The organism is Mesorhizobium sp. M0136 (assembly GCF_040322515.1).
Classification (GTDB): Bacteria; Pseudomonadota; Alphaproteobacteria; order Rhizobiales; family Rhizobiaceae; genus Mesorhizobium.
In genome coordinates this window covers 1-54773 of the sequence record NZ_JAMYTP010000030.1, presented here as the reverse complement: position 1 = coordinate 54773, position 54773 = coordinate 1, and the positions used below count along the sequence as shown (strand labels likewise).

At 62.5% G+C, this 54773-nt stretch carries 46 protein-coding genes; 15 read left to right on the top strand and 31 right to left on the bottom strand.

All coding sequences use genetic code 11. The features are described 5' to 3' along the window. Nucleotides 1-44 precede the first annotated feature (44 nt). The 4 genes from NKJ35_RS27170 to NKJ35_RS27155 form a co-directional block, all read right to left on the bottom strand. Nucleotides 45-1850, bottom strand: a complete 1806-nt coding sequence (locus NKJ35_RS27170) for an ABC transporter ATP-binding protein (RefSeq protein ID WP_352650511.1) — start codon at nt 1848-1850, stop codon at nt 45-47. A gap of 382 nt (nt 1851-2232) precedes the next feature. After that, on the bottom strand, nt 2233-2646 hold the full coding sequence (locus NKJ35_RS27165) for a GNAT family N-acetyltransferase (RefSeq protein WP_352650509.1): 414 nt from the start codon (nt 2644-2646) through the stop codon (nt 2233-2235). A 26-nt stretch (nt 2647-2672) separates the two neighbouring features. Continuing rightward, nucleotides 2673-4355 (bottom strand): NAD+ synthase, encoded by a 1683-nt coding sequence (locus NKJ35_RS27160; RefSeq protein ID WP_352650507.1) that lies wholly within the window; start codon nt 4353-4355, stop codon nt 2673-2675. Nucleotides 4356-4420: 65 nt separating this feature from the next. After that, nucleotides 4421-5134 (bottom strand): DNA-3-methyladenine glycosylase I, encoded by a 714-nt coding sequence (locus NKJ35_RS27155; RefSeq protein WP_352650505.1) that lies wholly within the window; start codon nt 5132-5134, stop codon nt 4421-4423. A gap of 83 nt (nt 5135-5217) precedes the next feature. On the opposite strand from NKJ35_RS27155, the gene NKJ35_RS27150 reads away from it, so the two are divergent. Both NKJ35_RS27150 and NKJ35_RS27145 read left to right on the top strand, forming a co-directional pair. Then, nucleotides 5218-5781, top strand: coding sequence for a DUF1003 domain-containing protein (locus tag NKJ35_RS27150; RefSeq protein ID WP_254820163.1), 564 nt, complete (start codon nt 5218-5220; stop codon nt 5779-5781). Beyond that, a complete protein-coding gene (locus tag NKJ35_RS27145; RefSeq protein WP_352636793.1) occupies nt 5778-6365 on the top strand; it encodes a DedA family protein in 588 nt (195 codons plus the stop codon). The genes NKJ35_RS27150 and NKJ35_RS27145 overlap by 4 nt, the downstream gene beginning before the upstream one ends. A 3-nt stretch (nt 6366-6368) precedes the next feature. Here NKJ35_RS27145 and NKJ35_RS27140 read toward each other — a convergent pair whose 3' ends face one another. The 6 genes from NKJ35_RS27140 to NKJ35_RS27115 form a co-directional block, all read right to left on the bottom strand. Continuing rightward, a complete protein-coding gene (locus NKJ35_RS27140; protein ID WP_352650503.1) occupies nt 6369-6956 on the bottom strand; it encodes a hemerythrin domain-containing protein in 588 nt (195 codons plus the stop codon). 102 nt (nt 6957-7058) lie between these two features. After that, nucleotides 7059-7418: a diacylglycerol kinase gene (locus NKJ35_RS27135; RefSeq protein WP_254820160.1), complete on the bottom strand. Its 360-nt coding sequence runs from the start codon at nt 7416-7418 to the stop codon at nt 7059-7061. A gap of 77 nt (nt 7419-7495) precedes the next feature. Further along, nucleotides 7496-7915 (bottom strand): GFA family protein, encoded by a 420-nt coding sequence (locus NKJ35_RS27130; protein WP_352479013.1) that lies wholly within the window; start codon nt 7913-7915, stop codon nt 7496-7498. Between the two features lie 125 nt (nt 7916-8040). Then, nucleotides 8041-9414, bottom strand: a complete 1374-nt coding sequence (locus NKJ35_RS27125) for a class II 3-deoxy-7-phosphoheptulonate synthase (protein WP_352508814.1) — start codon at nt 9412-9414, stop codon at nt 8041-8043. 179 nt (nt 9415-9593) lie between these two features. Next, nucleotides 9594-13094 carry a transcription-repair coupling factor gene (mfd, locus tag NKJ35_RS27120; protein ID WP_352650501.1) on the bottom strand — a complete coding sequence of 1167 codons (3501 nt, stop codon included), beginning with the start codon at nt 13092-13094 and terminating at the stop codon, nt 9594-9596. 13 nt (nt 13095-13107) lie between these two features. Continuing rightward, nucleotides 13108-13395 (bottom strand): FAD assembly factor SdhE, encoded by a 288-nt coding sequence (locus tag NKJ35_RS27115; RefSeq protein WP_352650500.1) that lies wholly within the window; start codon nt 13393-13395, stop codon nt 13108-13110. Between the two features lie 91 nt (nt 13396-13486). On the opposite strand from NKJ35_RS27115, the gene recG reads away from it, so the two are divergent. Further along, nucleotides 13487-15595, top strand: a complete 2109-nt coding sequence (gene recG / locus NKJ35_RS27110; RefSeq protein WP_352650498.1) for an ATP-dependent DNA helicase RecG — start codon at nt 13487-13489, stop codon at nt 15593-15595. Here the strand turns inward: recG and NKJ35_RS27105 are convergent. The 5 genes from NKJ35_RS27105 to NKJ35_RS27085 all read right to left on the bottom strand — a co-directional run bounded on the left by NKJ35_RS27105 (nt 15547) and on the right by NKJ35_RS27085 (nt 21079). Beyond that, nucleotides 15547-16296, bottom strand: a complete 750-nt coding sequence (locus tag NKJ35_RS27105; protein ID WP_352650496.1) for a DUF502 domain-containing protein — start codon at nt 16294-16296, stop codon at nt 15547-15549. The two genes, recG and NKJ35_RS27105, sit on opposite strands and share 49 nt — an antisense overlap. A gap of 80 nt (nt 16297-16376) precedes the next feature. Continuing rightward, nucleotides 16377-18200, bottom strand: coding sequence for a glutamine--fructose-6-phosphate transaminase (isomerizing) (glmS, locus tag NKJ35_RS27100; RefSeq protein ID WP_352650494.1), 1824 nt, complete (start codon nt 18198-18200; stop codon nt 16377-16379). Between the two features lie 235 nt (nt 18201-18435). Further along, nucleotides 18436-19797: a bifunctional UDP-N-acetylglucosamine diphosphorylase/glucosamine-1-phosphate N-acetyltransferase GlmU gene (glmU, locus tag NKJ35_RS27095; RefSeq protein ID WP_352650493.1), complete on the bottom strand. Its 1362-nt coding sequence runs from the start codon at nt 19795-19797 to the stop codon at nt 18436-18438. A gap of 130 nt (nt 19798-19927) precedes the next feature. Next, nucleotides 19928-20875, bottom strand: a complete 948-nt coding sequence (locus NKJ35_RS27090) for an AraC family transcriptional regulator (protein ID WP_352650491.1) — start codon at nt 20873-20875, stop codon at nt 19928-19930. A 69-nt stretch (nt 20876-20944) separates the two neighbouring features. Then, nucleotides 20945-21079: a hypothetical protein gene (locus NKJ35_RS27085; protein ID WP_352650519.1), complete on the bottom strand. Its 135-nt coding sequence runs from the start codon at nt 21077-21079 to the stop codon at nt 20945-20947. Here NKJ35_RS27085 and NKJ35_RS27080 point away from each other — a divergent pair. Next, nucleotides 21065-21898: an SDR family oxidoreductase gene (locus NKJ35_RS27080; RefSeq protein WP_352650517.1), complete on the top strand. Its 834-nt coding sequence runs from the start codon at nt 21065-21067 to the stop codon at nt 21896-21898. The genes NKJ35_RS27085 and NKJ35_RS27080 overlap by 15 nt on opposite strands. 23 nt (nt 21899-21921) lie before the next feature. Here the strand turns inward: NKJ35_RS27080 and NKJ35_RS27075 are convergent, their stop codons facing one another. Further along, nucleotides 21922-22668: a cytochrome c biogenesis CcdA family protein gene (locus NKJ35_RS27075; protein WP_352479022.1), complete on the bottom strand. Its 747-nt coding sequence runs from the start codon at nt 22666-22668 to the stop codon at nt 21922-21924. A gap of 207 nt (nt 22669-22875) precedes the next feature. Here NKJ35_RS27075 and NKJ35_RS27070 point away from each other — a divergent pair, with 207 nt between their 5' ends. The 8 genes from NKJ35_RS27070 to rpmG all read left to right on the top strand — a co-directional run bounded on the left by NKJ35_RS27070 (nt 22876) and on the right by rpmG (nt 31932). After that, the gene (locus NKJ35_RS27070) at nt 22876-23253 is read left to right on the top strand and encodes a COG4315 family predicted lipoprotein (RefSeq protein WP_352650489.1); all 378 of its coding nucleotides are present in this window, start codon (nt 22876-22878) and stop codon (nt 23251-23253) included. 446 nt (nt 23254-23699) lie between these two features. Continuing rightward, complete coding sequence (gene topA / locus NKJ35_RS27065; protein ID WP_352479024.1) at nt 23700-26315, top strand: type I DNA topoisomerase; 2616 nt, start codon at nt 23700-23702, stop codon at nt 26313-26315. A gap of 6 nt (nt 26316-26321) precedes the next feature. Beyond that, nucleotides 26322-28628, top strand: a complete 2307-nt coding sequence (rnr, locus tag NKJ35_RS27060; RefSeq protein ID WP_502904676.1) for a ribonuclease R — start codon at nt 26322-26324, stop codon at nt 28626-28628. Further along, nucleotides 28628-29080, top strand: coding sequence for a DUF983 domain-containing protein (locus NKJ35_RS27055; protein WP_352650487.1), 453 nt, complete (start codon nt 28628-28630; stop codon nt 29078-29080). Before rnr ends, NKJ35_RS27055 begins: the two co-directional genes overlap by 1 nt. A 72-nt stretch (nt 29081-29152) precedes the next feature. Beyond that, entirely contained in the window at nt 29153-29887 is a 735-nt protein-coding gene (locus tag NKJ35_RS27050) for an NUDIX hydrolase (protein WP_352650486.1), read from the top strand. 16 nt (nt 29888-29903) lie between these two features. Further along, a complete protein-coding gene (locus tag NKJ35_RS27045) occupies nt 29904-31079 on the top strand; it encodes an MFS transporter (RefSeq protein ID WP_352508826.1) in 1176 nt (391 codons plus the stop codon). A gap of 110 nt (nt 31080-31189) precedes the next feature. Next, nucleotides 31190-31645 (top strand): YqfO family protein, encoded by a 456-nt coding sequence (locus NKJ35_RS27040; protein WP_352650484.1) that lies wholly within the window; start codon nt 31190-31192, stop codon nt 31643-31645. A gap of 119 nt (nt 31646-31764) precedes the next feature. After that, nucleotides 31765-31932 carry a 50S ribosomal protein L33 gene (gene rpmG / locus NKJ35_RS27035; protein WP_006201775.1) on the top strand — a complete coding sequence of 56 codons (168 nt, stop codon included), beginning with the start codon at nt 31765-31767 and terminating at the stop codon, nt 31930-31932. Between the two features lie 169 nt (nt 31933-32101). On the opposite strand, the gene NKJ35_RS27030 is transcribed toward rpmG, so the two are convergent. From NKJ35_RS27030 to NKJ35_RS26995, 8 genes are all read right to left on the bottom strand, one after another. Beyond that, the gene (locus NKJ35_RS27030; RefSeq protein ID WP_352650482.1) at nt 32102-33169 is read right to left on the bottom strand and encodes an ABC transporter ATP-binding protein; all 1068 of its coding nucleotides are present in this window, start codon (nt 33167-33169) and stop codon (nt 32102-32104) included. Nucleotides 33170-33173: 4 nt separating this feature from the next. Beyond that, complete coding sequence (locus NKJ35_RS27025; RefSeq protein ID WP_352650479.1) at nt 33174-34022, bottom strand: carbohydrate ABC transporter permease; 849 nt, start codon at nt 34020-34022, stop codon at nt 33174-33176. Beyond that, a complete protein-coding gene (locus tag NKJ35_RS27020; RefSeq protein ID WP_254820141.1) occupies nt 34022-34945 on the bottom strand; it encodes a carbohydrate ABC transporter permease in 924 nt (307 codons plus the stop codon). The genes NKJ35_RS27025 and NKJ35_RS27020 overlap by 1 nt, the downstream gene beginning before the upstream one ends. Nucleotides 34946-35160: 215 nt before the next feature. Then, nucleotides 35161-36438, bottom strand: coding sequence for an ABC transporter substrate-binding protein (locus NKJ35_RS27015; RefSeq protein WP_254820140.1), 1278 nt, complete (start codon nt 36436-36438; stop codon nt 35161-35163). Between the two features lie 30 nt (nt 36439-36468). Continuing rightward, complete coding sequence (locus tag NKJ35_RS27010) at nt 36469-37656, bottom strand: PLP-dependent transferase (RefSeq protein ID WP_254820139.1); 1188 nt, start codon at nt 37654-37656, stop codon at nt 36469-36471. Further along, nucleotides 37653-38387: a FadR/GntR family transcriptional regulator gene (locus NKJ35_RS27005; protein ID WP_254820138.1), complete on the bottom strand. Its 735-nt coding sequence runs from the start codon at nt 38385-38387 to the stop codon at nt 37653-37655. The genes NKJ35_RS27010 and NKJ35_RS27005 overlap by 4 nt, the downstream gene beginning before the upstream one ends. A gap of 462 nt (nt 38388-38849) precedes the next feature. After that, nucleotides 38850-40223: a PleD family two-component system response regulator gene (locus NKJ35_RS27000; RefSeq protein WP_352650476.1), complete on the bottom strand. Its 1374-nt coding sequence runs from the start codon at nt 40221-40223 to the stop codon at nt 38850-38852. Nucleotides 40224-40256: 33 nt separating this feature from the next. Beyond that, entirely contained in the window at nt 40257-40673 is a 417-nt protein-coding gene (locus NKJ35_RS26995) for a response regulator (protein ID WP_348625950.1), read from the bottom strand. A gap of 173 nt (nt 40674-40846) precedes the next feature. On the opposite strand from NKJ35_RS26995, the gene NKJ35_RS26990 reads away from it, so the two are divergent. Continuing rightward, nucleotides 40847-41146 carry a DUF3572 domain-containing protein gene (locus NKJ35_RS26990; RefSeq protein WP_254820136.1) on the top strand — a complete coding sequence of 100 codons (300 nt, stop codon included), beginning with the start codon at nt 40847-40849 and terminating at the stop codon, nt 41144-41146. 183 nt (nt 41147-41329) lie between these two features. On the opposite strand, the gene NKJ35_RS26985 is transcribed toward NKJ35_RS26990, so the two are convergent. Both NKJ35_RS26985 and NKJ35_RS26980 read right to left on the bottom strand, forming a co-directional pair. Continuing rightward, complete coding sequence (locus NKJ35_RS26985) at nt 41330-42883, bottom strand: hypothetical protein (RefSeq protein WP_352650474.1); 1554 nt, start codon at nt 42881-42883, stop codon at nt 41330-41332. 101 nt (nt 42884-42984) lie between these two features. Further along, nucleotides 42985-43560 (bottom strand): GNAT family N-acetyltransferase, encoded by a 576-nt coding sequence (locus NKJ35_RS26980; RefSeq protein ID WP_352650472.1) that lies wholly within the window; start codon nt 43558-43560, stop codon nt 42985-42987. A gap of 68 nt (nt 43561-43628) precedes the next feature. Here NKJ35_RS26980 and NKJ35_RS26975 point away from each other — a divergent pair, with 68 nt between their 5' ends. Next, nucleotides 43629-44957: a DNA polymerase IV gene (locus NKJ35_RS26975; RefSeq protein ID WP_352650470.1), complete on the top strand. Its 1329-nt coding sequence runs from the start codon at nt 43629-43631 to the stop codon at nt 44955-44957. Between the two features lie 3 nt (nt 44958-44960). Here the strand turns inward: NKJ35_RS26975 and NKJ35_RS26970 are convergent, their stop codons facing one another. Beyond that, complete coding sequence (locus NKJ35_RS26970; protein ID WP_352650468.1) at nt 44961-45467, bottom strand: hypothetical protein; 507 nt, start codon at nt 45465-45467, stop codon at nt 44961-44963. Nucleotides 45468-45641: 174 nt separating this feature from the next. On the opposite strand from NKJ35_RS26970, the gene NKJ35_RS26965 reads away from it, so the two are divergent. Further along, entirely contained in the window at nt 45642-46523 is an 882-nt protein-coding gene (locus NKJ35_RS26965; RefSeq protein WP_352650466.1) for a DMT family transporter, read from the top strand. A gap of 9 nt (nt 46524-46532) precedes the next feature. On the opposite strand, the gene NKJ35_RS26960 is transcribed toward NKJ35_RS26965, so the two are convergent. From NKJ35_RS26960 to NKJ35_RS26945, 4 genes are all read right to left on the bottom strand, one after another. Then, nucleotides 46533-47336, bottom strand: a complete 804-nt coding sequence (locus NKJ35_RS26960) for an ion channel (protein ID WP_352650513.1) — start codon at nt 47334-47336, stop codon at nt 46533-46535. Between the two features lie 108 nt (nt 47337-47444). Then, the gene (locus NKJ35_RS26955) at nt 47445-48455 is read right to left on the bottom strand and encodes a methyltransferase (protein ID WP_352650464.1); all 1011 of its coding nucleotides are present in this window, start codon (nt 48453-48455) and stop codon (nt 47445-47447) included. A gap of 39 nt (nt 48456-48494) precedes the next feature. Beyond that, nucleotides 48495-52022, bottom strand: coding sequence for a DNA polymerase III subunit alpha (gene dnaE / locus NKJ35_RS26950; protein ID WP_352650462.1), 3528 nt, complete (start codon nt 52020-52022; stop codon nt 48495-48497). Nucleotides 52023-52444: 422 nt separating this feature from the next. Then, nucleotides 52445-54457, bottom strand: coding sequence for an acetyl-CoA carboxylase biotin carboxylase subunit (locus NKJ35_RS26945; RefSeq protein WP_352650461.1), 2013 nt, complete (start codon nt 54455-54457; stop codon nt 52445-52447). Nucleotides 54458-54773: the final 316 nt, after the last annotated feature.

The window sequence follows — 54773 nt, the reverse complement described above, 5'->3', positions numbered from 1 at the left end:
ACTGCAGCGCCTCACGTCTATCAAGACGTGCGGCGCCGTAACCGTCAGATCACCAGGCCTTTGGTCAGTTCAAGCGCCTGGCGTTCGAACAGCCGGCGGTAAATGCCGCCTTGCAGCCGGATCAGTTGGTCATGCGAGCCCTCTTCGACGATGCGGCCGCGATCGAACACCAAAAGCCTGTCCAGCGCCCGCACCGTCGACAGCCGGTGGGCAATTACCAGCGTCGTGCGGCCGACCATCAAGCGCTCCATCGCCTGCTGGATCAGCACCTCCGATTCCGAATCGAGGCTCGACGTTGCCTCATCCAGGATGAGAATGCGCGCATCGGCAAGGAAGGCGCGTGCGATTGCAACACGCTGACGCTCGCCGCCCGACAGCTTTACGCCGCGCTCGCCGACCAGCGTGCCATAGCCTTTCGGCAAATTGGCGATGAAGTCATGCGCGCTGGCCAACCGCGCCGCCTGCTCGATCTCGGCCTGCGTGGCGGCCGGCCGGGCATAGGCGATGTTTTCGGCCAGCGACCGGTGAAACAGGATCGGCTCCTGCTGGACGATTGCGATCTGTGCGCGCAGCGACGCCTGCGCCACATTGGCAATATCCTGGCCGTCGATCAGGATATTGCCCGCAGTCACGTCGTAGAGGCGCTGGATCAGCTTGACGAATGTCGTCTTGCCGGAGCCCGAATGGCCAACCAGCCCAACCCGTTCGCCCGGCGCGATATCCACCGAAAAGTCGCGATAGAGCGGCAGGCGGTGGCTGCCATAATGGAACGTTACATTGTCGAAGGTGATACGGCCATCGGTGATCCGGATCGGTTTGGCTCCGAGCCGATCCTCGATGCCGAGTGGTTCGGACTGGAAGTCGACCAGTTCCTCCATGTCGTTGATCGAGCGCTGCAGATTGCGGATATGCGTGCCGATGTCGCGCAGATAGCCTTGCAGCACGAAGAATGAGGTCAGCACGAAGGCGACATCGCCGGCGCTCGCCTGCCCCCACGACCACAAAAGCAGCGAGAAGCCGATGACCGCTGCCCTCAAAAGCAGCAGCATCGTCCCTTGCGTGGTGCCGTTGACGGTGCCGCGCATCCAGGTGCGGCGCGTGCGACCGCGCCATTTGGCGACGACCTCGGCAAGCCGCGTCTCCTCGCGTTCCTCGGCGCCAAAACCCTTGACCACGGCGTTGCAGCTCACCGCATCGGCCAGCGAGCCGCCAAGCCGTGTATCCCACGCATTTGCAAGCCTTGCCCCGGGCGCGACATAGCCAAGCGACAGCATCGTCGTCACCGCGATGAACAGAACCGAACCGATGGCGACGACAGCACCCATCAGCGGCCAGAACCAGCCAAGCAGCAGCGTCGAGCCGACGAGCATGACGACCGACGGCAGCAGCGCGATCAGGATCGTGTCGTTGAGCAGGTCGAGCGCCCACATGCCGCGCGTTATCTTGCGCACCGTCGATCCGGCGAAGCTGTTGGCGTGCCAGTCGGTGGAGAAGCGCTGGACGCGGTGGAAGGCGTCGGCGGCGATATCCGCCATCATCTTTAACGTCAGCTCGACAATGGCCATGAAGGCGAGATTGCGCAGCACGACACCGGTGAGCGCCAGGGCAACCAGCATCGAAAAGGCCGCCATCGCCGCGTTCCACGCAACATCGTCGGCCGCAGCACTGCTGGCGACGGCATCCACCAGCCGGCCGGAATAGAGCGGCGTCAGCACGTCGGCCAAGGTCGACAGCAGGAACGTGCCCATAATGCCGGCAAGCCGCCACGGCTGACGCCGCCAATGGCTGAGCGTGAAGCCAAGAACGCTGCGAAAGGCGCCCGCGCGCAAATCTATTCGAAAACGAGCCATAATGTCATTCGGGCACAAACGAGCCCGATCCCACGAAAGTAGAAATTGAAAAACCGCGTTGGCGCCGTTTGGCGCCCGGAGATGCGGAGGTTTGGCGTATTTGGCGGCCCTGTAGAGGGCGGCGACCGGCAGCGGCAAAATACCTGCCTTGGGTTCAGCCTTGCCGCGAGGCTATGTCGCGGCGCACTGACCAAGACCTAGGCTTCGCGGCCTCGCATAACGATCTCAAATCCTGGCATTCGGTTCCTCCTGAAGGGGAATCGCGGAGAGGCGTTTATAGAGACGCCTCAACGCCGCGCCAAGTCAGTAGATAGCCCAAAGCGCATCTGGTCCAAGCAGTGAGACGATTTTGCAACAACGGCCGGTTGTACGCCGCGTCTGTTCAAATTGCCGGCATACGGTCGAGGCGCATATAGCGGCCGTCGGTGGAAGGCCTGAAGCCGAGCTTCTCGTAAACCGCATGGGCGTCGTTGGTCGACAGGCTCCAATGCGTGACAGTCTTGCAATCCGGATGATCGATAAGCGCCTGGACAAGCCGGCTTCCGATGCCTTGCCCGCGATACCCGGGCCAGACAATGATGTCGGCGAGATAGGCAAATACCGTACGGTCGGTGATCGCCCGACCAAAGCCGACCTGATTGCCGCCGACATAGGCGCCGACGCACAGTGAATTGGCAAAGGCGCGGCGGTGCAGTTCATCGCTGCGGCCGCTGCCCCAATAACTCTCCTTCAAGATGTCGGACGTCGCCCGGAAGTCGATCTGCGACATGTCAAAGCTGATCTCAAAGTTGGCCATGGCTAAACCGTTATGCAGCCAATCGCCTACCCGCCATCCCTGAACCGGTTGGTAATGGGATAGCGGCGGTCGCGGCCAAAATTCTTCCTCGTGATCTTCACGCCGGGCGCCGCCTGCCGGCGCTTGTATTCGGCGACATAAAGCAGGTGCTCGACGCGCGTCACCGTCGCCCGGTCATGGCCGCGTGCAACGATCTCGTCGACGCCCATCTCGTTCTCGACCAGGCACTCCAATATGTCATCGAGCACCGGATAGGGCGGCAGCGAATCCTGGTCGGTCTGGTTCTCTCGCAGTTCCGCCGAGGGCGCCTTGTCGATGATATTATTCGGGATCACCTCGCCGGACGGGCCTAGCGCGCCCGGCGGCACATGCGCGTTGCGCCAGCGCGATAACGCATAGACCTGCATCTTGTAGAGGTCCTTTATCGGGTTGAAGCCGCCATTCATGTCGCCATAGAGCGTGGCGTAGCCGACCGACATCTCGCTCTTGTTGCCGGTAGTGACCACCATCGAGCCGAACTTGTTGGAAATCGCCATCAGGATGGTGCCACGGGCCCGGCTCTGCAGGTTTTCCTCGGTGATGCCTTCCTTGGTGCCCTCGAAAAGCTGCGTCAGTGTGTGCAGGAAGCCCTCGACCGGCTCGAAGATCGGCACGATATCGTAGCGGCAGCCGAGCGCGCGGGCGCAGTCCTCGGCGTCCTTGAGCGAGTCCTTCGAAGTGTAGCGGTAAGGCATCATCACGGCGCGCAGCCGCTCCTCGCCCAGCGCATCGACGGCAAGTGCCGCGCAGATCGCCGAATCGATGCCGCCGGAAAGGCCAAGCACGACATTCTTGAAGCCGTTCTTGTTGACGTAGTCGCGCAAGCCCAACATGCAGGCGCGATAGTCGGCCTCCTCCTTTTCAGGGATTTTCGACATCGGTCCGTCAGAGCAGACCCAGATGTCATTCTTTCGCTTCCAGGTGGTGACGTTGACCGTCTCCTCGAACTGGCTCATCTGGAAGGCCAGCGTCTTGTCAGAACCGATGGCAAACGATGCGCCGTCGAAGACCAGTTCGTCCTGGCCGCCAAGCTGGTTGGCATAGATGATCGGCAGTCCGCATTCGATGACCTGGCGGATGACGATCTGGTGGCGGACATCGACCTTGCCGCGATAGTAGGGCGAGCCGTTCGGCACCAGCAGGATTTCGGCGCCGCTTTCGGCCAGCGTCTCGCAGACGGCAACTTCGCCCCAGATGTCTTCGCAGATCGGCACTCCCACGCGCACGCCGCGGAAATTGACCGGCCCCTGGATCTCGGGGCCGGCCTGGAAGACGCGCTTCTCGTCGAACTCACCATAATTCGGCAGATCGAGCTTGTAGCGTTCGGCAAGGATTTTGCCGCCATCAGCAAAGATGATCGAATTGTGCGTGCCGGTCTTGCGCTTCAACGGCGTGCCGATGATGAAGCCCGGGCCGCCGTCGGCGGTATCGCCGGCGAAATCCTCCGCCGCCCGCTCGCACGCCTTCAGGAATGCCGGCTTCAGCACCAGATCCTCAGGCGGATAGCCGGCAAGGAAAAGCTCGCTGAACAGCACGAGGTCGGCGCCTTGGCGGGCGGCATCCGCCCTCGCCTCGCGCGCCTTGGAGAGATTGCCGGCGACGTCGCCGACCGTCGGATTGAGCTGGGCGACGGCGATGCGCAATATGTCTGGAGCGGTCCTGTCTGTCATGCCCGTGGGTTTAGCGCGGCAAAATTCGTCGGGCAATGGCGTTCGTTTGGACCAAACAATCGATCCTATTCGCCCATATATTCGCGCAAGGCTTCCGGCGGATGGTTCTCGCCGATCGACATTGCCAGAATGCGTGAAATGTGTCGGCGCGGCAGCCCGGTTTCCGCCGCCCAGGCGTTGATCTGCGCCTGGATCCTGCCCAAATCCCTCTTCGACGTCGGGCTCTCCGCAATCTCGAGTCCGGCATCGCGCAGTGCGGCCGCCATATCGGCCGAGACAACAAAAGCGTCCCACTCCAGCCAGCGCAGAAAATACTGACCGGTATTGCCGCCGAGCCGGCTGCCGTGCTTGCCGAGATAGGCCATCAACCCGACCTGGTCATCCGCCGGCCAATCGGCCAGGAACTTGCCGAAGCTGCCGTGCTCCTTCGACACGCGCTCGACGAAGGCCGCGTTGTCGCGTACGGATTTGATCTTCTGCGGATTGCGCACGATGCGCTTGTCGGCAGTGAGATCGTGCCAGAAATCGTCAGGCTGGAACAGCAGCCGCTTCGGTTCGAAGCCAAGAAATGCTTCCTCGAAACCCGGCCATTTCTGCTCGATGACGCGCCAGACGAAGCCGGCGGCAAAGACCCGCTCGGCCATGGTCGACAGGATCCGGTCATCCGCAATCTTTGCCACCGCGGCATTGTCAGGCATTGGACCCAGTAGCGACGTGAGGGCTGCCTCACCGCCTTTGCGTTTCGCTGCACGGGCGCGAATTTTCTGAAAATCCACCATTGTTTCCTGACCCCATCGCGTCAATCTACCACTTCCCGTATGAACCGGCAGCTTCTACCTCATCGCTGACGACGGAGGCGACGATGAACAAGACGATCGAGGACCTGGCAAGCCGCTGGCTGAAGCGAAAGCCGGACGGCCTCAGCGCGCTCGAAAGCCGGGTACTGCAATCTACGCTCGAGCGCACCACGATCTCCAAGGACACCAACAAGGCCGTCGCCTTTCACCAGACGTTTGGAGATCGCCTGGCCGACACCATCGCCCGGATCGGCGGCTCGTGGTCCTTCATCCTGGCATTCATTGGCTTCCTGATCCTGTGGACGGCAGGCAATGTCTGGCTCTTGTCGAGCGCCGCCTTCGATCCCTATCCATTCATCTTCCTCAATCTCGTGCTTTCCATGGTTGCCGCCCTGCAGGCGCCAGTGATCATGATGGCGCAGAACCGCCAGACGGAGCGCGATCGAATCGACGCCGCCCACGACTATGAGGTAAATCTCAAGGCCGAGATCGAGATCATGGCGTTACACGAAAAGCTCGACGAACTGCGCCACAGCCAGATCATCGGCATGCGAGACGAGATCGCCCGGCTGGCCGAGCAGGTGAAGCGCATCGACGACATTCTGTCGAAGCAGCGAACGTCTTCATGACGGAAGCCATCCATCGTCTCATTGAGCAATATGGGTTGGTCGCGGTTTTCCTGGGCTGCGTGGCCGAGGGCGAAAGCGCCGCCATCCTTGGCGGTTTCTTCGCGCATCAGCATGTCTTCGTCCTGTGGCAGGCTTTCCTCGCGGCAGCGCTCGGCGCCTTCGGTGGCGACACGTTCTTCTTCATCTTGGGGCGGAGCTTCGCCGACCATAAATTCGTGATCAGGCTCCGTGCCCGGCCGGGCTTCAGCCACGCCTATCGTCTCGTCACCTCTCATCCCAACATCTTCGTGCTGTCGAACCGCTACATCTATGGCCTGCGCCTGGTCGGTGGTATCGCGGCGGGGCTGTCCGGCATCGCCGCGGCGCGTTTCGCCATCCTCAACGCCATCTCATCGGTGGTCTGGGCGGCGCTGTTCTGCACGGTCGGTTATGTGTTCGGGCTGGGTGCCGAGCGCATCGTCGGCCAGGCGCTAGCCCGCCACGAGCGGCTGCTGATCGCTCTGGCAATCGGCCTCGTTGTGGCTATCCTCGGCTGGCTGGCGTCGCACTTCCTCGCCAAGAAGGAGCTTCGCAAGGGAAGCTGATCGTCAATCTATGCCGAGCGCACGGTCGCCCTTTTCCAGGATCAGCGGGATGATCAGGTCTTCCTCGTCGGCAAGATGCCTGGTCAGCATGGCGATCAGCCGGCTGTTCTCGTCGGCATAGGTGTCGGCGGCGAAGCGCTGCTTGACCTCGCTCTCCTGAAGCGTGCGGATGAAGGCATTTGCCGCCTCGGCATTGCGCTCCAGTCCCTTATGGATTGTGTGGTGATCGGCATCGAGAATCTCGAAGCCGCGCTTCAGACGGGTCTCGGCCCTGGCGAAGACCGGGAAATAATGATGGTCCTCGACATTGTGATGGCCGTCGAGATTGCCGAGGAAATGGTTGAGGCGCGGCGCGAACCAACGGGCGAATTCCGGCGCGTTCAGCCTACCTTCTCGATAATCGCCGATACCATTGGTGAGCATGCCGCCAAGCTCGCGGAACATATCGTGCCGCTGCAGCCACATATTGGCCACGCCGTGGATGTTGGCATGCGCCTGCCAGATCTCGCGCGGATATTTTTCGGCCAGCCAGCGCAGATCGTCCGGCAGGCCCTCACGTTCGAGCAGCAGAAATCCGGCGGTATCGGTCATGTCGGTTCCCTCAGACCATGATCCCGAAAAGTGGTACCGGTTTTTCGGAAGAGATCGTGGTCAAAACGAGAAATGCAGTGACGGCATGTAGTGTCTGAAACGTCAGATCGGCACCCCGAGGATCCGCTCGACGATGGCGACGCCCCAGACGCCTGCAGCGATTACCACCGAAATAAGCACGGCCAGCGAACCGCAATCCTTGGCCAGTTGGATATCGATGTTGAATTCACGGCTGAACGCGTCGCATGCCGCCTCGATGCCGGTATTCAGCACCTCGATCATGATCATGAGCAGCACCGCGCCGATCAGCAGCGCATAGCCGCGCCACGATTCCGAAAGGAACCAGCCGAGCGGCAAGGCAAGCACAAGCAGCGTCAGCTCCAGCTGGAAGGCCTCCTCGCTGGCGGCCAGTTTGCGAAACGCCCGCACCGAGTTGTAAAAAGCGTCGATCAGCCGCTGCATGCCAAAACCCTTCGGAATCACCGGCAGGGGATTAGCGCAATGGCTGGACCAAGGGAATAAGGCGACCTCTTCAAAAATCAGTCTCCTGCCACCTTGATCGACGGCGTTGACTTCTCGAACTGCGGCAGCCCGTCGTCGACCGCGTAATAGTCGCCCTTGTCGCCGACGAAGATGTGACATTCCCCTTGAAGTCCGGTTGGCGCGTCGAACAGCCCGGCCAAGACTGAAACATAGCCATCATCCGTCGGCTTCCAGAACAGCAGCGAGCCGCATGTCTTGCAGAAACCGCGTCTGGCAAACGAAGATGCCTCGTACCAGGTGATGCTGTCCGCGCCCGTGATTGTGATGTCGGGGTCGGCAACATTGGTTGCAGCATAAAAATGCCCGCTCTGCTTCCGGCACTGCGAGCAATGGCAGTAGATAACACCGCGCAGCGGTCCTCGTGTCTGGAACCGCACTGCCCCGCACAAGCATGATCCGGTGTGACTGTCAGCCATATCGGCCTCCCGATGCAATTGCCGTCGCTTCGCAGGATTCCAGTTTTGCGTGCGTCAGGCACGAGCAAATGCGACACCGGCCGGACGCGTTTCGCTGACCACCTCGATGATCGAATACGTTCTAATCAGCCGTTGACGGCCTGCTTGTGCTGGACCGGATGGCTCTTCTTTAGCAGATCGGACACCAGGAACGCCAACTCGATCGCCTGGTCGGCGTTGAGCCGCGGATCGCAATGGGTGTGGTAGCGATCCTGCAATTCTTCGGCGGTGATGGCGCGGGCACCACCGGTGCATTCGGTGACGTTCTTGCCTGTCATCTCGATGTGTATGCCGCCGGGATGCGTGCCTTCGGCGCGGTGCACCTCGAAGAACGTCTGCACCTCCTTCAGGATGCGGTCGAACGGCCGTGTCTTGTAGCCGGCGGCCTCGATCGTATTGCCATGCATCGGATCGGAAGACCACACCACACTGCGGCCTTCCTTCTGCACCGCTCGCACCAGCCTCGGCAGATGGTCGGCAACCTTATCGGAGCCGAAACGAGCGATCAGCGTCAGCCGGCCGGGCTCGTTCTCCGGATTGAGCAGATCGATGAGCTGCAACAGGCCGTCCGGCGTCAGCGACGGCCCGCATTTCAGCCCCAGCGGGTTCTTGATGCCGCGGCAATATTCGACATGCGCATGGTCGGGTTGGCGCGTGCGATCGCCGATCCAGATCATGTGGCCAGAGGTGGCGTACCAGTCGCCCGAGGTCGAATCGACGCGGGTCAGCGCCTCTTCGTAACCGAGCAACAGCGCCTCATGGCTGGTATAGAAATCGGTCTCGCGCAGCGCATAATTGGTCTCCGAGGTGATGCCGACGGCCTTCATGAAGTCCATCGTCTCGGTGATGCGGTTGGCGAGCGACTCGTATTTCTCGCCCTGCGGGCTGTCGGAGACGAACCCGAGCATCCATTGATGCACGTTCTCCAGGCTGGCGTAGCCGCCCTGGGCGAAGGCGCGCAAAAGGTTGAGCGTCGCCGCCGATTGGCGGTACGCCATCTCCTGTCTTGCAGGATCGGGAATGCGCGACTTGGCATCGAACTCGATGCCGTTGATGATGTCGCCGCGATAGCTGGGCAGCGTCACACCGCCCTTGGTCTCATTGTCGGACGAGCGCGGCTTGGCGAACTGGCCGGCGACACGGCCGACCTTCACCACCGGTTGAGCGCCAGCGAAGGTCAGTACCACCGACATCTGCAGGAAGACGCGGAAGAAGTCGCGGATATTGTCCGCGCCATGTTCGGCGAAGCTCTCGGCGCAATCGCCACCTTGCAAAAGGAATGCGTCACCGGCAGCGACGGCTGCAAGCTGCTTCTTCAGCTTGCGTGCCTCACCTGCAAAAACCAGCGGCGGAAAGGTGGCGAGCTGGGCTTCCGTGTTCCTCAGCGCGGCAAGGTCCGGATAGGCAGGAACCTGCTGGATCGGCTTAGCTCTCCACGAATTCGGCGACCATTTCGTCATCGAAGCACCTAACGCTCTTTTCACGCGGACGCCATCGCCCGCCAATCCGCCCCATATGGGGTCGCGGCTGCATACACGAAGCCGATTTCCTATTCTAGACCGGAATCTCAGCGCTGGCGAATGGCACGGCAGGGCGAAAGTACCAGCGCCGTCATGGTCCAGAGCACCAGCGATACCTGCTACGCCGCCGCCTTCTCCACCAGCCGTGCCAGCTGCGTCATGACAACCGCTGAGCCTGCCAGCCGCTTTTCGGGCGTCGGCCAGTCGCGGCTGAAGACGACGCTCTGGTCCGGCCGGATCTTGGCCAGCGAACCCTGTTCGCCGATGAGCTTGACCAGCCCGACCGGATTGGGGAATTCGCGCTTGCGGAAATGGATGACGACGCCTTTCGGTCCGGCATCGAGTTTTTCGACATTGGCCTTGCGGCAAAGTGCCTTGATGAAGACGATCTTCAATAAATGCTTCACCTCTTCCGGCAGCGGCCCGAAACGGTCGATAAGCTCGGCGCCAAAAGCGTCGATCTCTTCAGTGTTTTCGAGATCGCCAAGGCGGCGATAGAGCGCCAACCTGAGCTGCAGATCCGGGACATAGCTTTCCGGGATCATCACCGCTGTGCCGACGGCGATCTGCGGCGACCAGCCGCCGTCCTGCACCTCGCCGGAATCCTTCACTTCGGCCACTGCCTCCTCCAGCATCTGCTGGTAGAGCTCGAAGCCGACCTCCTTGATGTGGCCCGACTGCTCTTCGCCAAGCAGATTGCCGGCGCCGCGAATGTCGAGGTCGTGGCTGGCCAGCTGGAAACCGGCGCCTAGCGTATCGAGCGACTGCAGCACTTTTAGCCGGCGCTCGGCTGTATCCGTGAGCTTGCGGTTGGCGGGCAGCGTGAACAGCGCGTAGGCGCGCACCTTAGAACGGCCGACGCGCCCGCGCAGCTGATAGAGCTGAGACAGGCCGAACATATCGGCGCGGTGTACGATCAGCGTATTGGCGGTCGGTATATCGAGGCCGGATTCGACGATTGTGGTCGACAAAAGCACATCGTACTGGCCGTCATAGAAGGCGTTCATGATGTCGTCGAGTTCGCCGGGCGGCATCTGGCCATGGGCCACGGCCACTTTCAGCTCAGGCACGGATTCGCGCAGGAAATCATGGATTTCCGCGAGATCGCTGATGCGCGGTACGACATAGAAAGAATGGCCGCCACGGTAGCGCTCGCGCAGCAGCGTCTCGCGGATGACCAGCGGATCGAAGGGGGAGATGAAGGTACGCACGGCCATGCGATCGACCGGCGGCGTGGCGATCAGCGACAGCTCACGCACCCCGGTCAAGGCAAGCTGCAGCGTTCGCGGGATCGGCGTCGCCGACAGCGTCAGAACGTGGACGTCGGTCTTGAGATCCTTCAGCCGCTCCTTGTGCTTGACGCCGAAATGCTGCTCCTCGTCGATGATCAGCAGGCCGAGATTCTTGAACGAGATCGAGGACCCGAGCAGTGCGTGCGTGCCGATGACAATGTCGACTTGGCCTTCGGCGACGCCCTTCTTGGTCTCGGCCAGTTCCTTGGCACCGACCAGCCGCGAGGCCTGGGCGACGCGGATCGGCAGGCCGGAGAAGCGCTGCGAGAAGGTCTTGAAATGCTGACGCGACAACAATGTCGTCGGCACCACCACCGCGACCTGAAAGCCTTCCATCGCCGCGATGAAGGCAGCACGAAGCGCGACTTCGGTCTTGCCGAAGCCGACATCGCCGCAGATCAGCCGGTCCATCGGCTTTCCTGCGCCCAGATCATCCCTGACCGAATCGATCGCCGTTTGCTGGTCGTCGGTTTCCTCATAGGGGAAACGCGCTGCAAACTCGCCATAGAGGCCTTCCGCCGGCAGCAGCGCCGGTGCGGCCCGCATTTGTCGCTCGGCGGCGATGCGGATCAGCTGCCCGGCCATGTCGAGCAGGCGTTTCTTCAGCCGTGCCTTGCGCGATTGCCAAGCGCCGCCGCCAAGCTTGTCGAGTGTCGCCTCGGCCGAATCCGAGCCATAGCGCGACAGCAACTCGATGTTTTCCACCGGCAAGAACAGCCGATCGTCGCCGGCATAGTGGATTTCGAGGCAATCGTGCGGCGCACCGAGCGCCTCGATGGTGCGCAGCCCGATGAAGCGGCCAATGCCATGGTCGGCATGGACGACGATATCGCCTGAGGACAATGCCGAAGCCTCGGCGATGAAGTCGGACGCGCGCTTCTTGCGCTTCGAGCGCCGGATCAGTCGGTCGCCGAGAATGTCCTGCTCGGCGACGACGACCAGTTTCTCCGTCTCGAAGCCGGATTCAAGCGGCAGGACGGCCAGTCCCGCTTGCCCTGGCTCAAGCTTTTCGGCTTCGGCAAGCGTCGCCACCGGTTTCAGATTGCCAAGATGATGCTCGGCCAGGATTTGGCCGAGCCGGTCGAGCGAACCTTCAGTCCAGCCGGCGACGATGACACGGCGGCCTACAGCGCGCTCGTCGGAAATGTGTTTTACGACGACGTCGAAGACGTTGGCGTTAGGGTCGGCGCGCTCCTCGACGAAGCTGCGACCATGGCGCGAGCCGGCATGGAACACCTTTTTCGCACCGGCATCGGGCGCATCGAAGGACGTGAAGTCGATCGCTTCGCGCGGGCCAAGCGAGGCAATCAGGTTCTCGGGCGACAGATAAAGCAAATCCGGCGACACCGGCTTGTAGGGCACGGCATCCTTCAAGGCGCCGTCGGCCTGTTTTTTGCGCGCCTCATAATGATCGAGGATCAGCGCATGGCGCTCGGCCAGTGCCTCATGCGCCAGATGATCAAACACCACCGGCGCATCCGGCAAGTAATCGAACACGGTTTCCAGCCGCTCATAGAAGAACGGCAGCCAGTGCTCCATGCCGGCAAACCGCCTGCCCTCGCTGACCGCCGCATAGAGCCCATCGTCGCGCGAGGGCGCCCCAAAGGCTTCGATGTAGGCGCGGCGGAAGCGGCTGATCGTCTCTGGCGTCAGCGCCACCTCGCTCATCGCCTGTAGCGCCATCGACTTGCGCTGGCCGGTGGTGCGCTGTGTTGCGGTATCGAAGACGCGGATCGATTCCAGCGTATCGCCGAAGAAATCGAGGCGCAGCGCCTCAGTCCAGCCGGGCGCGAAGAGATCGAGAATGCCGCCGCGCACCGCGAATTCGCCGATACCGCGCACCGTCGGCACTCGCTCGAAGCCGGAATTCTCCAGCCGGGAGCCCAGCACGTTCATGTCTATCTGGTTGCCCGGTTTGGCGTGGAAGGTCTGCGCCTCGACGAGTTCAGCCGGCGGAATGCGTTGCAACAGCGCATTCGCGGTGGTGAGGACGACGGCGCGGTGCGGCTTCTTCGCCAGCGCAATCATTGCAGCCAGTGCATCGAGCCGCCTTGCGGCGGCATCGGCGCCGGGCGAGACACGGTCGTAAGGCAGGCAATCCCAAGCCGGCAGTTCCAGCACCGGCAGGCCCGGCGCGGCAAAGGCAAGCGCCTCGACGATCGCCGGCAGGCGCTGGCCGTCGCGGGCCACGAACAGCACCGGCTTGTCCGGTGCGATCTCGCGCGCAGCCTGCACCAGCGCAAAGGCTTCGTAGCCGTCGGCGACGCCATCGACAATGAACTGGCCAGCGCGGCCTTTCGGCAGACCGATCGTAGGAATAAGGCTCATGGCTACACGTTGTTCAGAAGGTCAGGGGCCGGCGCGAGGCCAGGATTTTTTGCAGGACGGCACAATCGATAGTCGCCGGGACCGGGCGCTCGCCGGTGACGATGGGCAGGAATTCGGTGTCGGGAATGTCGAGGAGCCTCTCATATTGGTCGATTTCGTCGCCGGTCAAGGCGCCGATCTCGGCATCCGCGAAGCTGCCAAGTATAAGGTCCATCTCGCGCATGCCGCGGTGCCACGAACGAAACAGAAGCTTGCGGCGGCGGGCATCGAGGCCCTCGCTGGATCGTTTCGTTCCGGTCATCGTGCAACATCCTTGCCCAGGCGGCGCATATAGCGTGGATAGAAGTCGGTGTCAGCCTTGCGCTACGGCCGGCGCAACATAAGCTGACATCATGCGTCCCTCCCTCCTCGACCCTTTGTTTGTCCCGATCACATCGCTTGCCGGCGTCGGGCCGAAGGTTGGTGCGCTGATCGAGAAAGTCGTGACGGCCGACCTCGGCGACCGGACCGCGCGCGCCGGGGACCTCTTGTTCGTGCTGCCGCATACTGTCATCGACCGCCGCAACCGGCCGGGCATCGCTGGTTCGGCCGAGGGCGCCATTGTCACACTCGACGTACGCATCGACCGCCACCAGCCACCCCCACGCGGCAACAGGTCGGTCCCGTATCGGGTCTACGCCCATGACGACACTGGCGAGATCGCGCTGACCTTCTTCCATGCCCATGCCGCCTATCTCGAAAAAGCAATGCCCGTAGGCGAGCATGTCGTCGTCTCAGGCCGCATGGAATGGTTCAACGGCCGCCCGACCATGGTTCACCCCGACCATATCGCACTTGCCGGCGACGCGGAAAACCTCCCGTTGGTCGAGCCGGTCTATCCGCTGACCGCCGGGCTCTCGGCCAAGGTGCTGCGCCGGGCCATCGGCCAGGCGCTGGCCCGCCTGCCGTTGCTGCCCGAGTGGCAGGACGGCGAGTTCTGGCGCCGCCACGCTTTTCCCGCTTTCGGCGATGCGCTCAACCGCATCCACCATCCTGCCGACCCGATCGACGTCTCTGCCGACGGCGCAGCATGGCGGCGCCTTGCCTATGACGAGTTCCTGGCCAGCCAGGTATCGCTGGCGCTGGTGCGGGCCAAGGTCCGCCGATTATCGGGCCGGCCGCTCGTCGGCGACGGCCGCATAGTCGAACAACTGCGCGTGGCACTCCCCTATTCGCTGACCATGTCGCAGGAAATGGCGCTTGCCGAAATCAACGCCGATCTCGGTGACCCCGAACGCATGCTGCGCCTTTTGCAGGGCGATGTCGGCTCCGGCAAGACGGTGGTCGCGCTGCTTGCCATGGCGCGTGCCGTCGAGGCAGGCGGCCAGGCGGCATTGATGGCGCCGACCGAAATCTTGGCGCGCCAGCATCTGGCAACTATTGCGCCGTTGGCGGAACGGGCCGGCCTGCGTGTGGCCGTCCTCACCGGCCGCGAAAAGGGCCGCGAGCGTGCCGACACGCTGACCAGGCTGGCCAATGGTGACATCGACATCGTCGTCGGCACCCATGCGCTGTTCCAGGAGACAGTGACGTTCCGTGACCTCGTTTTCGCCGTCGTCGACGAGCAGCACCGTTTCGGCGTCCACCAGCGCCTTGCCATTACCGCCAAGGGCGATGCGCCCGACATGCTGGTAATGACAGCAACGCCGATACCGCGGACGCTGGTGCTGACTGCATTCGGCGACATGGATGTGTCGAAGCTGACGGAAAAGCCGGCCGGCCGCCAGCCGATCCGCACCGTCACCTTGCCGCTTGAACGGCTCGACGAACTGATCGGACGCATGCTCGACGCCGTCGCCGATGACCAAAAAATCTACTGGATCTGTCCGCTGGTCGAGGAATCCGAGGAGATCAAACTGATGTCGGCCGAGGACCGTTTTGCCTCGCTGAAGCCGCTGTTCGGCGACCGCATCGGCCTGGTGCACGGCCGCATGAAAGCCACCGACAAAGACGAGGCGATGCGCGCCTTTAAACAGGGCGACACCCGTATCCTGATCGCCACCACCGTCATCGAGGTCGGCGTCGATGTGCCTGATGCGACGATCATGGTCATCGAGCATGCCGAGCGCTTTGGCCTCGCCCAGTTGCACCAATTGCGCGGCCGGGTCGGGCGTGGCGACAAGCCTTCATCCTGCGTGCTGCTCTACAAGGACCCGCTTGGCGAGACGGCAAAACGCCGTTTGTCGGTGATGCGGGAGACCGAGGACGGTTTCCGTATCGCCGAAGAGGATCTGAAGCTGCGCGGCGAAGGCGAGTTGCTCGGCACCCGCCAGTCCGGCACGCCGGGCTTCCAGGTGGCGCGCATCGAGGTGCATGCCGACCTGCTCGAGGCCGCTCGCGACGATGCGCGGCTGATCCTGTCGCGCGATCCGGAACTGCAGTCCGAACGCGGCACGGCGCTGCGCCTGTTGCTCTATCTGTTCGGCCGCGACGAGGCCGTGCGGCTCCTGCGTGCCGGCTGAGGCATCGTGTCGAGCGGAGGATTGGCAAGCGCGTGGATCTGCTCGCCGTTCACCGTCATCATTTTGACAGCTGGCGCCACCAGGCCGGCCGACACGATCAGCTTGGCTCCGTCCTCGATCGTCATGTCGAGCGATACGATGTCGGATTTCGGCACATACATCAGAAAGCCTGTCGTCGGGTTGGGCGTACACGGCATGAACACGGCAATCAGCGGATCGCCTTCCCGGTCGAGCTTCTGGTTGATCTCGGTTTCCTTCTCGCTGGCGACGAAGACAAGCGACCAGACCCCTTTGCGCGGATATTCTACCAACCCGACCTGGCGGAACATGTCGCCCTTGTTCGACAGCACCGTCTCGAAAATCTGCTTCAGCGAACGGTAGATGCCGCGCACCAGCGGCATGCGACCAAGCAGGCGCTCGCCGAAGTTGACGATGGCGCGGCCAACGATATTGGCGGTCATAAAGCCGATGAAAGTGATGAGGATCAGGGCAACGATCAGCCCAAAACCCGGCACTGGAAACGGCAGGTAGGTGTCCGGATTGTAGCGTACCGGAATGTAGGGTTTGACCCAGGAATCGACCCAGCCGATAAGCGACCAGGCAATGTAGGCGGTAATCGCGAGCGGCGCGCAAACGACGAAGCCGGTCAGGAAATAGTTTCTCAGCCGGGTCATGCCTGAGGTCTTGAGAGCGTCCGACATGGTTCACCGCAGCGTGTGTTTGCAGCGCGACACTACTGAACCGGAAGGCGCTTTGGAATGGCGAAGTTTTTAAACGAGACCTATTCCACCGTTACCGATTTCGCCAGGTTGCGAGGCTGGTCGACGTCCGTACCCATGAACACGGCGGTGAAGTAGGCGAGCATCTGGATCGGCAGCGCGTAGATGATCGGCGAGATGATTTCCGGCACGTCCGGCAAAACGATCGTCTCCATCGTCTTCACCGTAGCGTGCGCCGCGCCCTTGCCGTCAGTGATCAGGATGATCTTGCCGCCGCGCGCCGCCACCTCCTGCATGTTCGACACTGTCTTTTCGAAGATGCGGTCATGCGGGGCGATGACGATGACGGGCATGTTCTCGTCGATCAGCGCGATCGGGCCGTGTTTCAGCTCGCCGGCAGCATAGCCTTCGGCATGGATATAGGAGATCTCCTTGAGCTTCAGCGCACCTTCCATGGCCAGCGGAAAATTGGTGTCCCGGCCGAGATAAAGCACATTCTTGTAGTGCGAGAGGTCGCGCGCGATCTTTTCGATCTGCCCGTCGAGCTTTAGCACCTGGTTGGCATAACGCGGCGCTTCCGACAGTTCGCGTATCAGCGTTTTCTCGTGCTCATGCGAAATCGTTCCGCGCGCCACGCCGGCCCGCACCGCCAGCGAGGCCAGCACGGAAAGTTGGCAGGTGAACGCCTTGGTCGAGGCGACGCCGATCTCCGGGCCGGCCAATGTCGGCAGGATGACGTCGGATTCGCGCGCCATGGTCGATTCACGCACATTGACGACCGCGCCGATCTTCATGCCAGCCTTGCGGCAGTAGCGCAGCGATGCCAGCGTGTCGGCGGTCTCACCCGATTGCGAGATGAAGAAAGCGGCATCGTTCTTCGACAGCGGCATCTCGCGGTAGCGGAACTCCGAAGCGACATCGATGTCGACCGGCAGCCGCGCATAGCGCTCGAACCAGTATTTGCTGATCAGCCCGGCGAGATAGGCGGTGCCGCAGGCCGAAATCGCCAGCCGGTCGATCTTGGCGAAATCGAACGGCAGAGCGAGCGGCTTCGAGATGCCCCCGACGAAATCGACATAATGCGCCAGCGTGTGCGAGATCACTTCCGGCTGCTCATGGATTTCCTTTTCCATGAAATGGCGGCGGTTGCCTTTGTCGACCATGAAGCTCGTGCTGAGGGACTGTTGGCGTTTGCGGTCGACCTTGTTGCCGCCCATGTCGAAAATATCGACCTCGTTGCGGCGCACTACCGCCCAGTCGCCGTCTTCCAGATAGGTGATCGAATTGGTGAACGGGGCAAGCGCGATGGCGTCGGAGCCAAGGAACATCTGGCCGTCGCCGTGACCGACGGCGAGCGGCGGGCCATTGCGCGCGCCGACGATCAAATCCTCGTCGCCCTTGAACATGATGGCGAGCGCAAAGGCGCCTTCCAGCCGCTTCAGCGCCTTATGCGCCGCCTCGACCGGCTTCAGCCCCCTGGCCAGTTCGCGCGCCACCAGGTGCGCGACGACTTCGGTATCGGTCTGTGAGGCGAAGCTGTAGCCGTCGCGCATCAGCTCGTCGCGCAATTCGGCGAAATTCTCGATGATGCCGTTATGGACGATGGCGACGCCGTCGGAAAAATGCGGATGGGCATTGCTCTCGTTCGGAACGCCATGCGTGGCCCAGCGCGTGTGGCCGATGCCGATCATGCCGTCGAGCGGTTCGTCCTTCAGCCGGCGCTCGAGATTGACCAGCTTGCCCTCGGCGCGGCGGCGGTCAAGCCTGCCGTGCTCGATCGTGGCGACGCCGGCCGAGTCATAGCCGCGATATTCGAGCCTTTTCAACGCATCGACGATAAGCGGCGCGACCGGCGAGTTACCGACAATTCCAACGATACCGCACATCGCGCTTGCCCCCGATTCCGACCTCAAACCCGGCGCTATTTAGAGACTGCCGGGCTGTCGCGAAAAATCACATTCCATTTTGTCCGGTATCAGCCGGACTGTCCTGCACAGATGCACCATGACAGGGCGCACTTGCAATCCGGTTACTGCAATTGCTCAGTTTCTCCGCTTCTGTATCCTATTTCGGCCCAACGGCTCCAGAAATCAGTCAAAGACATGATCCCGCTCGTCGCGCCTACACTTTTTTCCGGGCCGCCGCGGCCGAAGCAAACCGTTCGCGCAACTCCTTGCCCTTGCCGGGTAGAGTCCGCTGACGGGCGCGGCCGAAGGCCAGCGCATCGTCGGGTACGCTTTCGGTAATGATGCTGCCCGAGGCGATGTAGCCGCCCTTGCCGATCGACACCGGTGCCACCAGCGAGGAGTTCGAGCCGATGAAGGCACCCTCGCCGATATCGGTGAAGAATTTCGAATAACCGTCATAATTGCACGTGATGGTGCCGGCGCCGATATTGGCGCCGGCACCGATGCGAGCATCGCCGATATAGGTCAGGTGGTTGACCTTGGCGCCCTCCTCGACGATCGCCTGCTTCACTTCGCAGAAATTGCCGACCTTGGCCTTGTTTCTCAGATCGGCCCCGGGCCGCAGCCGCGCGAACGGCCCAACATCGCAATTCGACGCGATGGTGGCGCCTTCGATATGGCTGAAGGCATGGATCTTGGCGCCGGTCGCGATTTTCACGCCTGGGCCGAACCAAACATTGGGCTCGACAATCGTGTCGGCGCCGATCTCGGTGTCGTGCGAGAAGAACACGGTTTCGGGCGCAACCAGTGTCACCCCGGAAAGCATCGCTTCCTGCCGTCGACGCGCCTGCCAGATACCTTCCGCCTGGGCAAGCTCGGCACGGTTGTTGATGCCGAGCGCATTCTCGAAACTGGCTTCGGTGGCTACGACATCAAGTCCCTGCGCAGCGGCGATCTCGACGATGTCGGTGAGATAATACTCACCCTTAGCGTTCTTGCTGCCGACTTGATCGAGCAACTTCAGCGCGTGCCTGCCGGCGACCGCCATCAGCCCGCCATTGCAGAAGGTGATTTTCTTCTCCTCGTCCGAGCAGTCCTTCTCCTCGCGGATGGCCACGAGCTTGCCGGCCTTTTCGATAAGCCGGCCATAGCCCGAAGGATTTTCCGTACGGAAGCCGACCACGACGACGGCCGCACCTTCGGCCAGCTTCAGCCGCGCCGCCGCGAGCGCTTCCGGATCGATCAACGGCGTGTCGCCAAACATCACCAGGATGTCGTCATAACCTTTTGATATTGCTGCGCGTGCGGCAAGCACGGCGTGCGCGGTGCCGAGACGTTTCTCCTGGACGAAAGCTTCGGCCTTGGGCGCAAACTTGAGTGCGGCCTTGCGCATGTCATCGGCGCCATGGCCGATCACCAGCGCCAGATCGCCGCTGCCGGCGGCTTCGGCGGCCTTGACGACATGGGCAACCATTGGCAGGCCGGCGATTGTGTGCAGCACTTTCGGCACCGCACTCTTCATGCGCGTGCCTTCGCCGGCGGCGAGGATGATGGACAGGCAAGATCTCTGGCTCATGGGGACAGCAACCGTTGAAAGGGGTCTGGAATCGCAGCGTTAGTAGCACCGGCGCCATGCTGCACCAATGCGGTTAAATTCCGGTGAGACGGTGGAACCTCCAACCCGCGGCACGCTCAGGCCGATCGGCTCAGGCGGCTTCCGCCTCGTTGCGTGATGCGAAGCTGGGGGCTCGGCCACGGCCGTATTGCCGTGGCGAACAGTTCATGACCCGCTTGAAGGCTGTGCTGAAGGCGCTTTCGGATTCGTAGCCGAGCGACAGCGCGATGACGGCGACAGGATCGCTGGAATTCGTCAGCCGATCCCCGGCCAGCAGCATTCGCCAGCGCGTCAAATAGTCCATCGGCGACGCGCCGACCGTCTCCTTGAATCTGAGCGCAAAGGTCGATCGCGACATGCCGGCCCGTTCCGCCAATTCCTGTAACGTCCAGCCATGCGCCGGATCGTCGTGCATGGCGCTGATCGCCGCGCCGATCTGTTTGTCCGCGAGGGCAAAGAGCCAGCCGATGCCGCCTTTCAATCCTTCCGAAAGATGCAGCCGCAGCGCCTGAACCAGCATCATGTGGGCGAGGTGCTGGATCACCAGAAAGCCGCCCGGTTGTGGCTCGCGCAGCTCCTGCATCATCCGCTCCACTGACCAGCGCAGCGCCGACTTGTCCGACTCTTTGCGGATATGCACAATGGCTGGCAGCATCCGCAACAGGATGCCGGCATGATTGCCGCCAAGCGCGAAGCGGCTGCTGACCAGAAAGAAATCACCACCGCCATTGTGCGTCACGACACCGCCGGCTCGCGCAGGCGGAAAAATCTTGATGGCTTCAACAGGCGACAAACTCATGTCGCTTGCAAGGCGGAAAGGCCGCCCACTCGGCAACAGGAAGCAGTCCCCCGTCTCAAGGCGCACTGCGTCGGCAACGCCCTCTACTGACAGCCAGCACCGGCCGGAGACCACCGCTCCGGTCTTGATGCTTTGCTGCTGGTCGGGGAACTGGATCGACCATTCACCACCTGCATCGAAGCCGGCCGACATATAGTTTCGCGGCTTCAGCAGCGAGAGCACATCTGAAAGAGGTTCCACGTGTCATTCCGGACGATTGCGAAGATAATACGGACTTTACCGCATAGATCGTATTTCCTCAAGCGGCTATCACGACGTCACCGGGCCGCGAAAATGGTCGTGGTCAGAAACGAACAAGGACAAGTCGTGATGCGTGTTTTCGTTACCGGAGCGACCGGATTCGTCGGTTCTGCCGTCGTTCAAGAACTCATCGGCGCCGGCCATCAGGTGCTCGGCCTCGCCCGCTCGGAGGCATCGGCCAAGTCGCTCGCCGCCACTGGAGCCGAGATGCATCGAGGCGACCTCGAAGACGTGGAGAGCCTGCGCAGGGGCGCGGCAGCCGCCGATGCGGTTATCCACACCGGGTTCAACCATGACTTCTCGAAGTTCGCGCAAAACTGCGAGATGGACCGGCGTGCCATCGAGGTGATGGGCGGAGCACTCGAAGGCTCCGAGCGCCTCCTGCTCGTCACCTCGGGGACCGCGCTCCAGGCGCGGGGCCGTATCGCGACCGAGGAAGATGCGCCTGTCCCCTCTTCCGCTTCATATCCCCGCGCCTCCGAAGCGACAGCCGCCGCGCTGGCGGCACGCGGGGTGCGCGCATCGGTTGTCCGCCTTCCTCCGTCGGTCCATGGCCAGGGCGACCACGCCTTTGTTCCTATTCTCATCGACCTCGCTCGCAAGAAGGGCGTGTCGGCCTATATCGGCGAAGGGCTCAATCGCTGGCCTGCCGTGCATCGGTTCGATGCCGCCCGCGTCTACCGCCTTGCGCTCGAGCATGGAGCCGGTGGCGCGCGATATCACGCGATCGCCGAAGAAGGCGTGCCGTTCAAGGACATCGCCGGCGTGATCGGCCGGCGCCTGAACGTGCCGGTCCTCGCCAAGTCCGCCGAAGAAGCCGCCGATCATTTTGGCTGGTTCGCGATGTTCGCGGCGATGGATGTCCCGACCTCAAGCGAACGGACCCAGGCGCTGCTGGGGTGGCAGCCGAGCGGACCTGGGCTGATCGCTGATATCGACCAGCCGGGCTATTTCGAAGGCTGAACAGACCACGTCGGGCGGCAAACCTAGCCCAATTGCCCCAGCACCGGAAAATTCTCGAGCAGCCAATATGACATCGTCTGCACGCCGCCGGTCAGGAAAAACACGCCGGCGACCACCAACAGCGCGCCGATGGCTTTTTCGACGCGGCCGAGATGGACGCGGAATTTCGAGAGAAAGCGCATGAAGGCGCCGGAAAACAGCGCAGCGATCAGGAACGGGATACCGAGGCCGAGCGAGTAGGCGGCAAGCAGCAGCGCGCCCTCGCCCACCGTCTCGCGACCGCCGGCGAGCGTCAGGATCGGCCCCAGCACCGGGCCGATACAGGGCGTCCAGCCAAAGGCGAAGGCCAAGCCCATGACGTAAGCGGCGATCAGGCTGGCCGGCTTGCCTTGTGACTGGAAGCGCGCCTCGCGTGAAAGCAAAGGGATACGCAGTACGCCGAGGAAATTCAGCCCCATCAGGATGATCAGCACACCGGCCGCCATTGCCAGCGGCTCCTGCCAGACCCGTAACAAATGGCCGATGGTCGAGGCGCCAGCGCCGAGCGCGACGAAGACGGTCGAGAAGCCGAGCACGAAGGCGATGGAGGAATTAACCAGCGCGCCTCGCGCACCGGCCTTTGCCGTAATGCCGGCCTCGCCGCGGAAATCGTCGACGGACACGCCGGCCATATAGCACAGGTAAGGCGGCACCAGTGGCAGCACGCAGGGGGACAGGAACGAAATTGCTCCCGCCCCGATCGCACTGACATAGCCGACGTCCAACGCCATTTCCGTCTCCAGATGACTGCACAGCCATATAGCCGCGACAACGTCCGTCCGCCAATCACCATCGCGTGGCCCCCATCACATTGGGTAGCAAGTCGACGCCGTCGCCTGGATCAATGGAAAACAGTGCGGGAAGAAAGGGCAGCCGGGCAGCGTTGACCAGAAGAAGCCGCGGTTCCGCGCGCTTTTCGAACATTCAGGGAGAGGTCCATGAAAACAATCGCAATTGGCATGGCGGCGCTTTTGCTCGGCACTGCCGGATCCTTCGCCGCCGAGGCGTGGAAGGAAGCGGAGGTCGGCGGCACCAAGATCTACACCGACGCCAGCGGCATGACGCTCTACACCTACGACAAGGACGAGGCCGGCAAGGCGAACTGTTACGACAAATGCGCCGCCAATTGGCCGCCGCTGAAGGCTGACGCCAACGCCAAGGCCGAGGGCGAATGGACGATCGTCGACCGCACCGACGGCACCAGGATGTGGGCCTACGAAGGCAAGCCGCTCTACACGTTCATCAAGGACAAGAAGGCCGGCGACGTCACCGGCGAGGGTGTCGGCGGCGCCTGGCATATCGCCAAGGCCGACTAAGCCTTGAGCTTCTGATCCGCTGTAACAGGCGGTAACACGGCTGGTCGCTAGGAGCTTGACCCAACCGCCCCGGCGGCCAACTTTTCAGCACGCCAGTTCCTTGCAACTATCCGGGCAAATGCCGGGCTACCGATTGCGCGCTTCACAGCATCTGTTCAAGCGGGGCTGGCGCGTGCTCGATGTTTCTCTTATATCCGCGGGAGAGTTTGTCCCGTTCTCCAGGATCAATTGCCGGGTTTGTCCAGCGATAGGCTGCTCATTTCCCTTGTCCAGGATTGCGGAAATCGCATGGCGCGCCGCTGGGTTGCGCATTCGGTGCAGGGCCGCATTTTGACTGCTTGGCCTTGACCGGATGCAAAAGCGCGGCCATGTGAGCGACACATTGAACGAGATTTCGTCGCGCGCAGCGGAATTCTTCTGCCGCATCACAACTGATATGAGACCGTATGGACGTCGTCGTCGTCGAATCGCCGGCCAAGGCGAAGACAATCAACAAGTACCTCGGCAAGAACTACAAGGTTCTGGCTTCGTTCGGCCATGTCCGCGATCTGCCGGCCAAGGATGGCTCGGTGCGTCCGGATGAGGACTTTGCCATGTCCTGGGCCGTCGACACCGCGTCTGGAAAGCGTCTCGCCGATATCGCCAAGGCGGTCAAGGACGCCGACGGGCTGATCCTCGCCACCGATCCGGACCGCGAGGGCGAAGCGATCTCCTGGCATGTCCTGGAAGTGCTGAAGCAAAAGCGCGCGTTGAAGGACAAGCCGGTCAGCCGCGTCGTCTTCAACGCCATTACCAAGGCGTCGGTGCTGGAGGCGATGGCCAATCCGCGCCAGATCGATGCGCCGCTGGTCGATGCCTATCTCGCCCGCCGTGCGCTCGACTATTTGGTCGGCTTCACGCTGTCGCCCGTGCTGTGGCGCAAGCTGCCCGGCGCCCGGTCCGCCGGCCGTGTCCAGTCGGTGGCGCTGCGTCTGGTCTGCGACCGCGAATCCGAGATCGAGCGCTTCGTCCGCGAGGAATACTGGCAGGTCGCCGCCATTCTCGGCACGCCGCGCAAGGAAAATTTCGAGGCGCGGCTGACCACCTTCGAGCGCAAGAAGCTGCAAAAGCTCGACATTTCCAACAAGGTGCAGGCCGACGACATCAAGGCGATGCTCGAAGGCGCCAGCTTCAAGGCGGCGTCGGTCGAAGCCAAGCCGACCAAGCGCAATCCCGGGCCGCCCTTCACCACTTCGACGCTGCAGCAGGCAGCCTCGTCGGGTCTCGGCTTTTCGGCCAACCGCACCATGCAGGTGGCGCAGCGGCTCTATGAGGGCATGGAGATCGGCGGTGAGACCACCGGCCTGATCACCTATATGCGGACCGACGGCGTGCAGATGGCACCGGAGGCGATCTCTGCCGCACGCGATGCGATCACCAAGGAATTCGGTGCCAAATACCTGCCTGAAAAGGCGCGCTACTATTCCGCCAAGGCCAAGAATGCCCAGGAGGCGCACGAAGCGATCCGTCCGACCGATTTCATGCGCACGCCGGCTTCCGTCAGGCAGTATCTCGACGCCGACCAAGCGCGGCTTTACGAGATGATCTGGAAACGCGCCATCGCCAGCCAGATGCAGCCGGCCGAGATAGAGCGCACCACGGTCGAGATCGAGGCCATCAACGGTTCGCGTACCGCCGAGCTTCGTGCTGTCGGCTCCGTTGTTCGTTTCGACGGCTTCCTTGCTGCCTACATCGAGCAAAAGGAAGAAGATTCGGAAGACGAGGAAAGCCGCCGCCTGCCCGAGATCCGTGCCGGCGAGCAGCTCACACGCGAGGCGATCAACGCCACCCAGCACACCACCGAGCCGCCGCCGCGTTATTCGGAAGCTTCGCTGATCAAGAAGCTGGAAGAGCTGGGCATCGGCCGGCCGTCGACTTATACGGCGATCCTGAAGACGCTCGAGGATCGCGATTACGTCGCCATCGACAGGCGCAAGCTGGTGCCACAGGCCAAGGGCCGGCTATTGTCAGCCTTCCTCGAAAGCTTCTTCGAGCGTTATGTCGAGTACGATTTCACCGCATCGCTCGAGGAGAAACTCGATGAAATCTCCGACGGCAAGCTCGCCTGGAAGGACGTGCTGCGCGACTTCTGGAAGGATTTTTCCGGCGCCGTCGCCGACATCAAGGAGCTGCGGGTCACCGACGTCCTCGATGCGTTGAACGAGGAACTGGCGCCGCTGGTGTTTCCCGCGCGCGAAGACGGTTCGAACCCGCGCATCTGTCCGAAATGCGGCACCGGCAACCTGTCGTTGAAGCTCGGCAAGTTCGGCGCCTTCGTCGGCTGTTCGAACTATCCCGAATGCTCCTTTACCCGCCAGCTTGGCGACGCCGCCAATCCCAATGGCGAGAACGGCGGTGGCGAAGACGGCACCAAATTGCTCGGCAAGGACCCCTATACCGCCGAGGAGATCACGCTGCGCAATGGCCGGTTCGGCCCCTATGTCCAGCGCGGCGACGGTAAGGATGCCAAGCGCTCCAGCCTGCCCAAGGGCTGGACTGCCGATTCGATCGATCATGAAAAGGCGCTCGCCTTGTTGTCGCTGCCGCGCGACGTCGGCAAGCATCCGGAATCCGGCAAGATGATTTCGGCAGGGCTGGGGCGCTACGGGCCGTTCGTGCTGCATGACGGCACCTACGCCAATCTCGACAGCATCGAGGACGTGTTCTCGATCGGCCTCAACCGCGCCGTCTCGGTGATCGCCGAGAAGCAATTGAAGGGCAAAGGCGGCCGCAATGGCGGCACAGCCGCTGCGCTCAAGGAACTTGGCGAGCATCCTGCCGGAGGCGGCAAGATCGTCGTGCGCGACGGCAAATACGGGCCTTATGTGAATTTCGGCAAGGTCAATGCGACGCTGCCGAAGGGCAAGGATCCGCAATCGGTGACGATCGACGATGCCGTGGCGCTCATTGCGGAAAAGGAAGCCAAGGGCGGCAATGGCGCCAGGAAGCCCTTCCGCAAAGCGGCCGCGCCTGCCAAGAAACCGGCTGCAGCCAAAAAACCGGCGGCCAGGAAAAAGGGATAGGACGGGTTGGCGCGCAAAGTCTCCGGAAGAAGCCACGGCGATCTGCGCACCGCCGATACCCGCGCCAAGGTCAGGGACAATTACCGGCCGTCACGCGACGAGATACTGCGTTACATCGCCGAAAATCCGGACCGCGCCGGAAAACGCGACATCGCCAAGGCGTTTGCGCTACGCGGCGAAGACCGTATCTGGCTGAAGGACGTCTTGCGCGACCTGCAGGATGAAGGCCTGCTGACCAAGGAGCGCAAGCGGCTCGCCCGTGTCGGCGCCCTGCCCCACGTCGCGGTGCTCGACATCTTCGGCCGTGACGCCGACGGTGTGCTGCTGGCGCACCCGACCGAAGCGATCGGCAATGGCGAACCTCCGGTCATAGCGATCCGCGTGTCGCGCGGCGGCAATGGGCCGACGCCTGGTATCGGTGACCGCGTGCTGGCCAAGACCTTCCCGACCGACGACCCGGCGGGCCCCGCCTATACCGGCCGGGTTGTGAAGATATTCGAGAAGCGCACCGATGCGGTTCTCGGCGTTTTTCGCGTGCTGAAGGACGGCACGTTCCGCATCGAGCCGGTGGAAAGGCGCCAACCGGAGCTGGTCGTCGACAAAGAATTCCAGAACGGCGCCAAGAACGGCGACCTGGTCGAGGTCGAGCCGGCGCGGGCCTCCCGCTACGGGCTGCCGAGAGCCAAGGTTCTGGCGGTGTTGGGCTCGCTGACCAGCGAAAAGGCGGTCTCGATGATCGCCATTCACGCACATGACATTCCGCATATTTTTCCCGCCGACGTCATCGCCGAGGCGGAGGCGGTCAAGCCGGCGACGCTTGCCGGCCGCGAGGATTGGCGCGAGCTGCCGCTGCTCACCATCGATCCGGCCGACGCCAAGGATCATGATGACGCGGTGTTCGCCATGCCCGACACCGACGAGAAGAACGCCGGCGGCGTGGTTGTCACCGTCGCCATTGCCGATGTCGCTGCATACGTGCGCTATGGCACGGCGCTCGATCGCGAAGCGCTGAAGCGCGGCAATTCGGTCTATTTCCCCGACCGCGTCGTGCCGATGCTGCCGGAGCGCATCTCGAACGACCTCTGTTCACTGCGCGAGGGCCAGGATCGCCCGTCGATAGCGGTGCGGATGACTTTCTCGGCCGATGGCCACAAACTCAGACACTCGTTCCATCGCGTCATGATGAAGTCGGCGGCGAAACTCGCCTATCAGCAGGCGCAAGCGGCGATCGACGGCGCACCGGACGACACGACTGGCCCGATCCTCGATTCGGTGCTGAAGCCGCTATGGGACGCCTACGGGATCCTGAAGCGCGGCCGCGACACGCGCCAGCCGCTTGAACTCGATCTGCCCGAGCGCAAGATCCTACTCAAGCAGGACGGCACCGTCGACAAGGTCGTCGTGCCGGAGCGGCTCGACGCGCACAAGCTGATCGAAGAGTTCATGATCCAGGCCAATGTCGCCGCCGCCGAGACACTCGAGGCGAAGCGGCAGGCGCTGGTCTACCGCATCCACGATGCGCCTTCGCTTGCCAAGCAGGAATCGCTGCGTGAATTCCTGCAGACGCTCGGCCTGTCGTTGGCGCGCGGCGCGCAGATGCGGCCGAACCAGTTCAACGGCATCCTCGCTCGTGTGCGCGGCGCCGACAATGAGGGACTGGTCAACGAAGTGGTGCTGCGCTCGCAAAGCCAGGCCGAATATTCGCCTGCCAATATCGGCCATTTCGGCCTCAATCTTAAGCGCTATGCGCATTTCACCTCGCCGATCCGCCGCTATGCCGACCTGATCGTGCATCGCGGGCTGATTGCCGCACTCGGCCTTGGTCCGGGCGGCCTGACGCAGGACGAGGCGGAACGGCTGGAAGAGGTCTCGGCGCTGATTTCGGCGACCGAGCGGCGCGCAATGGCCGCCGAGCGCGACACGGTCGACCGGTTGATCGCCGCCTATCTCGCCGAGCGCATCGACGACCGTTTCGACGCCCGTATCTCGGGCGTCACCAAATCGGGCCTGTTTGTCCAATTGCCGCAGTATGGCGCGGATGGCTTCATTCCGGTTTCAACCCTGGGCGGCGACTACCATATATACGACGAAACTGCTCGATCGCTTTTCGGAGAACGCACCGGCAAGGGCTACCAGCTTGCTGATCGCGTCGAGGTTCGCCTGATCGAGGTGGCGCCGATGGCCGGCGCGATGCGTTTCGAGATGCTGACCGAGCCAAAGCCGCTGCCCGGCTCCAAACGGTCGTTCCACAAGGCCAAAGGCCGCGCCCGGGCGTCGCAATCGCGCCCAGGTTCGCGCGGCAGGAGACGGTAATGCCAACAGAACTGCAGGTGGAAAAACGGGTTTTCGGTGGCGAACATCACTCGGGCCGGACCGCCCGGCCACTATGGACGGCAATGAAGCGCGGCATGCTCGGCCGCTGCCCGCATTGTGGGGAGGGCAAGCTGTTTCGCGCCTTCGTCAAGACCGTCGACAAATGCGATCATTGCGGCGAGGAGCTCCACCATCATCGCGCCGACGACCTGCCGGCCTATCTTGTGGTGGTCATTGTCGGCCACATCGTGCTTGGCGCTTTCATGGGTGTCGAGGCGACCTCGACGCTGTCGACCTGGCAGCACATCGCCATCTGGGTGCCATTGACCATCATTCTCGCCGTCGTCCTGCTGCAGCCAGTCAAGGGCGCTGTCATCGGCTTGCAATGGGCGTTTTACATGCACGGCTTTGGCGGTGACGAAGATCTGATCGAGTCGCATCCCGAGGCTTGAAACCGAGGCTGGCGCAATCGGCATGGCTGGACGCCACTTTCGCATCGGAGAAGATTCCGCTAGGTCGAGCGCATGGACGTTGTGACCAAGGCGGAAGTCGACAAGGTTGAGCGGGTCGCGCTCGACGCCAAGCCTATACGCCCGCGCGACGCCGCGACGCTGGTCCTGCTCGACGGCAAGGGCGACGAGATCCTGGTGCTGATGGGCCGCCGCCACGCCCGTCATGCCTTCATGCCGGGAAAATTCGTGTTTCCGGGCGGCCGCACCGATCCGGCCGACAGCCACATCCCGACAGCCACCGCACTTCATCCCGACGAAGAAGCGAGATTGACCGCTGGCATCGGCCGCACCAGCCCGGCCCGCGCCCGCGCCATTGCCCTGTCGGCAATCCGCGAAACCTATGAGGAGGCCGGCCTGCTGATCGGCCAAAAAGGGGTCTTCGCAACCGCCAAGCGCGACTGGCAGGGCTTTGTCGAGCACGGCGTCATCCCATCACTGCAAGCGCTGCGCTTCGTCGCACGCGCCATCACCCCGCCCAACCGGGTGCGCCGGTTCGATACGCGCTTTCTCGCCGCATGGCGCGACGATGTCGCCGTGGAACTGCCGGATGGCGGTCCGACCAACGAATTGGAGGACGTCGTTTGGCTGCCGCTGGCCAAGGCCAGGCAAGCAGATATCCCAGACATCACGCGCACGGTCCTGGAGGAACTGGAAACCCGGCTCGCCCAGGATCCGCTGCTGAGCCCCGGCGGTCGCGTGCCGTTCTACCGGCTTGTCCGCAATCGCTTCGTCCGCGAAATTCTCTAGAGCAGCCAGGCATTCCATGACAGTCGACATCCAGCCGCAGGGCAAGGAACGCGTACACTGGCTGCCGATGGTCGCGGCGATCTCGTCGATCAGCGTCGTCGGCATTGCCATCGGGCTCGGCATGCCGCTGCTCAGCGTGATCCTTGAAACGCGCGGCCACTCCGCGTCGATGATCGGCCTTAACACCGCGGTCGCCGGCCTCGCCTCGATCGCCGGGGCACCGCTCGCCACTCCGCTTGCCATGCGGTTCGGGGTCGCCTGGACAATGCTTGCCATGATTGCGGCCGGAGCGCTGGCCTTTGTCGGTTTCCATTTCGCGCCAGCTTTCTGGATGTGGTTTCCGCTGCGGGTCCTGCTGCATATCGCGCTGACGGTGCTGTTCATCCTGTCGGAATTCTGGATCAGCACCTCGGCGCCGCCACACCGGCGCGGACTGGTCCTCGGCATCTATGCCACCGTGCTGTCTCTCGGCTTTGCCGCCGGGCCTTGGCTGTTCGCCCACCTTGGCAGCAGCGGTTTCCTCCCTTTCGGCGTCACCATCGCACTGGTTACGCTGGCTGCCATACCGGTTCTGGCGGCACGCAACGAGAGCCCGACGATCGTCTCGGACGGCGAAACCAGCAATTTCCTGCGTTATATCTGGCTGGTGCCGACGGCGACCGCCGCCGTGCTGGTGTTCGGCGCGGTCGAGACCGGCGGCTTTGCGCTGTTCCCCGTCTATGGTAGCCGCATCGGCTACTCAGAGGCGGACGCAGCCCTTTTGCTCACCATGATCGGCCTCGGCAACGTGCTGTTGCAGATCCCGATCGGCATGATCAGCGACCGCGTCAGCGACCGCCGCTATTTGCTGATGGCTTGTGCCACCGTCGGGCTTGCCGGCACAATCTTCATGCCGTTCTTCGCGCAGAACTGGCATATGATGGCAGCGCTTCTGTTCGTCTGGGGCGGTGTGGTCGCTGCCATGTACACAATCGGCCTGGCGCATCTCGGCTCGCAGCTTTCCGGCCATGAATTGGCCTCCGCCAACGCCGCCTTCGTGCTCTGCTACGGCGTCGGCATGGTGCTTGGCCCGCAGGCAATCGGCATCGGCATGGACGCTTTCGGGCCGTCGGGCTTCGGTTGGGCGCTCGGCCTGTTCTTCGCCTGCTATATCGTGCTGGTCGGCACCAGGCTGCTCCGCAAAATCCTCTGAGTCGGTCCAGCTTCCGACATCGCTCCCACTGCTGACCAACTACTGACATAACCATGTCAGGAGAGCTCGAGTATATGCTCCCCCAAAGTGTATAAGTAGGGAGACCTCGGATGATCGATAGTGGCTTTGAAACGAAATCGCTGCGGATGGAATTGCTGCTGCTGGTGACCTTTCAGGCACCGGCAGCTGATGTCGATCGCATCATGGAAGCGGTGGTCGCGATCGCGCCGCTCAGAATGGGCAAATATGACAGCAATGCCTTTCAGTCGGCGGACGGCATCGAACGCTACCGGCCGCTTGAAGGTGCCGCCGCCGGCGCCGAGACGGAATTGCGCAGGCGGCCTGGGACTGTCGAGGTGTCGTTCGAACTGCCCGATGATCAGAAGCTCGCCGCTCGCGTCGTCGAAGCGATTTACCAGGTTCACAGCTATCAGGAGCCGGTGATCCGCATTCAGCCACTGCTTGCCAGCCGCTCCAAGGGTCTCGACGACCGCGCCAACCCGAACCGCTGGTGGAACACGACGGGCGATTGGAAGAAGGTGTTGCCAGTCACGGAAGACGCATGAGCCTGGACAAGGGTTGACTTTCCGGGCGCGTTCTTTATGTGTCGCGGCAAGTTTCCCGCGTCCGGGTGTTTCCCGTGCTCCAGCGGCCAAAACTCCACGAACATTAACGGACGAACATCATGGCCAAAGCCGCAAACATCAAGATCAAGCTTCTGTCGACCGCCGACACCGGTTTCTTCTACGTGACCAGCAAGAACAGCCGCACCAAGACGGACAAGCTGTCGTTCCGCAAATACGACCCGGTCGCCAAGAAGCACGTCGAATTCAAGGAAACCAAGATTAAGTAATCGGGTTTCTCTCGCAGTACTGAAACGCCGCCTTCCGGGCGGCGTTTTTCGTTTCGGGAATTCAGGACTACAGCATTTTGCAGCCAAATGGAATCATTTGGCGTCCGCATAAATGCGGCAAAACAGATAGTTAGAGCGAGTTACCGGTTCCAAGAGAACCGGAACCGCTCTAGTCGATGCGATCGCCGCTTGCCGGATCGAACAGATGCAGCGACGCCGGATCAGCCGACAGGCGCACACCCTCACCCGGTTTCACGCTGGCCCGGCCCATGGCAAACACGCAGACCTGCTGGCCGGCAAGCCTGGTATAGAACTGGGTCGACAAGCCGAGCGGCTCCACCACGCCCACCTCGCCTTTCAGCGCGCCATTGTCGGCGAGCCGGATATGCTCGGGCCGCAAGCCTACGGTGATCGCATCGCCATCCCTGAGCGGCAGGCCGTCGGGCAGCCTCAGCTTCTGGCCGTCGGCCAGGATGGCATCCGGCCCGGCGCCCTTTTCAACCACGGCAGGCAGAAAATTCATGCCGGGCGAGCCGATGAACCCGGCGACGAACATGTTGACCGGCCGGTCGTACAGATCGAGCGGCGCGCCGACCTGCTGGACTAGGCCGTCATGCATGACGACGATACGGTCGGCCATTGTCATCGCTTCGGTCTGGTCATGGGTGACATAGACCGAAGTGGTCTTCAATTGCTGGTGCAGCGCCTTTATCTCGGCACGCATGTGGACGCGCAGCTTGGCGTCGAGGTTCGAAAGCGGCTCGTCGAAGAGAAAAACCTTCGGGTCGCGCACGATGGCCCGCCCCATGGCGACGCGCTGGCGCTGGCCGCCGGACAATTGCCGCGGTAGGCGTTGCAGAAGGGCATCGAGCCCGAGCCGCTTGGCGGCGGCGTCCACCCTTGCTTCGATAGCTGGCTTGCCGGCCTTCCTCAACATCAGGCTGAAGCCCATGTTCTTCGACACGTCCATATGCGGATAGAGCGCGTATGACTGAAACACCATGGCGATGTCGCGGTCCTTTGGCGCGATGTCGTTAACCAGGCGCTCGCCAATATGGATCTCGCCGTCGGAGACCTCCTCCAGCCCGGCGATCATGCGCAGCAGGGTCGATTTCCCGCAGCCGGACGGGCCGACCAGGACCACGAACTCGCCGTCGGCGATTTCGAGATCGACCGCGTGCAGGACGCGCACGGCTCCATAGTCTTTGCGGACTTTGTCGAGTGTGACGGAGGCCATCGATTTATCCCTTGATGGCGCCGGCGGTAAGGCCGGTGACGAGGTAACGCTGCAGGAAGGCAAAGAAGACGCAGACGGGGATCAGCGCCAGGATGGAAGCCGCCATCATTTGTCCCCAGTCGACCGCGAATTTGCCGATATAGGTGAGCAAGCCGACCGCGAAAGTCTTCTGGTCGTCGCTGGAAATCAGCATCAGCGCAAACAGCAACTCGCTCCACGCGGCGGTAAAGACGAAACCAAGCGTCGCCCCCATGCCGGGCAGCGTCAGCGGCACGATCACCTTGCGCATCGCCTGCAGGCGCGTGCAGCCGTCGATCATCGCTGCCTCTTCCAGGTCTCGCGGGATGCCGTCGAAGAACGACTGCATCAGGAAGGTTGCAAAGGCTGTATTGAAGGCGGTGTAGATGATGACGAGGCCGGTCAGGCTGTTGATGAGACCGATCTGCCCCATGATGCGGTAGATCGGCGGAATGACCATGACCAGCGGAAAAGTCTGGGTGAGCAAAAGCAGGATAGCCAGGGTCGCCTTGCCGCGGAACGAAAAACGCGACATGGCGTAGCCGGCAAGCGTGGCAATGACCGTTACGAAGGCGGCCGTCGACACCGAAACGATAACGCTGTTTAGGAAATAGCGCGGAAAATCGGTGGCTTCGAGCACGGTGACGAAGTTCTGCAGCGTCGTTTGCGACGGCCAGAAAGTGATGCCTTCGGAATAGAGCAGCCGCTCCGGCGTGACCGAGATCTTCAACGTCCAGAAGATCGGGAACAGCGCGAAGGCCATGTAGGCTCCGATCGCGCCGTAAAGGCCGATGCCGCCGAGAACGCGCGAGGAGACGGAGCGTCCGGCAATCATCAGACGTGCCTTACCAGCGAACGGCGGATGCCGATCAGCGCAACCGCATAGACGATGAGCAGCACAAGCAGCAGCACCGCCACAGCGGAGGCATAGCCCTTGTCCAGCGACTTGAACGCGCTGACGTAGATATAGACCGGCACCGTGGCCGTCGAACCGGCAGGCCCGCCTTCAGTCATGACGAAGATCAGGTCGGCGAAGGTGGCGATCCATATCGTGCGCAGCATGACGGTAATGACGATGGTTGGCGCCAGGAATGGCAGCGTCACCTTGGTAAAGCGTTGCCACGGCGAGGCGCCGTCGATGGCCGCCGCCTCATGCAGTTCTGACGGGATCGACTTCAACGCCGCCAAAAGCGTGATGGCAAAAAAGGGAATGCCGAACCAGACATTGGCGACGATCGGTCCCCACATGGCTGTCGAGGGATCGGAGAGCACGTTGGTTGGCTCGGTCTTCAGCCCCGAGGCGTAGAGCCAATGCGGCAGCGGCCCGATGATCGGGTTGAACAGCCAGGCCCAGGTCAGGCCCGAGAGGAAGGACGGCACCGCCCAGGGCAGGAACACCACCGCCTGCACGATCTTTCTGCCCCGGAAAGGCGTGTCTAGCAGCAGCGCCAGGCCAAGGCCGAGGAAGAACTGGAAGAACAGGCTGGCTGCCGTCCACCACAGCGTGTTGACGAGCGCCTGCCCGAGCACGGGATCCGACAGCATCGCCTGATACTGCCCAAGTCCGACATATTCGGATTTGAAAGCGGAGAATTTGCGGAACGAGTAACCGATACCGATAACCAGCGGCACCAGCAGCACGACGACCAGCAGCACGATCGCCGGGCTGAGATAGAGCCAGGGCTCGATTGCGGCATGGGATAGCCGCTTTTTTCGCGGCCTGCCGACGGATCGTATTTCGGACACGGCGTAGGTCATGGGTGCTGGATCGTCTCCTGGGGCAAGCATGGGCTGGCGACAGCGCCTCTCCCGTTTACGGGGAGATGCCGGTCCACCCTCCGCCGCTGCAGCGCAGCTGCTGCGGAGGACGGGCAGGCAGATGAGAGGCAACACGAGCCACGACGGGTTGGCGCCGCCCCTCATCTGTCACTTTTTGACACCTTCTCCGCGTGAACGGGGAGAAGGGAGGAAAGCTATTTCTTGTTCTTGGCCATCCAGTCCTGCTGTTCCTTGGTCAGGAACTTGGCCCATTCGTCGGCCACGTCCTTTGCCGCCTTCTGACCAAGCAGCACTTCCTGAAAATTCTTGATCGCCACCTGGTCGACGAAATTGCCGAGATTTTCCAGATGCGTCGGAGGCGTCACCATCTCGTATTTGTCGCCGTTGTTCAGTTCCTCGAACCAGCCTTTGAACTGCTCGGTCCTGAAGTGAGCGTCCTGGTCGGCGCCGTTGTGGATTGGAATGACGCCGACTTCCTTTGCCCATTCCAGATTGTCCTTGGGCGACAAAAGCGTTGCCATCAGCTTCCAGGCATCGTCCTTGTGCTGGGAATTGGCGAACATCGCCCAGCCGGCATAACCGAGCGTCGGATAGGATTTGCCGCTCGGCCCGACTGGCATCGGCGCCACGGCGAAGTCGTCGGCGCTCATCTTGTCGGCGATGCCGAGCAGCGCGTCGGGATCCTGGTTCAGCATGGCGCAGGTGCCGCTATAGAACCCGGTGACGGTCTCGTTGAAACCCCAGCTCACCGCGTCTTTCGGCGCCAGGCCGTTCTTGTACATGTCGGCGAGCATCTGCAGGCCCTTGACCGACCCTTCCTCGTTGATGGTCGAGGTGCCGTCCTCGTTGAAATAGCCGCCCTTGCCCGCGGCAATGTTCATGAACATGTGCATGCCGTTGAAGGCGCCAGGGCCGCCGCGCAGGCAGTAGCCGTATTTGCCCGGTATTGCCGAGATTTTTTTGGAGTCCTCGACGAATTCATCGAGCGTTGCCGGCGGACCGTCCAGACCGGCCTCCTTGAACAGCTTCTTGTTCCAGAACAGCGCGTTCAGGTAATAGCCGTAAGGGATCATGTACTGCTTGTTGTCGACCGTCGAGCCGAACTGCTTGGCACGCTCGCCCAGCGTTTTGGCATCGTCCCATTTGGCCATATATGGCCCGAGATCCTCGAGCTGGCCGTTGGTCGCATAGAGGCCCATCCAGCGTTCCGGCATCTCGACGATGTCGGGCGTGTCGCCGGCCTGCACCATGGTAAGGAACTTCTCGAACGCCTGGCCCCAGGGCAGCGATACCAGCTCGACCTTGACACCCGGATTGGCCGCCTCGAACTCGGCGATCTGTTTCTTGAGGAATTCGGTACGCGGCGGGCTGGTGATGACCTCGACCATCTTGACCGTGGAATCGGCCAGCACGCTGCCGGCGGAAATCGCCAGACCTGCGACGGCACCAAGAAGGATGCTCAGTTTTTTCATGTTCAGCACTCCCATTTTGAACGGCTCCATTTATCTTTTTGCTTTGTCGAACGCCTGGGCAACGTCAGCCCACAGGCCTTCGACACTTTCCAATCCGACACTGAACCGGATGGTTCGCGGGCTGACGCCGAAGCGCGCCATCGAATTCAGGCCCGGCGTCTGCTCGAGCGAGGCCTTTGCTGGAACGACCAGGCTCTCATGGCCGCCCCAGCTGACGCCGATGCGAAAGAGTTTCAGCGCATCGACGAAAGCCGGGATGTCGACGTCTTCCGTCACCTCGAATGAGAACAGCCCGGCATAGCCGGCAAGCGTCGCCTTGCCCGGATGGTTGGAATAGGCCGGGTGGTTGACGCGCTCGACATGGCCATGCGCTTTCAGCCGTTCGGCGATGGTCAGCCCGCTCTTCATGTGATGCGGCAACCGCAGCGGCAATGTGCGCAGCCCGCGCAGCAACAGCCAGGCCTCGAAAGGCGAAAGTTTGCCGCCGAGGTAGGAATAGGTCTGCTCGTTGATATGTCGGATATGGGCAGCCGAACCGGCCACCACACCGGCGACGGTATCGCTGTGGCCGCCGAGGTATTTCGAGGCCGAATGCAGCACCAGGTCGACCCCGTGCGAAATCGGCTTCTGGAACACCGGCGTCGCCCAGGAATTGTCGATCGTGGTGACGATGCCCTGCTCTTTGGCCAGCCGCGCCAGGTGGGTTATGTCCTGGAGCTCGAACATCATCGACGTCGGGCTTTCCAGGTAGAGCAGCTTGGCGCCGGGGAGTGCCGCGGCGACCGCGTCCGGATCGGAACCGTCGACATAGTCGACCTTGATGTTGAGCCGTGGCAAAAGCCGTTCGAACAGCCGGTAGGCATCGCCGTAGCAATTGCGCACGACAACCATGCGCTCGCCGGCACCGACGAAAGCAAGCACCGTGGCGCTGATCGCCGCCATGCCGCTGGAAAAGCCGCGCGCGGCCTCCGCGCCTTCGAGAGCGGCGACACGCGCCTCGAACTCCATGACCGTCGGGTTGTCGCCGCGCGAATAGATCGGCTGGCGTCGCCTGCCGGCGAATGTATCGGCCATCTCCGAATAATTGGAGAAGGTGAAGAGCGAAGTCTGGTAGATCGGCGGCACCACGGCACCGCCGGGGAAAGGTTCGTCATGGGCGAGAAGCGTCGCTGCCTCGGCGAGATAGTCGTTTTCGAAACCGGCGGGATGATCGCTCATTTCTGGCCTGAAAGTTCGAGTTTGGCCGCGCCGCGCTTCAGATCGTCCTCGACGGTGGCGATCAGCTTGAGCGCCTCGGCCCGGGCCCCCTCCGGATCGTGCGCGGCAATGCGTTCGTAGATGGTGCGGTGGTAAGGAAAGCTGGCGTGGCCGAAATCACGCACGCCGAGCGGATGCTCCCAGAAACGGTGGAACAGTTCGTGCATGGCGGCGATGATCTGCTCGAAGAGCGGATTGCCGGAACTGCGGTAGATCGACTGGTGGAATTCCCAGTCCTCCTCCGCCGACATCCCTGCGCGGGTGTGGAAGGCCTGCTCCATAATGTCGAGCTTGCGCGCGATCTCGGCGATCTCGGCCTGGTCCGCGCGAATGGCGCACAGGGCAGCGGCTTCCGCTTCCAGTGCCCGGCGGATTTCCAGCGTCTGCATCAGGCTGGTGAAATCATTGCCGCCGGCCAGCGTCAGCGGCATGTGCAGCATGTCCAGCGAGACCACTCCCTTGAGATAGGTGCCGCTGCCTTGCCGCCGTTCGACCAGGCCGAGCCCTTCCCAGCGCGTCAGCGCCTCGCGCACGGTGTTGCGGCTCACCTTGAGGCGCTCGGCCAGGATGCGTTCGGTCGGCAGTCTCTGGCCGGGCCCGAGAGCTTCCCGCATTACAAAGCCGGCCAGCGCCTTGAGCACCGCGTCGTCGCGAGCAGTTGCCTGTATGGGGGAAAGGCCGAATTCGGTCATGCCAACGGGTCACCAAATGGCTCAATGGTCCAACCAATTTCTGCATAGAAGACAGGCCCTGTCAACCGACTGCGGGCGCATACGCTCTGCCCAGCCGGCTATTCCAAAGGGCGCTGTCGCTGCCGCAACAAAACCAAAGCGTTTTCCGGGTCTTGGCGCAGAATCCTGATGTGTTTTGAAATTGGGGGCCGGCCGGCGTTTGGCAGCGGTACGAGGAGGCCACTATGTGCCAGCGCCGGCCAGCCGACCCCACGGACCCAGGAGATGCGGCGGACCTGAGCATCATGGGGTATTCTTTGGGTCGAACCGGCGATCTAGACCTCGTGCCGGTTACGTCTAAGGGCTGCACATTTGCGCAACAACTTATGAAAATCAACAGTTTCTTAACCAAGCCTCGCAACTCGCTTGGATTAAGGTAAATTCGTAACCTTGTCGGGTTGACTGGCTAATTCGTCTATGGTGCTACGCCGCCTTGGCGACGACGCGATTGCGGCCGCCGCTCTTGGCCTCATAGAGCGCGAGGTCGGCTCGTTTCATCAGCGCCGCGACCGTGTCCACGCCTTTCAGCACCGACGACACGCCGACGCTGACGGTGACTTCGATCGCTTTGCCCTCGCTGCCAACGGCAAACGGCAGTTGGGCGATTTCGGCGCGAATGCGCTCGGCGACCTTTTCGGCTACCGCGCCGTCCGTGTCCGGCATCACCACCACGAACTCCTCGCCACCGAAGCGGCAGGCTAGATCGATGCCGCGCACATTCTTGCGCAGCCGCCGCGCGAATTCGCGCAGCACGTCGTCGCCGCCGTCATGGCCATGCGCGTCGTTAATGCTCTTGAAGCGATCCAGATCGGTGATCATCACCGACAGCGGCCGGCGCCGTGCCACGGCGCGGTCGAACAGCGTCTGCAGATGGCTGTCGAGATAGCGGCGGTTGTGCAGGCCGGTCAGGGCATCGGTCACCGCCATCTCGATGGTCTGGGTGACGCTGGCGCGAAGCTGGTCGTTGTAGCGCTTGCGGCGAACCTGCGTACGCAGCCGCGCCGTCAGCTCCTGCTGGTCGATCGGCCGCATCAGATAATCGTTGATGCCGAGTTCGAGGCCGCGGATGATACGCCCCTCCTCGCCCTCGTCCGCCAGAAGGATGATCGGCAGGAAACGGGTGCGATCAAGCGAGCGCAATTGCGAGCAGAGCCTCAGCGGGTCGAAATCGGCGAAGGCCGTCGAGATCATCACGCATTCGTAGGGCAGCTCGGCGGCCTGGAAGAAGCCGGCATGCGGATCGTTGGCGACGTCGAGAGCGGCACTGCCGCGCAGCATCTTCTGGATGCGCTCGAACGAGGATTTGCGCTCGTCGACCAGCAGCACCTTCGGCACCGCGTCATCGGTAGCGAAGTTGCGGCTCAAAAGCTCCTCGATGCCGATATTGCGTGTCGTCGAGGCGCGCAGCCGCAGCTCATCGGTCAGCGACTTCAGCCTGACCAGGCTCTTGACGCGCGTCATCAACTGCAGATCGTTGACCGGCTTGGTCAAAAAATCGTCGGCGCCGGCCTCGAGGCCGCGCACCCGGTCCGAAACCTGGTCGAGCGCGGTGATCATCACGACCGGGATGTGCGATGTCGCCGGGTCGCCCTTCAGCCGCCGGCAGACCTCGAACCCGTCCATGTCGGGCATCATCACGTCGAGCAGCACGACATCGACCTTGCCGTTCTCGCAGATCTCGATCGCATCCGGCCCGTTGGTGGCGGTCAGAACCTCGAAATATTCGGCGAGCAGCCGGACCTCCAGCAGCCTGACATTGGCTGGGATGTCGTCGACGACGAGGATCCGCGCGGTCATTTCACAAAGCTCCGGCTCGGCTGGAAAAATACATCAGGCATCGCCCAGGTAGGATTTGATGGTTTCAATGAAACGCGGCACCGAGATCGGTTTGGAGATATAGGCTTCGCAGCCCCCCTGGCGGATGCGTTCCTCATCGCCCTTCATGGCGAAGGCGGTGACCGCAATGACCGGGATGACGTGGAGATCATCGTCCTCCTTCAGCCATTTGGTGACCTCGAGGCCCGACACTTCCGGCAGCTGGATGTCCATCAGGATGAGGTCCGGCCTGTGCTGCCGCGCCAGATCCAGCGCTTCCAGGCCGTTGCGTGTGCGCACCGTCTCGTAGCCGCTCGCTTCGATGAGGTCGCGAAAGAGCTTCATGTTGAGCTCGTTGTCTTCGACGATCATAACCTTCTTTGGCATCGATTTCCCGTCCCGGCTGGCCTTCCACTCGAAGGGTGCCGTCATGCGCCCCTTTGTCGGCACGCACCAAACCTGTTCCCACTATACGGCAATATGATTGACGAAACGGAAACCGGCCGCCCTAAAAGCTTTCGGATTCCAGGTCGGCGAGCTTGCTGCCGGCGACACTTGCCACTACTGCGAAAACAGAACGATTCCGCCCACGAAGGAAGGTAGCGATGGCAAACGCAGCGTCAATGCGCGAGGAAGCGGAAACGATTGCCGTAAAGGCGCTGGGCTTCGTCGCCGCCGATCCGGAACTTCTCCCCCGCTTCCTGGCGATCACCGGCATCGAAGCCCATTCCATCCGCCAGGCGGCGGGTGAGCCGGGATTCCTGGCCGGCGTGCTGCAGTTCATCCTTGCCCACGAGCCGACGCTGATGCGTTTTTCCGAGGAGACCGGAACGCCGCCCGCCGCAATCGGTAAGGCATTGCGGGCGTTGCCGCTCGGCGACGACAATCATGAGCGTTCGATATAAGGGACGATCCCGAGACAGATCGCCGCGCCGAAAATCGTGAGTGCACTCGGGCTTTGACGCCAGCCGCGTGGAGAGCAATTCCAGGAAAGCGTGAAACGGTTTTCCGTCTGGAATTGCGCAAAAACAAAGACATGGAGCGGATCGGCGTTTTCGTGAAACGATGAACCGCTCCAACCTCGGCATTTAGGGTTTCAACTTCGCCCCTGCCCCGCCATCGTCATTCTCGCCCGAGCCATGATCCGGAACGGTAACATCGCTTGGGTCCATCATGGGGTTGTCCTGAACGGCATCGGCCGGCTTCAGCATGGCGCCGTTGACCGTGACCGAGCCGTCTGCCTTGCCGTTGATGATCCATTCCAGTCGACCATCCGGCAGTGCCTTGCCGAACCCTTTGACGGCGAGTGCGAACGGAAAATACTGTGCCGCTTCCGGTTCGGTCTTAGCCGCCGTCTGCAGGGCCTCCACGATCTTGTCGTAGCCCGCGACATCGATGGTCATGCTCGTCTCGGGCTTCTTGCCGGGGAACGTCATTTCACCTTCCATCGCAATCTCGATGTTGCCGTTCTTGATCGTGCTGTGTCCGAGAATGGCCTTTGGCGTCTTGGCCAGGAAATCGGCGAAGATCTGCTTGCCGAAATCTGCCGGCAGCGGTGGATCCTTGCTGAAATCAAGGGTTTCGATGGTTTTCTTCGCCATGCTGTCCAGATCGATGTTGGTGCCGCCGAAGTTGAGGTCGATATCCGTCGGCAGCAACGCAACGCTCCAGCTGGGCAGCACCTGCTGTGGCATTGTCAGGCCGGAAATCTTGAACGCGTAGTTGATCTTGCCGTCCTTGGCGATGCCGTCCATGCCGACGGCGGTCTTCAGTTGCGTCGCACCCAACTTGCCTACCGGGCTCTCCACCACAAAGTCATTGAAGCCGTAGGTGCCGTCGATCCGCTCCCACAATGGCAGTGCTGCCGTCAGAAGCGATTTGAACTCCGCCTCATCCGCCTTGAATTTGGCTGCATCATCAGTCGCCACGATGAAAGCAAGCAGGTCGAGCAGCGGCTTTGTCCGCAAACCCTTGCCGGTCGCGTCCACGGAAAGTTGAGGCGCTTTTACAGCAGCCGGAAAACTCAACCCATTTTTGGGATCGTTGACTTTGATCGTTTCGGCGAAGTTCGTTATTTTTTCCGTCACCGTGAAATCGATGCCGCCATTTGCGGATTTGGTCGAAACTATTGCGGCAGTGCCAGCACCGACCGTGACATCCGCCTGCTGCTTGGGCTCTCGGGTGGTCATCGTCATCCCAGCCATCGAACCGGTTGCGCTCGCGAAAGCGGCCAGGTCAGGGTCATAAACTCCGGTGAACTTGTTGTCTGACACGGAGAAGTCGATGTGCTGCGCCCCCTCAGGGCCAACGAAATCGATAGACCCCTTCGGGGACACGTCCGCCGAAACGTCCCAGTGTCCATCCTTGCGTGGCTTGACCAAGATGAAGTAAGGCGTGACGTCGAACTTGAAGGCCTGCTGCTTTGCCATCAAATCCGTGACCGGCTTGAAGTCGAAAGCGAGCTTGTAGGCATCGCCGTCGACTGAAATTTTCACGAACCCGATGTCGAACGGCTTCTTGCCGATATAGTGCGCCAGGTCGTCGGAAAGCTGCTTTGCGCCTTGCCTGTCGACCGCTTGGCCGAAGGCGGGTGCGCTGAGCGCGAGCACAAAGACGACTGGCAGGACACGGTTCACGCTCATTCTCCGTTGGGCCATTGGAATTATCTGCACTTTCTCATTTCGTAGGAAATTACCACCCCAACCGCAAGGCGAGGCGGCGCGACCCGAATGGCCTGCGGCTGCTAAAGCACCAGCCGCACCAGCGGTCGGCCCGGCTTGCGTTCGACCAACCGCTGGAACCCGGCCTTTTCGAAGACCCGCGACGAGCCGACGAACAGCCCGATCGATCGCGAATCCTTCGACAGGTCGATGGGGCAGGCCTCGATCAGCCGCGCGCCGTTCTCGCGCGCGAAGTCGATGCCGCCCGCGACCAGGCGGTGCGACAGGCCCCTGCCGCGTGCCTTGGTGCGGATGAAGAAGCAGGAGATCGCCCAGACGCCCGGATCGGCGGCGTCGGCGGGGTCGATCGGCGCCGACCCCCTGCCCTGGTTGTTCCATTCGGGCACGTCGGCACGCGGGCCGATCTGCATCCAGCCAACCGCCTGGCCACCCTCGAAAGCCAACAGGCCGGGCGGCGGCCCGGCCTCGATTCGCGCCTTGATGTGGTCCTTGTTGCGCTCGCGATTGCTCGCGCGGCGCACCGCAGGCGCTAACCGGAAATGCGTACACCAGCAGCCGTAACAGGCGCCCTGCTTGCCGAAAAGATCCTCGAAATCCGCCCAAAGCTCAGGCACTAGCGGCGCTATGGTCGTATTCATGAGCTCTCTCCCGGCCCACCGCCTTGTCGTGGCGTCCGTCCTGACGTACCATTGCATTTGTTCTCTTTATGTTCGCAGCGATGGCGGCTCCTGTCAACAACCCCGAACACGGTTTTTGCCGCGACTGCCTGAATTTTCAGCGCAGCGAGGCACGCCGTTGCGAGCGCTGCGGCAGTCCAAGGCTCGCCCGCCATCCGGAGCTCTACCGGTTGCGCCTTGCCCATATCGACTGCGACGCGTTCTACGCGGCGGTCGAAAAGCGCGACAACCCTGCGTTGAAGGACCGACCATTGATCATCGGGGGCGGCAAGCGTGGCGTCGTATCCACCGCATGCTACATCGCCCGCATCCATGGCGTGCGCTCGGCAATGCCGATGTTCAAGGCGCTCGAAGCCTGTCCCGAAGCGGTGGTTCTGCCGCCGGACATGGAAAAATACGTGCGCGTCGGCCGCGAGGTGCGCGCCATGATGCAGGCGCTGACGCCGCTGGTCGAGCCGCTCTCGATCGACGAGGCCTTTCTCGACCTCGCCGGTACCGAGCGCCTGCATGGCCTGCCGCCTGCGGTGGTGCTGGCGCGCTTCGCACTCGGGGTGGAAAAGGAGATCGGCATCACCGTTTCAGCTGGCCTTTCCTATTGCAAGTTCCTGGCCAAGGTGGCATCGGACTTCCGCAAGCCACGCGGCTTTTCGGTGATCGGCGAGACCGAGGCTATTGGCTTCCTGGCCGAGCAGCCGGTGACGCTAATCTGGGGGGTCGGCAAGGCCTTTGCCGTCACGCTCGAGCGCGACGGCATCCGCACCATCGGCCAGCTGCAGCGCATGGAGCGCGGCGATCTGATGCGCCGCTACGGCGTTATGGGTGACCGGCTCTACCGGCTCTCGCGCGGCGAGGACGACCGTCGCGTCGTTCCCGACCAGGACGCGAAAAGCGTCTCGGCGGAAACCACTTTCGACACCGACATCGCCTCCGTCGACGACCTGGTTTCGGTGCTGAGGGCGCTGTCGGAAAAAGTCTCGGCCCGGCTGAAAAAGTCCGGCATTGCCGGACGCACCGTCGTCCTCAAGCTGAAGACCCAGGATTTCAAGATCCGCACGCGCAATCGCCAGCTCGGCGATCCGACCCGGCTGGCCGACCGCATCTTTCAGACCGGGCTCGAACTGCTGCGCAAGGAGGCCGACGGCACGAAATACCGGCTGCTCGGCATTGGCGTCAGCGACCTCTCCGACGATGACCGGGCGGACCCGCCCGATCTGGTCGACGTCCAGTCACGCAAGCGCGCCATGGCCGAAGGCGCTATCGATACGCTGCGCGGCAAGTTCGGCCGCAGGGCGGTGGAAACCGGCTATACCTTCGGCAAGGGCCGCGATGCCCATCCGCCCGAACCGGTCGAGGAGTGATAGTCAGGTGCGCCGCAGATCGATCCTGCTGGTCACCACACTCTTGCCGGTTTTCGGATCGGTATCGATAACGGTCAGCCGCATGCCGTCCTCGCCGGTTTTCTCAACAGTCATTTGCGCCCTGCGGTCGCCATTGACCTCCTTGGCCCAACGAATGCCGAGATTGATCGCGTTGCCGGAGCGGCTGCCGCTCAATTGCGCCGGCCCGGTGCGCGATCCGACATAGGTGCCGGTGTATTTCGTCCCGCTCGATTTGAGATCGGCGCTGATGGCGCGTTTCACCACGATAAGACCGCGGCAGCTGCCGTCGAGCGATAGCGAGCTCGACGTTGCGTCGGAATTGAAATGACAGGAGACATTCACCGTCGGCGCATCGGTGGTGACCTTGACGGTGCCTTTGCCGGCGAAATTCCCCTGGAATGAGCGAAGAAAATCCGGATCGTCGGCATGCGCTGCGCCGGCCCCGGCCGTCAGGCACCCGGCAAGTACAAATCGTGCAAGTGATTTCATCGGACCGCTCCTCGTTGGTATCCAAAACACAGCACGCAAACACTGAGGGACCAACGCTTCCCTCAGCAGCGGGTTCCGGCTTCAACATCACTGTTTGCAACGCTTCACGGCTGGCCCAGTCGAATGCGCCGGCTAGCGGTTGCGATGAAAGCGCCGGCTTGCGACATAGCGCCCATGGCACCCGCACCCTCGATCCCCAAGGCCGCGTTCTGGATGGCGCTGTCGGTCGCCTCGTTCCTGGCGATGTCGGTGGCCGGCCGCGCCACGACGGCAGAACTCAACGTCTTCCAGGTGCTCGAGCTGCGCTCGGTGATCGGCTTTTTCATCCTGCTGCCGCTGGTCATGATGTCAGGCGGTTTTCCGGCGATGCGCACCGGGCGTCCGCTGGCCCATCTCGCCCGCAACGTCGTCCATTATACCGGCCAGGCTGCCTGGCTTTATGCCTTGACGCTGATCCCGCTTGCGGTGCTGATCTCGATCGAATTCACGACGCCGATCTGGACTGCGCTGCTGGCGGTAGCTTTCCTCGGCGAAAGGCTCTCCCGGCCAAGGCTGGCGGCGATCGTGCTGGGGCTGATCGGCGTGGTGATCATCGTGCGTCCGGGCGTCGGCGCGGTCAATCCGGGGCATGTTATCGTGCTAGGAGCAGCGGTCTGCTTCGGCGTCTCGGTGGTTCTCGTCAAGTCGCTGACGCGGACGGACAGCGTCGTGCGCATCATCTTCTGGATGCTGATCATCCAGTCGGTGCTTGGCCTCGTCCCGGCGCTGTACGAATGGCGCAACCCGCCGCTCGAGCTCTGGCCGTGGATCCTGCTGATCGCGTTTACCGGCATGTCGTCGCATTTCTGCATGGCCCGCGCACTTGTCTATGCCGATGCGACGGTCATCTCGCCAATGGATTTTTTGCGCGTACCGCTGTCGGCGATGATCGGATGGCTGCTTTATCACGAGCAGATCGACGCCTTCACCGCCGGCGGGGCCCTGCTGATCCTGCTTGGCAATCTGCTCAATCTGCAGAAAAAAGCCGCCAAACCTGCGGAAGTGGCGGCAGCGTAGCCCTGCGTTTCAATCGCCGTCGTCGGGTATGTTCAGAACGTGCCCACAGGCCTTGCAATGAACGGCGTCGGGCTCGTGCCGCTGCAGCCCGCATTGCGGGCAAGGAAAGAACACCTTGGCGGGACGGAAGAGCGCCTGTGCAAGCCGGACGAACAGCGATATGCCAATGATCATGGTGGCGATCGCGGTGAGCTTGCCGGCCACACCGGGCAGGACGATGTCACCGAAACCGGTCGTGGTGACCGTGGCGACCGTGAAATACAGCGCATCGACATAGCCCTCGAGACCACCCACGGTGCGGAAGAAGAAGGTGTAGACGAAACCCGTGATGACAAAGAGGAATGTCAGGAAATTGATGACCGCACGGCTCGCCTCGCGCCATCGCCTGAAGCCGCGCATCTCGAGAAATCGCCACAGCGCGCCGCTACGCGACAGCGACCACAGCCGCAGGATGCGCAAAAAACCGAGATTGGCCAGCGCCGTAGGCATCAGCAGAGTCAGCAGGATGAAGGCATCAATCCACGACGCCGGCTGTTTCATCAGGCGCAGCATGTCGTTGGAGGCAAGCAGCCGGGCAATCATGTCGGCGGCGACAAGTGCTGCCACGGAGTAGTCCAGCCAGAGGAACGAAGACGACTTCTGGATCACCGGCGTGGCGATGAAAAAGGCAATGATGGCAAGGTCGATGACAACGGCCGCAAGCTGAAACCGGAACGCCGCCGCTGTGCGCCCGTGATACAGCTTGCGCAACATGTCGCGCAGCCGGGCCAAGGCTGAAATATCTTGGGCTCCGTTCTTGTCAGCTACCTTCATGACGATCGCGATAGCCTTCGCTGCGACAGCCGTCCAGTCGACAAGGCAGGCGGAAGCTTGCGCCATCCGACCGATCCCGGCGGTTGCGGCAAATGGCGCCAGCCGCGATCAAACCGGCCTTGCCTCTACAACGCTGATGCGTGGCCCTGCCTGGATGATCTCGGTCACCTCGAAGCCACCCTTTGCCAGCAGCGACTTGAATTCATCGGCCGTCCGCTCCTGGCCATCGGGCGCGACCAGCATGTTGAGGTCGGAGAATTTGGCATTCGCCCCCTGATTTGGCGGCTCAAGCACGGCCTCAAAAACCAGCAACTTGCCGCCCGCACGGATCGCCTGGCGACAGTTTTGCAGGATCGCGACGTTGGTCTCGTCGTCCCAGTCATGCAAAATCCATTTGAGCAGCAGCGCGTCGGCCGCCACGGGCAGCTCGGCAAAGAAATCGCCTCCGACGATCTCACAGCGATCGGCGACACCTTTCGCCGCCAGCACCGAGGCGGCCGGCGCTACCACATGCGGCTGGTCGAAAAGGATGCCGCGGCTGCCCGGGGTCGCGGCCAGGACTTCGGCAAGCAGCGCGCCCTGGCCACCGCCGACGTCCATGATGACCGGAAACGACGAAAAATCATACGCCGCCAGGATGGCTGCCGCCACGCCGCGCGAATTCGCTGCCATGGCGCGATCGAAGATAGCGGACTCCTCTGGATGCTCTGCCCGGTATTCCCAGACGCCCTTGCCATGCGCGTGGCGAAATGCGTTCTTGCCGGTTTGGATGCTGTAGAGCAGTTCGCTCCACGCTTGCCGGTAATAGGGCCTTCCGACGAAGGCGGCCCAGGGTGCAGCGGAAAACTCAGCATCGGAGCGCAAGGCGGCGCCAAGCGGCGTTAGCGAGAACTGCCCGTCCTCTGCCTCGTGAAATATGCCGACCGCCGCAAGCGCCCGCAGCAACCGATAGAGCGCGCGCGGATGTGTGTCGGTCAGGCTTGCAAGATCTGCTGCCGAGCGCTTGCCGTCCTTGATGTGGTCGGCGATGCCGAGCGTCGCGGCGACCGAGATCGCCTGCGAGACGCGGTACCCGTTGACCATCCGTGTCAGTTCGACAGCGGCTGCGCGTTCATCCATGGCGCCCCCCAATCGCCAAAACCCGAAGGTTTCGGTATTTTAAACCAGCTCCACTTCAACCACGCCCGGCACCGCGCGCATGGCTGACGCGATCTGCGGCGAGATACGATAACGACTGGGCAATTCGATCTCGACCTCCCCCTGGCCGTCATCCTTTATCAGCACAAAGCTTACCTGTCCCTCGCCCTTGACGGCAAGCTGGCCGGCAAGCGTGCCGATCGGTGCTGCGTCGCGCACGAAGATGCGTAGCGCTTTCTGGATGCGGCTTGCCTCGTCCTCCAGCGACTGCACGGTCTGGATGCGCAGATTGACGCCTTCCGGCCTGTCCTCGGCCGAAACGGTGATGACCACCGAGCGGCCGGGCTCGAGCAGGTCGCGATATTGCGCCAGTCCCTCGGAAAACAGCACCGCTTCATACTGGCCGGACGTGTCGGAAAACTGCACGACGCCCATCTTGTTGCCGGTGCGCGTCTTGCGTTCCTGCTTGGTGGTGACGGTACCGGCGAGCCGGCCGGCGGCCGCACCGCGTTTGACGGCGGCCGAGAATTCGGCCCAGGTCTGCACCCGCATTTTCTGCAGCGCCGCCTTGTATTCGTCGAGCGGATGCGCCGAGAGATAGAACCCGACCACCTGGAACTCGCGGTGCAGGCGGTCGGCGGCGAGCCAGGGGTCGGTCGCCGGCAAGTTGAGTGCCTGCGACTGTGCGCCCAGCGAGGCGCCAAAGATGTCGTGCTGGCCTGTGACGGCATTCTGCTGCGCCAAGGACGCCAGCCCCATCATCCGCTCGACGCCGGCCATCATCGCCGCGCGGTCGAGACCGAAGCAGTCGAGCGCGCCGGCCATGATCAGGCTCTCGAAGACGCGTTTGCCGACGATCTTCGGATCGACCCTTTCGCAGAAATCGGCGAGGCTCTTGAACGGTTTTTCGCCGCGCGTGGCGACGATGTGCTCGACTGCGGCGTCGCCGACGCCCTTGAGCGCGGCCAGCGAATAGAAGATGCGGTTCTCGCCGACCTCGAAATCCCGGAACGACGTCATCACCGACGGCGCCACCACCTCGATGCCGAGGCGCAGCGCATCCTGGCGGAAATCGGCGAGCTTGTCCGTATTGCCCATGTCGAGCGTCATCGATGCCGCCAGGAATTCGACGGGGTAATGCGCCTTCAGATAGGCGGTCTGGTAGGAGACGACGGCATAGGCGGCGGCATGCGATTTGTTGAAACCGTAGTCGGCAAACTTTGCCAGCAGGTCGAAGATGAAGTCGGCTTGCGGCTTGCCGACGCCGCGCTCGACCGCGCCCGAAACAAAGCGCTCGCGCTGCTTGTCCATCTCGGCGCGGATCTTCTTGCCCATGGCGCGGCGCAGCAGATCGGCTTCGCCCAGCGAATAGCCGGAGAGCTCCTGCGCAATCTGCATCACCTGTTCCTGGTAGACGATGACGCCTTGCGTCTCCCTGACGAGATGGTCGATCTTCGGGTGGATCGACGCCATCTCCTCCTCGCCGTGCTTTCTGGCGTTGTAGGTCGGGATGTTCTCCATCGGTCCCGGCCGGTAGAGCGCAACCAGCGCGATAATGTCCTCGATACAGTCGGGCCGCATGCCGATCAGCGCCTTGCGCATGCCGGCACTTTCCACCTGGAACACGCCGACCACTTCGCCGCGCGACAGCATGGCGTAGGTTTCCGGGTCGTCGAGCGGAATGTGGGCAAGATCGATCTCGATGCCGCGGCGGCGGATCAGCTTGACCGCCCTGTCCAGCACGGTCAGCGTCTTCAGGCCAAGGAAGTCGAATTTCACCAGCCCGGCCTGCTCGACATATTTCATGTTGAACTGGGTGACCGGCATGTCCGAGCGCGGATCGCGGTACATCGGCACCAGTTCAGACAGCGGCCGGTCGCCGATGACGATGCCGGCGGCATGAGTCGAGGCGTGTCGGTACAGACCTTCCAGCTTCTGCGCCGTGTCGAGCAGCGTCTGTACGATCGGCTCGCGCTCGGCCTCCTCGGCAAAGCGCGGCTCGTTGGCGATGGCGTCGGCGAGCTTGACCGGATTGGCCGGGTTCGACGGCACCATCTTGCTCAGCTTATCGACCTGCCCGTAAGGCATCTGCAGCACGCGGCCGACGTCGCGCAGCACGGCGCGCGCCTGCAGCGTGCCGAAGGTGATGATCTGGCCGACCTGGTCGCGGCCGTATCTCTGCTGGACGTAGCGGATGACCTCCTCGCGCCGGTCCTGGCAGAAGTCGATGTCGAAGTCGGGCATCGACACGCGATCGGGATTGAGGAAGCGCTCGAACAGCAGCGAAAAACGCAGCGGATCGATGTCGGTGATGGTCGTCGAATACGCGACCAGCGAGCCGGCGCCTGATCCGCGGCCCGGGCCGACTGGAATGCCTTGCGCCTTGGCCCATTTGATGAAGTCGGCAACGATCAGGAAATAGCCGGGATATTTCATCTTCTCGATGACCCCGAGCTCGAAATCCAGCCTCTCGCGATATTGCTCGACTGTATAGCCGGGCGTCGGCCCGTGCGCCGCCAGCCGCGCCTCCAGCCCTTCATGCGCCTGCCTGGCAAGCTCCTGCGCCTCCGCCTTGACCGCCGCATCGGCGTCGGCGACATCGCGGCCGGCAAAGCGCGGCAGGATCGGGTTTCGTGTCTTCGGATAGTAGGAGCAGCGCAGTGCGATCTCGACCGTGTTGTCGATCGCTTCCGGCAGGTCGGCGAACAGCCTCGCCATGTCGGCCTGGCTTCTCAGGAAATTGTCGGGCGACAGGCGGCGGCGATTATCGGCCGCAACCACGGAACCTTCGGCGATGGCGATCAGGGCGTCATGCGCCTCATAGTCTTCACGAGAGAAGAAAAACGCTTCGTTGGTGGCAACCAGCGGCAGATCGTGGCGGTAGGCGAGATCGACCGACGACTGCTCGATCGCGCGGTCGTAGCCGGAGACGCGTTCCAGTTCGACATAGAGCCGGTCGCCGAACAGACCCTTGAGCGCCAGCAGCCGGGTCTCGGCTAGTTCACGGCGGTCCTCTTTCAAGGCATTGCCGATCGGACCGCGCGGCCCGCCGGTAAGGCAGATCAGACCGTCGGAATTTCCCTGCAGCATCTCGCTCGTCAGATGCACCGCCTCGCCGGGCGGTGTCTCGAGGTAGACGCGGCTGACCAGCCTGACCAGATTGCCGTAGCCGGCCTCGGTGGCGGCGATCAGGACCACCGGCCGCATCTCCGGCCCCTGCCGCCTGCGGTCGCGCTGGCTGTCGTTCGCCTCACCGGAAAAGGCGAGGTCGATCTGGCAGCCGATGATCGCCTGGATGCCGTCCTTCACTGCCTTTTGCGCGAATTCCAGCGCACCGAACAGGTTGTTGGTGTCGGTGACGGCGATTGCCGGGCATTCGTCCTGCACCGCATGGCCGACGATCTTGCCGAGCTGCAAGGCACCTTCGAGCAGCGAATAGGCCGAATGCACGCGCAGATGAATGAACCGACGCGCCGCCGCCTCTGCCCGCGATGCCTTTGCATAGGCCTCGCGCAGCAAGGGATCGCGTGGAAGTCTCTCATCAGCCATGGTTTTTTCGCGCCGCCTCACAGGGACTCAGTCGATCAAGATGTATCGTCCGGCACCGGGTAACACGAGTCCAGCAGAAGCGATTGGAGCTTTGGACGTTTAGAGCAACCGCCGAAGCTGCCGATCTCCCCCCTCGTGGGGGAGATGTCCGGCAGGACAGAGAGGGGCGCAGTCCCACCAACCTCAGGCCGGAAACACAAAACCCGCCACAGCGGGCGGGTCGTTGGAGCCATTTAGCACCATATCGAAATTAATAGCATAGCTGCCGGCACAAAGCAAGAACAAAATACGTTGTGAGGGCAAAAAAAGCTAATTCCGCACGCCCCTCGCCTTGTCCCTCCTCAAGCGAGCGTGCTCAACCAATTGCAAGGTCGCGTTCCTTCGCTCCCCTCCGTCCCGCCAACCTCAAGCAGATTACAGCCTCACGCGAATTCCATGATCACCGCATCGACGGCAAGGCTGTCGCCGGGCTTGGCGTTGAGCTTCGAGACGATGAGGTCGCGCTCGGCGCGCAGCACGTTCTCCATCTTCATCGCTTCGACCACGGCAAGCGTCTCGCCGGCCTTGACCTCCTGCCCCTCGGCAACGGCGATCGACACGACGAGGCCGGGCATCGGGCAAAGCAGCATCTTCGAGGTATCCGGCGCCACTTTTTCCGGCATCAGCCTTTCGAGCTCGGCAGTGCGCGGCAGCATGGCGCGGGCTGTCACCGAGATGCCTTTCCAGGCGATGCGGAACCCGTTCAGCACCGGCCTGACCTGCGCCGCGACCTTGCGGCCGCCGACCGTGCCGCGCCAGATGAGATCGCCCGGCCGCCAGTCGGATGCCACAGTCAGTGCCTTGCCGCCGTCGATTGTGAGGTCGAGCTCCATCGGAATGGAAATCATCCCTTCGACGATGGCGACCGAAAGATAGTCCGGGCCGATCTTCACCACCCAATCGCGTTTCAAGGCGCCGGAATGCGGCGCCAGCCGCCCGCCCAGCCGGTCGAGCCGGTCGCGGCGCAGCAGTTCCACCGCGGTGGCAATCGCGGCCAGCACCGCTTTCTCCTCGGCGTCTGGCACAATCGGCGCGAAGCCGTCGGGATACTCCTCGGCGATGAACCCGGTCGATATCTGACCTTCCCGCCAGCGCGGATGCTGCATCAGCGCCGCCAGGAACGGTATGTTGTGCTCGATGCCGTCGACGACGAAACTGTCCAGCGCCTCCGACATCGTGTCTATCGCCGCCAGCCGTGTCGGCGCCCAGGTGCACAGCTTGGCGACCATCGGGTCATAGAACATCGAGATTTCCGAGCCTTCGGTGACGCCGGTATCGTTGCGGATAACGATGTCGCCGAACTTTCCTTCCTCGGGCGGCCGATACTTGGTCAGCCTGCCGATCGACGGCAGAAAGTTGCGATACGGATCTTCGGCATAGAGGCGGCTTTCCACCGCCCAGCCGTTCAGCTTGACGTCGCTCTGCTTGATGGCGAGCTTTTCGCCGGCTGCCACGCGGATCATCTGCTCGACCAGGTCGATGCCGGTGACGAGTTCCGTCACCGGATGCTCGACCTGCAGCCGCGTGTTCATTTCCAGGAAATAGAAGTTCTTGTCGCTGTCGACGATGAACTCGACCGTGCCGGCGCTCTGGTAGTCGACGGCCTTGGCCAGCGCCACCGACTGCTCGCCCATGGCTTTGCGGGTCTTGGCGTCGAGGAACGGCGACGGCGCCTCCTCTACGATCTTTTGGTTGCGGCGCTGGATCGAACATTCGCGCTCGCCGAGATAGAGCGTGCTGCCATGCGCGTCGGCGAGCACCTGGATTTCGATATGGCGCGGGTCGACGATGAACTTTTCGATGAAGACGCGGTCATCGCCGAACGAGCTTTTGGCCTCCGACCGCGCCCGGTCGAAGCCGTCGCGCACCTCTGCCTTGCTCCAGGCAATGCGCATGCCCTTGCCGCCGCCGCCGGCCGAGGCCTTGATCATCACGGGATAGCCGATTTCGCCGGCTATTCTTTCGGCATGGGCGGCGTTTTCGACGACGCCGAGCCAGCCGGGCACCGTCGACACCTTGGCCGCATTGGCGAACTTCTTCGATTCGATCTTGTCGCCCATCGCCTTGATGGCCTTGGGCTTCGGGCCAATGAAGACGATGCCTTCCTGCTCCAACGCTTCGCAGAAGGATGCCCGCTCGGACAGGAAACCGTAGCCGGGATGCACGGCCTCTGCTCCTGTGGCCTTGCAGGCGGCGATGATCTTTTCCGGGACCAGATAACTTTGCGTGGCCGGCGAAGGCCCGATATGCACCGCCTCGTCGGCCATTTCGACATGCACGGCGTCGCGGTCGGCATCGGAATAGACCGCGACGGTGACGATGCCCATCTTGCGCGCCGTCTTGATCACGCGGCAGGCGATCTCGCCACGGTTGGCGACCAGGATCTTTGTGAACATGCAGGCCTCGTCCCTCGGCTGCCCTTTTTTACGGCTTCCCGTTTTATGGGCTTCAGAAGGGCGGTCAAGGCAAAGTCGGAGCCTATCCCGCAGCAGATCGGCGGGTGCTGACGAAAATCCGGGGTCGGAACGTCGCTTCGTGCATAGCGCGGAGCTGAATGGTAAGTTAAATCTAGCTTGGATTGCAGACCGTCTTGGGAGGATTGCCTGATGAAAACGCGCGCCGCTGTTGCCGTCGCCGCCGGAAAGCCGCTGGAGATCATGGAGGTCGACCTCGAGGGCCCTCGCGATGGCGAGGTGCTGGTCGAGATCAAGG

What these genes read in the sequence shown, in the direction of transcription:
- NKJ35_RS26980 (WP_352650472.1), bottom strand. Translation starts at nt 43,560, where the DNA reads ATGAATACGACCATAGCGCCGCTAGTGCCTGAGCTTTGGGCGGATTTC.
- NKJ35_RS26995 (WP_348625950.1), bottom strand. Translation starts at nt 40,673, where the DNA reads ATGACGGCACCCTTCGAGTGGAAGGCCAGCCGGGACGGGAAATCGATG.
- glmS (WP_352650494.1), bottom strand. Translation starts at nt 18,200, where the DNA reads ATGTGCGGTATCGTTGGAATTGTCGGTAACTCGCCGGTCGCGCCGCTT.
- NKJ35_RS27135 (WP_254820160.1), bottom strand. Translation starts at nt 7,418, where the DNA reads ATGCAGCGGCTGATCGACGCTTTTTACAACTCGGTGCGGGCGTTTCGC.
- NKJ35_RS27030 (WP_352650482.1), bottom strand. Translation starts at nt 33,169, where the DNA reads ATGGCCTCCGTCACACTCGACAAAGTCCGCAAAGACTATGGAGCCGTG.
- topA (WP_352479024.1), top strand. Translation starts at nt 23,700, where the DNA reads ATGGACGTCGTCGTCGTCGAATCGCCGGCCAAGGCGAAGACAATCAAC.
- NKJ35_RS27000 (WP_352650476.1), bottom strand. Translation starts at nt 40,223, where the DNA reads ATGACCGCGCGGATCCTCGTCGTCGACGACATCCCAGCCAATGTCAGG.
- NKJ35_RS27130 (WP_352479013.1), bottom strand. Translation starts at nt 7,915, where the DNA reads ATGGCTGACAGTCACACCGGATCATGCTTGTGCGGGGCAGTGCGGTTC.
- NKJ35_RS27170 (WP_352650511.1), bottom strand. Translation starts at nt 1,850, where the DNA reads ATGGCTCGTTTTCGAATAGATTTGCGCGCGGGCGCCTTTCGCAGCGTT.
- NKJ35_RS26955 (WP_352650464.1), bottom strand. Translation starts at nt 48,455, where the DNA reads ATGGATGAACGCGCAGCCGCTGTCGAACTGACACGGATGGTCAACGGG.
- glmU (WP_352650493.1), bottom strand. Translation starts at nt 19,797, where the DNA reads ATGAGCCAGAGATCTTGCCTGTCCATCATCCTCGCCGCCGGCGAAGGC.
- NKJ35_RS27025 (WP_352650479.1), bottom strand. Translation starts at nt 34,022, where the DNA reads ATGATTGCCGGACGCTCCGTCTCCTCGCGCGTTCTCGGCGGCATCGGC.
- NKJ35_RS27140 (WP_352650503.1), bottom strand. Translation starts at nt 6,956, where the DNA reads ATGACCGATACCGCCGGATTTCTGCTGCTCGAACGTGAGGGCCTGCCG.
- NKJ35_RS26990 (WP_254820136.1), top strand. Translation starts at nt 40,847, where the DNA reads ATGGCAAACGCAGCGTCAATGCGCGAGGAAGCGGAAACGATTGCCGTA.
- NKJ35_RS27155 (WP_352650505.1), bottom strand. Translation starts at nt 5,134, where the DNA reads ATGGTGGATTTTCAGAAAATTCGCGCCCGTGCAGCGAAACGCAAAGGC.
- NKJ35_RS27015 (WP_254820140.1), bottom strand. Translation starts at nt 36,438, where the DNA reads ATGAAAAAACTGAGCATCCTTCTTGGTGCCGTCGCAGGTCTGGCGATT.
- NKJ35_RS27150 (WP_254820163.1), top strand. Translation starts at nt 5,218, where the DNA reads ATGAACAAGACGATCGAGGACCTGGCAAGCCGCTGGCTGAAGCGAAAG.
- mfd (WP_352650501.1), bottom strand. Translation starts at nt 13,094, where the DNA reads ATGAGCCTTATTCCTACGATCGGTCTGCCGAAAGGCCGCGCTGGCCAG.
- NKJ35_RS27070 (WP_352650489.1), top strand. Translation starts at nt 22,876, where the DNA reads ATGAAAACAATCGCAATTGGCATGGCGGCGCTTTTGCTCGGCACTGCC.
- NKJ35_RS27075 (WP_352479022.1), bottom strand. Translation starts at nt 22,668, where the DNA reads ATGGCGTTGGACGTCGGCTATGTCAGTGCGATCGGGGCGGGAGCAATT.
- NKJ35_RS27145 (WP_352636793.1), top strand. Translation starts at nt 5,778, where the DNA reads ATGACGGAAGCCATCCATCGTCTCATTGAGCAATATGGGTTGGTCGCG.
- NKJ35_RS26985 (WP_352650474.1), bottom strand. Translation starts at nt 42,883, where the DNA reads ATGAGCGTGAACCGTGTCCTGCCAGTCGTCTTTGTGCTCGCGCTCAGC.
- NKJ35_RS27010 (WP_254820139.1), bottom strand. Translation starts at nt 37,656, where the DNA reads ATGAGCGATCATCCCGCCGGTTTCGAAAACGACTATCTCGCCGAGGCA.
- NKJ35_RS27160 (WP_352650507.1), bottom strand. Translation starts at nt 4,355, where the DNA reads ATGACAGACAGGACCGCTCCAGACATATTGCGCATCGCCGTCGCCCAG.
- NKJ35_RS27005 (WP_254820138.1), bottom strand. Translation starts at nt 38,387, where the DNA reads ATGACCGAATTCGGCCTTTCCCCCATACAGGCAACTGCTCGCGACGAC.
- NKJ35_RS27125 (WP_352508814.1), bottom strand. Translation starts at nt 9,414, where the DNA reads ATGACGAAATGGTCGCCGAATTCGTGGAGAGCTAAGCCGATCCAGCAG.
- NKJ35_RS27020 (WP_254820141.1), bottom strand. Translation starts at nt 34,945, where the DNA reads ATGACCTACGCCGTGTCCGAAATACGATCCGTCGGCAGGCCGCGAAAA.
- NKJ35_RS26970 (WP_352650468.1), bottom strand. Translation starts at nt 45,467, where the DNA reads ATGAAATCACTTGCACGATTTGTACTTGCCGGGTGCCTGACGGCCGGG.
- NKJ35_RS27045 (WP_352508826.1), top strand. Translation starts at nt 29,904, where the DNA reads ATGACAGTCGACATCCAGCCGCAGGGCAAGGAACGCGTACACTGGCTG.
- NKJ35_RS26960 (WP_352650513.1), bottom strand. Translation starts at nt 47,336, where the DNA reads ATGAAGGTAGCTGACAAGAACGGAGCCCAAGATATTTCAGCCTTGGCC.
- NKJ35_RS27085 (WP_352650519.1), bottom strand. Translation starts at nt 21,079, where the DNA reads ATGGCCGGCGCCGATGAGTTCTTGAACGACGGCAGAACCGACGAATCC.
- NKJ35_RS27040 (WP_352650484.1), top strand. Translation starts at nt 31,190, where the DNA reads ATGATCGATAGTGGCTTTGAAACGAAATCGCTGCGGATGGAATTGCTG.
- NKJ35_RS27050 (WP_352650486.1), top strand. Translation starts at nt 29,153, where the DNA reads ATGGACGTTGTGACCAAGGCGGAAGTCGACAAGGTTGAGCGGGTCGCG.
- rpmG (WP_006201775.1), top strand. Translation starts at nt 31,765, where the DNA reads ATGGCCAAAGCCGCAAACATCAAGATCAAGCTTCTGTCGACCGCCGAC.
- NKJ35_RS26965 (WP_352650466.1), top strand. Translation starts at nt 45,642, where the DNA reads ATGGCACCCGCACCCTCGATCCCCAAGGCCGCGTTCTGGATGGCGCTG.
- NKJ35_RS27105 (WP_352650496.1), bottom strand. Translation starts at nt 16,296, where the DNA reads ATGTCGGACGCTCTCAAGACCTCAGGCATGACCCGGCTGAGAAACTAT.
- NKJ35_RS27055 (WP_352650487.1), top strand. Translation starts at nt 28,628, where the DNA reads ATGCCAACAGAACTGCAGGTGGAAAAACGGGTTTTCGGTGGCGAACAT.
- NKJ35_RS27165 (WP_352650509.1), bottom strand. Translation starts at nt 2,646, where the DNA reads ATGGCCAACTTTGAGATCAGCTTTGACATGTCGCAGATCGACTTCCGG.
- NKJ35_RS26945 (WP_352650461.1), bottom strand. Translation starts at nt 54,457, where the DNA reads ATGTTCACAAAGATCCTGGTCGCCAACCGTGGCGAGATCGCCTGCCGC.
- NKJ35_RS26975 (WP_352650470.1), top strand. Translation starts at nt 43,629, where the DNA reads ATGTTCGCAGCGATGGCGGCTCCTGTCAACAACCCCGAACACGGTTTT.
- dnaE (WP_352650462.1), bottom strand. Translation starts at nt 52,022, where the DNA reads ATGGCTGATGAGAGACTTCCACGCGATCCCTTGCTGCGCGAGGCCTAT.
- NKJ35_RS27115 (WP_352650500.1), bottom strand. Translation starts at nt 13,395, where the DNA reads ATGACCGGAACGAAACGATCCAGCGAGGGCCTCGATGCCCGCCGCCGC.
- recG (WP_352650498.1), top strand. Translation starts at nt 13,487, where the DNA reads ATGCGTCCCTCCCTCCTCGACCCTTTGTTTGTCCCGATCACATCGCTT.